Origin of the sequence: Flammeovirga sp. EKP202 (genome assembly GCF_014534745.1) — a bacterium.
Taxonomy (GTDB): domain Bacteria; phylum Bacteroidota; class Bacteroidia; order Cytophagales; family Flammeovirgaceae; genus Flammeovirga.
Map to the genome: position 1 here is coordinate 1 of NZ_JACVVP010000046.1, position 57,671 is coordinate 57,671.

Sequence of the window (57,671 nt, forward strand, 5' to 3'; positions counted from 1 at the left end):
TTAACTGTAATTGGGATCCGCTTTCGCTGATCTTATAATTACTTTTTCATTACATCAAAAGAACGTTTGAACCGAAGCTCAATGATCTGTTTTTCAGATTTTTATTCCGACAAACTCTTTTGTTTATCGCTACTTCTTTTCAGAAGCGAGTGCAAAGGTAAGAACTTTTCTTTTTAACTTCCAAATCTTTTTTCAAAAATTTTTGAAGTTTTTTTTGAGTCATTTTCTCAACTCTCAACACTCATTATTTATCACTTCAAAAGAGAAGTTTTTAAAGCCTTTCGTTAAAGGCGAGTGCAAAGGTAAAAAGAGTTTTTTAATCTGCAATGCTTATTTTGTTTTATTTAGAAACTTAATTTTCATTGCTTCATTTTACTCTGACACAAAGATTTGTATCATCAAAAAAGTCTTCTTTTACATCATGTTTTTGTTGGCTTTCCGTTCAAAAGCGAGTGCAAAGGTAAGAGCTTGTTTTGAAAATGCAAGGGCTATCCAATAAAAATATTTCAAAGAAAAGTAAATAAAAACACACCCTACTAATATATAGACTCTTAAAGTCATCTATTTAATGCGGGCAAATATACTTTTATATTACACCCTAGCCCTTTTTCTGAATTTAGCTCTATTTCACCACCCAATATTTCTACAGCTTCTTTGACAATGAAGAGTCCTAACCCTGTTCCTTCTTTATATTCAGATGCTCTATAAAACATATCGAAGACTTTTGATTGGTCACTTTGTGAAATTCCTTCTCCATTATCCTCAAATTGAATTTCAATACCATTCAAATGGTCTTTGATTACAATGTTTAAGAACTTATACCCTTTCTCAGCATCACTATACTTCACACTATTTGTAAAGAGGTTGGTTAGAATACTTCTTAAACGGATTCTATCTGAAACAAATCGTTTGCTCGTGGAGATATCTAAGTTGATCACAAAGTCACTACTTAAATGAAATTGATGACTATCTATGATCAACTTCAATTCTTCAAAAAGGTCAATTGATTTAGGTTCTAAGTTTTGTCTATTGTTTCGTAAAAATTCACCAAAGTCCTTAATCAAATCCAATACCCTATCCACATTTTTATTCATCATGGGAAGGTACACTCTCATTACTTCTTCTGGCTTTTCTTTATAAGCAAGGTTTAGTAATCCTTTTAAAGAGGTCACTGGTCCTTTCAAATCATGAGTAGTACTATATAAAAAGCGATCTAGTTCTTTATTGGTTTCCTTTAACTCTTTATTTTTTGCTATCAGTCCCTGCTCATATTCTTTTCTTTTAGTGATATCATGAGCATTAAATATTGTATATAGTTTGCCCTGGATTTTTGCAAGGTTTGCACTTAACTCTACATCCACATAAGAAGAATCTCTTTTTCTCATTTGCACCTCTATTTTTGAGGGATTGGAAACATCACCAATACGACAGTTGTTTCTATACTCCAATATCCTATTGTGATCTCTTTCATGAAAGAAGTCTAAAAATACCTTTCCCCTTAAATCAAAGTAATTACTAAACCCTAATAAGCGTTGCAGCCCTTTATTATAATTGACCACCCTGCCCGAAAATTCAGCAATGAAGCTATCTTTCGCTGCATTAATCATTGATTTAAGCCAGATCTTTTTACTCTTGCTTAATTCTTCTTTCCTTTTCCTTTCTGTAATATCCGTTACAGCTCCCACAAAACGCAAAAGACTTCCTGATTGATCGTAAATCGCTCTTCCTTGAATATTCAAGAATTCTAATTGTGTAACATTTAATAGTTGCCCACTACATTTTATATCAAGATCAATAGGTTTATGTAATATTGAAAGACGTTTAATTGCTTCCCTAAAAACTATACGGTAATGCTTATCAATATAATTGAGTTGTGTTTTAGTAGAAGGTATACCTTGTGATTTATCTAAATTCAAAAGAGTATATAGATGATCAGACCAATAATAACGCTCTTCTCGAGGTTCATATACCCAATTTCCCACATGTGTTACTCGTTGTATTTCATCAATGTAGGTTTCATTTCTTTCTAAGAGTCCTAATTGCTTCTTTTGCTGAGTAATGTCTTGAATTCCTCCATAAAGTCCGACTACCCTATTATGTCTTATAATTGGCCTACCTGTTAATCGCACCCACTGTTCTCCTCTATATTTTCCTCTGATTAATAACTCTAGGTCAAAATCTGATTGTGTCTTATAGGATTTTAGCAATTCTTTTTTCGCTTTCAGGTAAGATCTTTCATCACACATACTCAGCAAAGCTGTCGGATTTTTATAGATAAATTCTTGTGAAATGCCGATTACCTGAGCCACCTCCTCCGTCACATTCATTGTTTTAGAAAAACGATCATATACCCAACCACAAGCTTTGATCAATCGTTGCATCTCTTTTAACATCTGATTGTTTTGCTCTTTTTGAGTGACATTTTTAAGAGTAGTAAAAACAGCAAATCTTCTTTCTGATATCTTTACCTTTCTAGTCTGTACCTCAAAAAGTAAAGCTGTACCATATTTTGATCTTAAGTCAATGAAAAGCTTGTGAGGGGATTCTACCTCACTTGATGATAAAATAAGTTGAAATTCTTCCAGAAAATGAGCTCTTAAAGAAGGATGGATGAATTCTGTAAATTTTTCTCCAATAATTTCATGCTCCGAGTATTGTAATAAATCCCTTAGGTACTTGTTGATTTTTACAATTTTAAAATCAGTATCTATGATTGAATAGCCAATATTGCTCTGCTCCAACATAGAACTAAACATCTCTTCTACTGTAGAACGAGTAGTGATGTCTTTACTTCTTATCAGACAAGCTTCAACTTCTTGTCCTTGTAGATAAATAGGTTGGTAATGTGTCTTTAGAAAAACTTGTTCGCCGGAATGTAAATAATAAGATAACTCAGATTGAAATTCCTCTCCATTAAATGCTTTATGAACTCCAATTTTTAACCGTTCATACTTTTCTAAGAAATAATGCATTTTAGAGCCTATATCCTCTACCTTACCTAATAACCTTCTCCCTAAAGCTTTTGATGCATTATTGTAAAATAATACTTTAAAGTTTTTGTCAATAATGAAAATTGCATCATCTGAATGCTTCAATAAAAGATGATTGGTTAACTTTAAAAATGAAACATTGTGGTTTAAATCTTCTTCTTGTTGTTTAATGATAAAGGTTTTTTTATCATTGATGATTTCTATTTTCTGATAGGTGCCGTTTTCATAATATAACTTCTGCTCTAATGATGCACCATAGTTCAATTGTTCTAATTCTAGAAAAGTGCCTCTAAAAATACCATGCCACTCCCTTGGACAAAACTCAAAGAAATTAATTATCTCATCTCCTTCCGGATATTCAATACCTAAAATCATTTGGGCTTTGTGACTTTCTAAGAAAGAATAATTCTCTTTTTCAATTATAAAAAAAGGAATATTTTTGTCTTTCTCTATTAAATTAAGGAAAGTCTCTTTATACATAGCGTAATTTATATTAGTTACTCAAAGTAGAAGCTTTTTCTACGAGAAACGGTTAGTTATTTCCGACATTATTAATTTTATATACTAAAATAAAAAAAAACAAATGATCTCAAAAATTGTAACCGGTGTTTGGAACTGGGGAACACTTAGTTCGCAAGAAATTTTAAAGTTAATTGAAACAAGTATTGACAACGGTATAGATACCTTTGATCATGCTGATATATATGGAGGTTATACGATTGAAGAGCAGTTCGGTAAAGCACTTGCTTTAAAGCCTGACTTGCAACAGAAACTTAAGATCGTAACCAAGTGTGGTATAAAATTGATTACACCTAACAGACCACACCATCAAATTAAGTCTTATGACACAAGTGCTAGCCACATTATTCAATCTGCAGAAAACTCCCTTAAAGTATTAGGAGTTGAAGTGATTGATTATTTATTGATCCATAGACCTGATCCTTTATTAAATCCTGCTGAAGTCGCTGAAGCTTTTACTTCTTTACAAAAAGAGGGCAAAGTGAAAGCTTTTGGGGTAAGTAACTTTTTGCCTCATCAAGTAGATATGTTACAAAAGGAATTCCCTTTGAGCATTAATCAAATTGAAATCTCGCCACTTCAAACAAAGGCACTTTATGATGGGTCATTAGATAATTGCTTGAAAAATAATATTCAACCTATGGCATGGTCGCCTTTAGGAAATGGTAGAATATTTACAGAATCTTCACCTGAAATTCTACATCTGAAGAAAGTTGTACAGGAAGTTGGAGAGAAATACAACCTTGGTATCGACCAAACCATTTTTGCATGGCACCTTACACATCCGACTGCGATTGTTCCAGTTCTTGGTACAACAAAAGCCAGCCGTATTGTTGATGCTGCAAAAGCAATGAATGTAAAACTAGAGAGAGAAGATTGGTTTAGAATATTAGAAGCTGCTGAAGGTCATGAGGTAGCCTAGGTGAAATAAATAGTATGTCTGATAAAACTTCAAAAATTCAAGACCCTGGCGTTGGTGTTCAATATGAACATGAAACCAAGCGTATTATTAACCCTGATGGTAGTTTTAATGTAAAAAGAATCGGTACTGCCAACTTTGTACGCGATGCTTACCATTGGTTGATCACAATTAATTGGCTTCCTTTTATCACAGTGATTGGGAGTGTAATTGTGGCTACAAATGTGATCTATGCATTCTTATATATGGCTTGTGGAGTAGAACACATCACGGGTGTTTTCAAAACCAATAGTTTGTGGGATGAATTTGTACAAGCATTTTTCTTCAGTGTCCAAACTTTCACAACAGTGGGGTATGGAGCAATGTCTCCTCAAAGTCATGCTATTAGTTTAATTGCAAGTTTAGAAGCTTTTAACGGATTACTTTTATCTGCTTTTTCTACCGGTATTCTTTATGGTCGTTTTTCAAGGCCTATTTCTAAAATTGTCTTCTCAAAGAATGCATTATTGACCAAATTCAAGGATACTGACAAAGATTGTTTACAATTTAGAGTTACCAACAGTAGAGCAAATACTTTACTGAATCTTGAAGCCTCTGTTTATGTTTCCATTCAAAAGAAACAAACGGATACAAACGGTAATGAAATATTTAGAAGGCAGTTTTATGATATTTCCTTAGAAAGGTCAAACATTATGTTTATGCCTCTTTCATGGACAATTGTACATATGATTGATGAAAAAAGTCCTCTCTATAATTTAACATTGGATGATTTGATCCATCAAAATGGAGAAATCCTTATTGTATTAAAGGGCTTTGATGAAACTTTTGGGCAAGATACCTATACCTACCACTCTTATTTTGCGACAGATTTTGTAGAAGGTAGAAGGTTTGTTAGAAACTTTCATGTTGATGAATCGGGCGATATCATTCTTAGTGTAAAAGACATTCACTTAACGGATATACTTCCATCCAAAGAAGAGAAAAAATAACTTTAATAATTACGGCTATTACTTCATTTAAGTAATAGCCGTAATTATATTAGGACAATCCATCCTTTACTTTTTGTGCTTTACTATTCCCTATCAAATCCGCTAATTCCTCTACAGGAGCAGCTTTAATATTCGTAATTGTCTTATAATGCTTCAAAAGCTTCTGAATGGTATTAGGCCCTACTCCAGGTATATCTTCTAACTTTGAGTGAATACTTCCTTTACTTCTCAAATTTCTATGAAATGTAATACCAAAACGGTGTGCTTCATCTCTTAATCGCTGTACTAATTGAAGCGATCTTGATTTTTTACTTAAGTGTAATGGAATTGGGTCCTCTGGGAAAAATATCTCCTCAAGCTTCTTTGCAATACCGATGATTGGTAATTTTCCATAAAGTCCTAAGCTTTCTAAAGCAGAACATGCTGAACTCAGTTGACCTTTTCCTCCATCAATAATAACTAATTGTGGGAGTTTTTGCTTTTCTTCCAACAACCTTTTATAACGGCGATATACCGCTTCTTCCATTGATGCGAAATCATCTGGTCCCTCTACTGTTTTTACATGAAAGTGTCTGTAATCTTTTTTGGATGGTTTACCATCTTTGAAAACTACACAAGCAGAAACAGGGTTAGTACCTTGAATATTTGAGTTATCAAAACATTCAATATGCACAGGCACTTCTTTAAGTTGCAGTTCATTTTTCAACTGTAGTAATGTCTGATAATTACTTTTCTTATCGCTGATCTCTCCTCTTGAAGTTTCTCTTTCACGCTTAAAATACATTGCGTTTTTGAAAGACAATTGAATAAGTTTCTTTCCATCTCCAATTTTCGGAACTGAAAATTCCATTCGATCATCTTCCTCATCAAAAGAAGTGATTTCAATATTCGTATATATTTTCCGTGTTGAGGTTCTGTATCGCTCTCTAAATTCCATGATAGCGTGCAGCAGTAATTCCTCATCTTCCTCGTCCATTCTTTTTGTGATCTGATTAGACTCAGCATAGATGATCCCCCCATTCATGATTTTAATGAAATTGACGTAAGCAAATCGCTCATCAGAAATGATCGCATATACTTCTACTTCTTTTAAAGTAGGGGAAACTACAAGTGACTTCGATTGGTAATTTGTGATCAACTCTAGTTTTTGCTTCCAAGTATTTGCTTCTTCAAAAGCTAAAGCAGCTACCGCTTCTTCCATTTTCTGAGTAAAATACTCTCTGGCAACACTCAGGTTACCCTTCAAAATATTAAGAATCTGCTTAATATCTTCATTATAACTCTCCTCGGTTTGTTTTCCCTCACAAGGCCCTAGGCAATTGTTGATATGGTATTCTAAACAAACTGAGTATTTAGCTGCTGCTACATTTTCTTCCGAAAGGTTATAAGTACAGTTTCTTATTTTATAGAGTTGCTTGAAAAGATCCAGCAAAGCAGACATTGCTCTTCCGTTGGGGTAAGGTCCAAAATAACGATGCCTTTTATCTGATGTATTTCTTGTAGAGAAAACTCTCGGAAACCTTTCTTTTGTAACGCAGATATATGGATAGGTTTTATCATCTTTCAAAAGAATATTGTACTTGGGCTGATTCTTTTTGATAAGATTATTCTCTAATAATAATGCGTCATATTCAGAGTCTACTACTGTATATTCTATCCCTCTAATTTCAGAAACTAACCTTTTGGTTTTGCGATTCATACCGGCTTGTTTCAGAAAATAAGAAGAAACTCTGTTTTTCAGTTTTTTTGCTTTTCCTATGTAGATGATTTTCCCTTCCTCATTGAGGTACTTATAAACTCCTGGCTGAAGGGGAAGGTTCTTGACGACCTTCATCAACTCTTCTTTATAATCCATAATTTTTAAATATAATCATCTATTCCATAAAAAACGGGAATTTATTGATCAATTAAATGCACAACGGAGACGTAGTTTTAATCACCACGTCTCCGTCATTTTATGTTTAGTTCAGTTGTCATCATCACTGAACAACTGATTGTATTTTTCGTCGAATTCAGGTTACCTCCTAATCCATTAATTTATTCAACAGGTTAAAACGTGCTTCGACAATTTTATTTTTATCATAAGTACTCGGGTCTACCTCAAGAGGTTTTGCCAGTACAGAAGCCAATTTTAATTTCTGTCTTCTTGAAAGATTTTGAATGTCTTTTTTATAATAATAATCCGCAGCTTCACCAACACCGTAAATATTGTCACCCCACTCTGAATAATTGAGGTACAATTCCAATATTCTATTTTTATCTAATATCAATTCCATCTCAACAGCTGCCAAGGTTTCTAAGTAAGATCCAAGGTTATTTTGATGTGGAAATAAGAACATTGTTCTCGCCACTTTTTGAGAGATGGTAGCAGTGTTAGGAGAGGACTCCATTGAAAAGCCTTTATGTATTTTAAAAGAAGGGTCATCCAAACCTACTATTGCTGTTTGCAAATCTGTTGGAATGCTTTCTTTTGGTATAAACTTAGGAGTGATAATATTCGTGATATCAAAATGAGACCTCACACACATAAACATAGACATAGAGGGATTTGCCCACTTTACATAAAGTGAACCTAATGCTATATATGCAAAAAATGAAATGTGAGCGATAATCGTTAGAACGGCAAGTCGTTTTAAAAAGGGTACAAACATGCTAGTAAATCATTTAATAAATAGGCATTTTAATGTTATAGTGATACTACAATTTAAGATAACCTGAAAGTTTTGTGAAGTAGTTTGCTGTTGGATGACCAACATTTATAATAAAGTTCTAGCTTTTCTTTATTAAATAAAAGAAAATCATTCACTTTCTTCCTCTTTTCTGATTGGAGCTACAATAGAAACTCTCTGCCAGATGGCTACCAAATTACAACCTTCTTCATCTTCTTGAAGGAAGATAGAGAACTTCCTGAAAATTTTAAATGAATTCAATGAGGGTAACTTCACTCTAAAAACATCTTTAGATTGATCATATTTAAAAGTTCCCCATTGCCCTACTGCTTTGTTGACAATTAATGTCCACTCCGCTGTATCCGGAATAGCATATAAAGAATATGTCCCGGCCTCAAGCGGTTGCCCTGCCAATGTTACATCTTCGGTCACTGTGATTTCAGTAGCATCATCATCTCCAAAACGCCAAAGTTTTCTCCATGGGACTGATACTCCAAATTTGGTATCAAAATCTGATTTCATCTTTGGTCTGCCATACGTCACTTTTACATAAGTACCATCTTTCATGGTATAAGTAGCCAAACCTGTTTCACTCTTTCTTGGTTTATGTTCCAATTCTTGAGCAAATACGTTGATACTTAAAAGTGAAAACAGTAGTAATAATGTGTATATATTTTTGATCATCTCTTTGTAAAAATAAAAAGCGGACATTACCGCAATGATAATGTCCGCTCAAATATCGTAAAGAAATTTTAAAGTACGCCCTTTGTACTTGGAATTTCATTATTACCTTCTTCTACTTGAATGGCCATTCTTAGTGCTTTTGCAAAAGCTTTAAATGTACCTTCAATAATATGGTGATCATTATCTCCTGAAGTTTTGATGTTTAAATTACATCCTGAAGTATCTGAGAATGACTTAAAGAAGTGTGAAAACATTTCAACAGGGAAATCTCCAACTCTTTCTCTAGACAAAGGAGCATCACAAACAAACCATGGTCTACCTGAAAAATCTAATGCTACTTGTGCTAATACCTCATCCATTGGAGCAATAAAGAATCCATATCTTGCGATTCCTCTCTTATCACCTAATGCCTGCTTGAAAGCTTCTCCAATTGCTAAACCTGTATCTTCAATAGTATGGTGCTCATCAATATGTAAATCACCTTCTACTTTAACCGTCAAATCGACTTTACCGTGTCTTGCTACTTGATGCAACATGTGGTCAAAGAAACCAATTCCTGTTGATAACTCAGATTTACCTGTACCATCAAGGTTTACTTGGATCAGAATTTTTGTCTCATTTGTTATTCTCTCTACCTTGGCGGCTCTTCCACCTGCCTTATAGTTTTTCAAGAAACTATAAATTTCTTTCCAAGATTTTGTCGTTAAAACAGCATCTGACTTTTGTACATCACCGATTAAGATACCCTTAGCTCCTAAATTTGTCGCTAATTCAACATCTGTCAAACGATCTCCAATTACAAAAGAATTTGCCAAATCATACTCGCCGGACATGTATTTAGTCATCAGGCCTGTTCTTGGTTTTCTTGTAGGAGCCTTTTCATGCTCAAATGTTTTATCAATTAAGATATCATCAAACTCAATGCCTTCTCCTTTTAATGTTTCTAACATTTTATTTTGAGCAGGCCAGAAAGTGTCTTCAGGAAAGCTATCTGTTCCTAGTCCATCTTGATTGGTTACCATTACCAATTCATAATCCAATTCTTCTACAATGTTCTGCAATTGAGAGATTGCTTGAGGAACAAATGCTAGTTTTTCCAATGAATCTACCTGATAATCTACAGGAGGTTCAACAATAATTGTCCCATCACGGTCTATAAATAATGCTTTTTTCATCTTAAAGTTTGTTGTTCGTTAGAAAGTTATTGGATGGTACCGTTACGCCATTTTTTGACAGTATCAAACCACACACGTTTATAATCATAAGAACGCTTCAGAACATAATGCGTTCCAGTGAACTGATTAATATCTTCAATAAAGTCAAATTCTACTTGTCCATGATTTAAGTTACTATCATAAGACCATCGAATTCCACCATCTATATTAGAGATTTCATCTGGTGCTCCAAAAATAATAAAAACTATACCTCTATCTGTTTTCCAACCTTCTTTATATTCTGAAAACTGTGTATTTGCTTCTGAAACTCTTTCAAAATACAATTTGATCAGCCGCTTTGCATTATCAGGTGACCCTGCTACATTGATCCAAAAGTTTTCAAATGCCTCCCTTGGTCGCTTCCCTGTTTTGAAAGACATCATTTCATTTTGTGTAGAAATATAAACCATAGGAGGATAAATATTTCTCATTTTCCGGTATTTCGGAAAATCAGAAGGCATGGCTGTAAAACCTACTCCATCTCTACTTGTCGTATCTGTTTGAATAAAATACAGCCCCGTTGTTGCTATTTCTATCGGTTCATTTGCTTTTACCTCAAAAGTAGAATCAATAATCATTGGGTTACCTGTACTTGCATTTTCGACCATTGGTGGAGGTGCAGGCATAAAGTCTGTAGAAAAGTGATATACAAAATATCTTTGGGCATTGTCACCCTGAATAGTAAAATTTTCTCCTTCTCGAACATATTTTGCTGTACTTCCTAGATTGACAGTGAAATTAGAGACACTTTGAGCTTGTAGTATAAATGGGGTAATAATTCCAATGAATACTACTGCTATTATTTTAACAGTTTGTTTCATCAATTAAACTTATTAGATGTTCTATAGATCTCATTTTTAGGGATAGTAGAAGTTAATGCAAAAAAATGAAGTTTTCAATTCTACAGCACCCTTAATTGAAAAAAGAGAGTGTTGACCTCTGTAAGAGAGGATAGACATAAAAAATAAGGGTAGACATACTGGCCTACCCTCACTATTATATATTTGTTTTGAAGAGCTTAATCGCAATTGCTAATAAGATAATACCAAATACTTTCCTCAAAATATTTGCACCTCCTTGTCCTAGCTTCTTTTGAATCCACCCTGAACTTTTCAATACAATATATACAAATATCAAATTGATGAAAATCCCTAAAAGTATACTTAAAGTTGAATACTCGGATTTCAATGAGATAATTGTTGTCATTGTTCCTGCTCCTGCAATCAAAGGGAAAGCCAAAGGAACAATAGATCCTGTACCTCCTTCATCTGCTTCACTTCTAAAGAGCACAATCCCTAATATCATTTCAATTCCTAAAAGGAAAAGGATTATAGCACCTGCAATTGCAAAAGAACTTACATCAATCCCAAAAAGGCTTAGAATCTGTGTACCTACTATCAAGAACAACACCATGATAACTCCTGCTACAATGGTTGCTTTTCCTGATTCAATTTTCCCTTCTTTTTCCCTTAAATCGATAATGATCGGAATTGATCCCACAATATCAATTACAGAGAAAAGGATAAGTGATACAGACACTATTGCTTTGAAACTAACATCTAATTCCATACGTACTCAGACAAAATTTATTTAACCATTTATTATTTTTTGTGATCACTAATTTCAAAAATTGAATAGAACCACTTTTAGTGCATTTTGAATGCGATGTACTCTTTCAAAAATAATGAATAACTACCCTCTAATATCAAGATGGATGTAAATGATACTTTACCTTGATATTCTTATTATTTTTATCTGAGCACCTTGATTTATATCTAACTATTCGCCTTCCATGACGAAGCCTGCACTTTTCAAATCTTCCCAATAACTAGGGTACGATTTTGCGACTACACCTGGCTCTTCAATGTCTAATTCTCCAAGAATAGACAACGGGGCAAATGCCATTGCCATTCTATGATCATCATAAGTATCGATTGTTTGACCTTCAATCTTGATTCCTCCTTTAGGAACTCTGATTTCTTCATCACCGATTACTTCGATCTCCAAACCTAATTTTTTGATTTCGTTTTGAAGTGCAGCGATTCTATCAGTCTCTTTAATTCTTAAACTCTGAAGACCAATCATTCTTCCTTCCATCCCTAAGGCTGCGACTAAAGAAACGATCGTTTGTGCTAAATCAGGACAGTGTGTAAAATCATAGTAGAATTTATCTGCTAATGCTGTTTTAGTGAGGCGAACTCCATCTGCTTCAAAAGTACTCTTCACTCCTAGTTGTTCCATGATTTCCACAATGGCCTTATCACCTTGTAGAGAATCTTCTCTCAAGTTCATGATTTTCACTTCTGCTTCCTCAGAAAGAGCAACAATACTATACCAATAACTTGCTCCAGACCAATCTGATTCAATAGTATAAGCACCACTCTTATAGTTTTGAGGAACAACAGTAATTACATTATCTTCCCATTTATACTCCACTCCAAAACGCTCCATCAAGCTTAATGTCATCATGATGTAAGGTTTAGAGTTCACATCGCCTTCCAATACAATTTTTAACCCTTGAGGAAGTGAAGGAGCGACTAAAAGCAATGCAGAGATATATTGGCTACTAACATCACCTCTAATATTTACTGTATCTGTAGCTTGAGCAAAGCTCTTTATTTTATGTGGAGGATAACCTTCATTGTTCATATAATCAATGTTTCCACCAATAGAGCGTAATGCATCTACAAGAATTCCGATAGGTCTTTCCTGCATTCTTGGAGTACCCGTCATAATTGTCTGACGGTTATTTGCCGTAACATAAGCTGTCAAAAAACGCATTGTTGTACCTGCGTCCAATACATCCAAAGTTAGGTCATCGCTACCCAATAAACGCATCATTGTTTGCGTGTCCCTAGCCATAGAGATATTATCTAACTGAATATCCTCTTTTGCAGATGCTTGAATAATCAGCGCTCTGTTACTTTCACTTTTAGAAGATACCAAAGGCACATCTAAACTTACTTTTTTTGTAGGGTGATAAATTTTCATTTGTCTGTTAGTGATTTTGGTTCTCAAAAATTTCCATTTCAAAAAGTGTTGCAAGGTGATTTTTCAATACCTCTTCCACTTCTTTCATATTGACTGCATGACCTAACTCTTGCTCCATAGAAGTCACTGCTTTATCAGAAATACCACAAGGAACAATATTACCAAAGAATTTAAGGTCTGCATTAACATTAAGTGCAAAACCATGCATGGTCACCCATCTGCTTGTTTTCACACCCATCGCACATATTTTTCTTGGGTTTGGATCATTATCTTCACCAATCCAAACACCTGTTAAACCATCTATTCGCCCTGCTTTTATACCGAAATCTGCTAAAGTTAGAATAATAGCTTCTTCCAAAAAGCGAAGGTATTTATGTATATCCGTAAAGAAATTGTCCAGATCTAAAATAGGGTAACCTACGATCTGTCCCGGACCATGATAAGTAATATCTCCACCTCTATTAATCTTGAAAAATTCAACATGCTCCTTTTCCAATCCTTGTTGATCCAACAAAAGGTGCTCTTCTTTACCACTTTTACCTAAAGTGTAAACATGAGGGTGTTCCACAAACAATAAATAATTTTTTGTTTCAATTGGTGCTTCTCCTCTGTCTGTTCTCCTTCTATTTTCCAATTTTGTTTGAACAATAGCATCGAACAATTCTGTTTGGTAATCCCATGCCTTAGCATAAGGCATCTTACCGATATGTTGAAATTCAACTTTCTTATTCATGTTCCTCTCTTTTTCTTTTGCAATGCATCACATGAAGTCATTGAGTACAAAAACATTACTTCTGTTTCAACACTTTCTGCATTCTCACGAATATTTATGCGAATTTGCACAAAAAAAACCTCTCCTTTATAAAGAAGAGGTTCATATCTACTAAAAAGTATCTTTTTTTTCTAATTCGCAGACTTAATATAAGCTAAGAAGTCACCTTGGACACCCAAAGTGTTCGCTAATTTAAGCATAGCTGTAGCTTCCATCTCACTGATATACCCTTTTCTATTGTTGGCATCCCATGCAAGACGTATGTATTTTAATCTCGTTTCTGGAGGAAAATCCATCATTACATCAGAGAGATAATCTTTTGCTCTATCAAAAGCATTGACATAATCTTCTCCGATAAACTGCGTTGCCCATTCCAATTCTTCATGACCTTGAATGTTAGTGGCAGTCTCCTCCAAGATTGCTTGTTCATCCTCATCTAGTCCGTGATAATGAAATATCACCGATTTGATTAATAGATAAGCTTTTTTCTCTTCACTAGTCATTTTTTGTAATTGGAGGTTTTTGTCTAGACAAATATAACATTAATGTTAGTTCAAGCAAATAAACGTTAACGATTAAAATTAAAAAACTATTCAGAGCATGCTTTATGTAACATCCTTTAAAACAATACATTCAACATGCTCCAAACTATTTTCTAAACTAAAGATACAGTATTATGGACTTTAAAGTCAAAAACTACTTCACTTTTTCCATAAAATATTCCAAAGTACGCTTCAGACCTTCAGAACGATCTACTTTTGGCTCCCAATCTAGAATTTCTCTTGCTCTTGTAATATCTGGCTGACGTTGTTTTGGATCGTCTTTAGGAAGATCTTTATAAACAATCTTAGAACCTGAGTTCGTCAACTTCACAATCTCTTCTGCAAAATCCTTAATAGTGATTTCCTGAGGGTTACCAATATTTACTGGATCATGGTAATCAGACATTGTTAATCTGTAAATACCTTCTACTAAATCATCAACGTAGCAGAAAGATCTTGTTTGTGAACCGTCACCAAAAACTGTAATATCTTCACCTCTCAATGCCTGACTCATAAACGCTGGTAATGCTCTACCGTCATTCAGACGCATACGAGGACCATACGTATTGAAGATTCTTACCATACCAGTGTTCACACCATGGAACGTATGATATCCCATTGTAATTGCTTCCTGAAAACGCTTCGCTTCATCATAAACCCCTCTTGGTCCGATTGGGTTTACATTACCCCAATAATCTTCCTTCTGAGGGTGTACATTAGGATCACCATATACCTCAGATGTAGATGCGATCATAAAACGTGCTTTTTTCACTCTTGCCAAACCTAATAAGTTGTAAGGTGCTAATGAACCTACTTTTAGGGTTTGAATTGGCATTTCTAAGTAGTCAATTGGGCTTGCTGGAGAGGCAAAATGTAAGATGTAATCTAAATCACCAGATACGTGAACAAACTTTGTTACATCATGGTGGTAAAATTCGAAGTTTGGATTTCCGAAAAGGTGTGAAATATTGTCTTCACTACCCGTTAAGAAATTATCCATTCCTACAACTTTGAAACCATTTGCTAAAAATTTGTCACATAAGTGTGAGCCAAGGAAACCTGCGGCTCCCGTGATTAATACTCGTTTCATGATATATTAAATAAGTAAAATTTTGTCTTAAATGTAGCTGAGCACTAATAATCAGACTTTATAATTTCTTATTGAAATTCTTCTGATTTTGATTATAAATAATCTTCTATGTCTCCCAAACCTTGACGAACTACATCAAAATCTCCGCCAACTAAGTTGATTACTGTTGATAAATGAATGTTTCCATATCCTCCATCAATAACAGCATCCACTAAATGACCATATTCCTCATAAATAAGTTCCGGATCTGTAGGATATTCTTGTATATCATCATCCATTTTTAATGAAGTGGTGACAATAGGATTGCCTAATAGATTGACTAATTCTCTTGGAATATTATGATCTGGAACACGAATACCCACCTCTTTTTTCTTTGAGTCGACCAGTTTTGGTACTGAATTACTCGCTTGCATGATGAAGGTAAAAGGTCCAGGTAAAGCCTTTTTCAACACCCTAAAAGTAGGCGTTTCAATATGCTTTACATAGTTTGTAATATCTGAAAGGTCATAACAGATAAAAGAAAGATTCATTTTATTTGGTTTCAACCCCTTAAAACGGATTAGCTTTTTAAGTGCATTTTGATTCATAAGGTCACACCCTACACCGTAAACTGTATCCGTTGGATATATGATTAACCCTCCTTTTCTCAAAATATTTACTACTTGATTGAGCAACCTCTCTTGGGGATTATCTGCATTGATTCTAAAAAATTCTGCCATGGCTTTACTTTTAAAGGAGTGAAGATAATCTTTAAGTACCAAGACAAAAACTATTTCATACTATTAATTAGTATTTCTCGTGATAACGATGACTTAAAAACGATCAATAGTATAACTCTGTTTTATCAAACCGTCATTCATACGACCTAAAATGAAATTCTCACTTTTAATATTCAGGTTTTAATAGGCTTAAATTTCCGGCTTTGTACTTAGCTTTACTTAAATTACCTATATAATGCGGTAATCTCAACAAAAGTTTTCATTAATATTGAAGATCTAAATAAAAAAATTGAGAAGGTCATGGCTTATATCACTATTCCTGTAAAAACATGGTATTTACAGAAAGACAAACAGCAACAAACGTATTTAAAATTTTCGCTGAAAGGAAAAATTAAAGAATGGCACCCTATAAATAACACTGAATACCTTGATGTGTATAATGCTATTGGGAAAGACTGGGGCTGGACTGGAAGAGTTTTAATGGCTGAAAAAGAATTAAGCGACTGGTTAAACTCACTGGAGTCTAAATTCTATTTACTAGAAGTAGAAGGAAGAACAGCCGGTTTTATAGAGTTCGACTTTAAAGATGCAACAAGACCCGAAATTGTTTACTTCGGACTAATGCCAGATTATATTGGAAAACAATTGGGTTTGCCTTTCCTCACTCATGCCACTCATTATATCGAAAAGTTAGAGGAGGTGGAAAATGTGTGGTTGCATACTTGTGAATATGATCATCCCTCAGCAATTAAAGTCTATCAAAAAGCTGGGTTTGAAGTTTATAAAGAAGAAGTGGATGAAGAACCTTATGATGAGGATTTTTTGAAAGAGTTTAAAGAAAAGTACAAAAGCTAACAAATCATTTTCCCAAAGGACCTTCATATAGTTATGAATTGATCAACAGGTAATACTGGAGTAAAGTTCAATTGAACTATTGAAAGTAATTTAGCATCCAAACATTTTTTGTATGCAAACTTTATTAGCTATAGGTCTTTTCCAGACTGTATTGTCAATTTTTTTGATTTTTGATTTAGGGCGAATTAAGATCAATAGATCACCCATGATGCTAATGCTGATTTTTTTAGCATTTCATTTTACTATCAAAAGTTGTCTCCTCTTTATCGTCAAAGATGAATACATGTTCCAGTATTTTTCTACATGTTTCAACTTTGCTTATGGTCCTTTGGTCTTAGACTTTTTATATATCCAATATGGAAAGAAAAGACTTACTAAAATGCATTTCATTCCATTGTTTATAGGCTTTGCTGTCTACCTCTATGTTGGTGTGATGACATTGATCTATAAGGAAATAATATTTTTAGAGTACTATAAAAAGTATATTCCACTGTTGATGGTTCTTAGTACAGCTTGTTATTTTGGCTATATATTCGTTTGGTTAGTTACAAAGAGAAAGTTTCCTAATTCTTTTGCAAGATGGATTGCTCCAATATCAGGCCTCTTAATTACTATTTTCATAATTGCCCTTTTCGATATCATTCCTCAAGAGTATCTAAGAGCTAGTGTTTATATTTTATATATACTTATTGGCTTCCAATATTTAAGGTATGAACTAGAGGTAAAGGAAAAAGTAATGCAATGGAATAGTGAAAAAAATGCTCTTCTGCAACCTGACCTATTGATTGAACAGGAAGAACCGAAAGAAATCTCCACTATTTCTAAAAAATATGAACGCTCTAGTTTATCTGAAAAAAAATGTATGGAGAACGTTACGAAAGTAAAACGTTTAGTAGAAAAAGAAAGACTTTATTTAGATCAGGACTTCTCACTTTCTGACCTTGCCCAAAAAGCTGATATACCTAAACACCACCTCTCAGAATCATTGAACTTGCATCTACAGAAAAGTTTTTATCAGTTTATCAATGAATATAGAATTCAAGAAGCTATTCGACTTATAGAAGAAGACCCAAGTCGAAAATTATTGCACTTGGCTTTTGATTGTGGTTTCAATACTAAAGCTACTTTCAATACTTACTTTAAAAAGGTGACTGGAAATACTCCAAGTCATTTTAAAGCAGAAATAAGAGGAAGAGTGATCTAATTATTGAGTAAAAAGGTAAAAATAGATTGGGGTAATACATCCTTAATAATTTTGTAACACAACCTCAAAAATCACATTATCAATCAATTACATATTAACAACCAATTGACTTTTACGTTTTTCTTCAAGACAACTCTCCTTGTCGATTTTTTTTGAGTGAGTCTTCAATTTTGGGTATCACTTAACAAAACGAACAAATGAAATCTATTAAGATTGTTTATTTCATCTCACTTTTGACATCCTTATTTTGTGGAAGCTTTTCAGCTTTTGGGCAAGAAAAAGGAGCTGTATATGGTTCTATTGCTGATGCAACTGGACCTCTTCCTGGAGTTAGTATTAAAATACAAGGAACCAATATAGGAACCATAACTGATCAGGCAGGAGATTTCTACCTTTCTAATATCAATGAAGGAAATCACACCTTAGAATTCTCTTTTATTGGCTACACTAAAATCAGTAAAGATATCACAGTAGTCAATGGACAAAAGCTTGATTTGGGTGATGTTAGAATGGATGAAAATGCAACCGAACTTGAAAGTGTTATTATCACTAGTCAGTATCTACCTTCTCAAGTAAGAGCTTTAGGATTACAAAAAAAGAGCCTTGCGATTGGTAATGTACTTGCAGCAGATCAAGTGGGTAAGTTACCAGATAGAAATGCAGCTGAAGCGCTTCAAAGAGTACCAGGTGTTTCTATTACAAGATATAGAGGGGAAGGTCAGATGGCTATTGTACGTGGTACTCCTATGGAATGGAACTCTATGCTAATCAATGGCAGCAGACTTCCAGCCGGCTCTACGTACAGCGGAGGTTCACGATCAACAGGACTAGATGTTTTCCCTACAGAGTTAATTGAATATGCTACTGTAACAAAAGCATTGACTCCTGATATGGAAGGTGATGCTATTGGCGGCAGTATTAACCTTCAAACTAGAAAAGTAGCCAGTGATAATGGATTAAATATCAACTTAGGAGCTGGTTATAATGAGAAAGGAGAACAGCCCGGATATAATTTCGCAGGTATTTTTCAAAAACGATTCCTCGATGGAAAACTAGGAGTTATTGCTTCAGCATCTTCTTGGAGCAGAGGTGTTACTCAAGATAATCAAATCATCAACTATAACTATATGGTAGAAGAGGCTCCAACCTATTCTATCAACAATCTGGAATTAAGACAATATAGAGGACAACGTACTACTACAGGTGCTTACTTAGCAACTGATTATAAATTCAATGAAAGGCATCAAATTTACTTAAGCGGAACATTTAACCGCATGGGTGAAGATTACAAAACAAGACAGTATACCTTCCACTTTGATGATGACGCTGCTGAAATGCTAACGAGAAGAAACGCAGCGAACACAGATTTATTTGGAGGAGAACTTGAAGGTGATCATCAATTGGGTAAAGGCTGGAAACTTAATTGGAAGGGTTCTTATTATGAAACAGGCTCTCTTATGGGTACTCCACTTGATAATCAATATATGGATTATGGACTACCATTTACTTACTTCAGACAAAATGGTGTCACTTACGGAGGCAAGGCAAATGATGGTTATAAATACCTAGCCATGGATTCTCCAAATGGTATTGGTGATCACCCAGGAAACATTTTACCACACAATGAAGTGGGCTTAAATCCTGATTTGATGAACTTGAATATGATTATTCTTTATGGTATTGAGGGGAAAGAAGCAGATCAGACGTATCAGTTCAATTTAGAGAATCAGCTTCATGAAACTTTCAAGTTAAAGTTTGGAGGCAAGCACCGTAGAAAAGAACACACAATGGTTACTGGACAAGCACTTTATTTATCCATAGCTGGAATTGGTATTCCAGGTGCTCCAGTTTATCCTTTATCATCCTTCAATACAGAAACTCTTCCTCAACGTAACCAATTTTTGAGTGAAATGGGATCGCCTTACGGTAATAATTTATTACCACATATTACAATGAGCGACTTGGACAGAACTGCATCTTGGATTGATACCAAAGAAGCTCAAGGGGCATTTATGGACCTGACTAATACAGATAATCTTTTACTGGCCAATACAAATGCTAGAGAAAATGTAACTGCGGCCTATGCAATGGGAGAATGGCAATTAAGCAACCGTTTATTGTTTGTTGGTGGACTTCGTTATGAAAATACTTTTGTTCAAATGGACGGTTATGAAATGGATATTGATGGCAATTTGAAAGCTGTTTCTCCATCAAACACTTATCATTCTCTCCTTCCGATGGCACATTTAAAATACACTGCCAATGAACAAACCAACATACGTTTTGCTTATACCAGAACATTTGCCCGTCCTAATTTCTCTCAACTAAACCCTTCTACTTCTTCAAATATGGGAGCGAATGGTTTACCAACAGTAAGTGGTGGTAATATGAACTTAAAACCTACTTATGCTCATAACTTTGATTTGATGGGAGAATATTTCTTTAAAGATATAGGTATTTTCTCTGCAGGGGTATTCTTCAAACAACTCAATGATGTCATCTATACCAATGCTTCTCAAAAAATGGTGGATGGTACGCTAACTACTTTCTATCAACCTGAAAACTCTAATGGAGGTTGGTTGACTGGTTTAGAATTAGCCTTTTCAAAACGTCTTACTTTCTTGCCTGGTTTTATGTCCCGTTTTGGAGTTGATATGAATTATACATTCACGGCTTCTGAAGTTGAAATTCCATTATCTGAAGAAGAATTGGTTTATGAACCTCTTAAGAATCAGCCAAAACACATTTACAATGCTTCATTATTCTATGAACACAAAGGTTTGATGCTTCGTTTAGCGGCGAACTACAAAGGTGAATTTATATCTGAATATCGTTTAGAGGCTGGTCCTGATCATTATCAATGGTATGACAAAATGTTTATGCTTGATGCCTCTGGAAGTTATTCCATCAGTGATAGAATACAGGTGTATGTAGAAATGAACAACCTTACCAACTCACCGCTAAAATACTACCATGGTACTTCTGACCGACCTGAAGAAGTGGAATACTATGGCATCAGAGGTCAATTAGGACTTCGCTTCAACTTATAAAAACCATTTTATTAATCAATTCTCCCTACAATCATCTGGTAGGGAGAGTTATCTACAGTTTATCAATATGAAAAAAACAGCAATCACAGTGATGTCCTTGATCACAATGGCTTGTGGGAACTATACCCCAACTGAAGCACCTGAAAGAACTTTATATGAAGAAATATATGTCAGCAGACAAGATGATGGTGGCTATCACTTTACTAACAATGGCAATAAAGAATGGCTGGTATTTTTAGAAGAAAAGAATATTGGAAAACTAAATGATAGTCTTGAACTTACTTATGATAAAAATGAAAGAGCCGTATTTTTAGCTGTTTCTGGCAATGACAGTTTATGGGTTTCTGAGCGCAACTTATCCATTGAGGGGGTTCCAAATTTTAGAGATATAGGCGGTATTAAAACCAATGACAACAGACAAATCAAATGGGGTAGCATTTATAGAAGTGATGATTTTTCATCTACAGAAGAAAGTGGCTGGGAGAAACTTACAGCCATGAATGTGAAGCAAAAGATAGACTTCCGATCTCCTCAAGAGAAAAAAGACAACCCCGATATTTTTGAGGAAAGATTAAATGGCAAAGAATACAGTCTGATTATCGACCCAGGTAATATGGATGAGTTTAAAGATATTATTACTGATAAAAACACTACTCAGGAAGATATTGATAAACTGCTTCATGATATGAACCGCCTTTTTGTTCAACAATGGGCTTATAGATATAAAGAATATTTTCAATTACTGCTTGAAGCTGAAACTCCACTTGTATTTCATTGTACTGCTGGTAAAGACCGTACTGGCTTATGTTCAGCATTAACGTTATATGCTTTAGGTGTAAATATGGAAACCATCTATGATGAATATGAATTATCGAATCATTACCGTCATGGAAACAATGAAAAATTGGTAAAGAAAGTCGCATTTATGGGCATTCCTCCAGAAATCATGAGAAGAGCAATGGGCGTTGAAAGAAGTTGGTTAAAAGCCGGTTTTGACCAAATCGTTCAAGATTATGGTAGTGTTGACAAATACTTTGAAGTTGCGTTAGAATTATCTCAAAACGACATTTTAAAATTAAGAAACAAGTACCTTTATTAATCATTTTAGCTTCCCAATTCTCCCCTTATTATTCTTAATCATAGAATAGTAAGGGGCTTTTATTTTTAGAATTTTTCTAATGGAATTTCAACAACTTATGACTTCCCTTTTCTGTTTATCAATAAATCTATTTTTTTTCAACATATTCGTATTATAAAGCGGTAAGTGCACAAAATATTTACTGCATAACCAAGTGATAGACTATGAAAAAAATCTGTTTTGCGACAAACAATGTCAATAAATTAAAGGAAATACAACAGCAATTGGATGGACTTTACACTATTGTAAGTTTAAAAGAAATTGGTTGTGAGGAAGAGTTGCCAGAAACTCAAGAAACTTTAGAAGGAAATTCTTTACAAAAGGCACAATACGTTTGGAATAATTATGGTGTGAGCTGTTTTGCAGATGATACAGGCTTAGAAGTAACGGCACTTAACAATGAGCCAGGAGTTTATTCTGCAAGATACGCTGGTCCTCAACGTGATTCTGAAGATAATATGGATTTGGTATTGAAAAACCTTGAAGGAAAAAAGGATAGGTCCGCTAAATTCAGAACTGTTATTACGTTGCTTTGGGAAGGAAATGTAGAACAGGTAGAAGGAGAAGCGAAAGGTGATATTATTTCTGAAAGAACAGGTGATCAAGGTTTCGGGTATGATCCAATCTTCAGACCTGAAAATGAAACAAAAACATTTGCTCAGTTATCTTCTGCTGAAAAAAATAAAATTAGCCACAGAGGCAGAGCAGTTTCTAAATTAATTGAATTATTAAAAGATAAAGTTTAGATTTAGAATTGTTCGTACAAACTTTCACTACTTTTTTATTTTTATGAATAAACTAACATTACAATCTGAGAAAGAGTACAAAAACTTTGGTTTAGCTTTCGGACTAGGTTTTATTATTGTACAGATTTCCCCTCTTATTTATGGATTAATTAATGGAGGAAATGCAAGCACGTGGACTACAATTGGACTCATCGTCACAAGTCTTTTCAGCTCACCTGCCATCCTATTTTTAGGGATCGGACTATTAAAAGGATATAAAGAAAAAGCAATTTTCTGGGTAGGCATCATGGGGTTGTGGATGAATGTAATGCTCAACCTTTACATTCAACAAGGAGGAGAAGTGGTGTATTTAGAATCTATTTTACATACACTTTCTAGAAAATTAGTGGCTCTGATTATTTCATTATTAATCATTCGTCATTTCATCGCTACCAAAAACCTTTTACAGCTGTTTCTTGGTTTTGGTATATATGTCATAATGTCCACTGTTAGCTCATTTATACAATTCAGTGATAGCTTAGCTACTGACGAAATTGTGAGTCAAGCACTTTGGGGTGCTTTATTCTATGTCTTTGGATTAGCTTTTGGATATCTTTTATTTACTATTTTCTCTGGTAAAAATGATCATGAAGGTAATCAAGCTGAGGTCATTACACCAGGTTTCCAAAATGCTCAATTGATATTTTACTTTATGATTTTCTGCTTATACTTTGCAGATATTTGGATGGGACAATCCAATTTAAGAACCAATGTCAATGTCCTTTTCCAAGTACTTTTCGCATCGATAGGCATTATATATTTCACTAAAAATATTATTACAATTGGTATGGCCATGACACTCCTTTCTTTGATTGGAAGAATCATTGTATTCTCTAAAGATATGAGTGCGATCAATACATTAGGGGTGGCTATTACCTTATTGTTCTTAATATTATTTGAGATGTCAAGAAGACAGTTCAATGATGGAAAGAAAGGAAAGCGAAACAAGTAATTTCTTTTTCACCCTTTTCTATGAACAAAAAGAGCAATTGTAATTTCATATCACAATTGCTCTTTTTGTTCATAGAAAATATTAAGTGCATTAAAATCTAATCTTTTTCATATTTGATTTTAATTCCATGATACCTCTCTTCAGGCTCATAATCTTTTTGAAGTGGGTGACCAACCCAGTCATCTGGCGATAAAATTCTTCTTAAATCAGGATGATTCTCAAAACGAATACCTACTAAATCATAAGCTTCTCTTTCATGCCAGTCCGCTGCTCTCCAAACAGAAGTCACACTCGGTAAAGTAGGGTTTTCTCTGTCCAATATTACTTTTAATGTCAATTTATGACCGAAAGGGATGGAATAAAGATGATAAATCACTTCCATCGTTTTTTTTGTAGGGCCATTATCTACACCAGTTAAACAAGAAAGCGAATCAAAATAAGTTGTTTTATTCTCCTTCAAAAACTGACAAACTATTGCAATATTCTCTCCTTCCACTATGATTTCATCTTGTGGCTTAATAGGATTATAAGTCAATTTACAATCTGATAGATTTTCATTGATAAAAGCTAATATCTCTTCTGTTGTCATTTCTAAGCCGTTTTTTCTTTTAATAGATTTTCTACAGCAGTTGGAGCCATTAAAGTTTCTTTTTTGATTTCATCTCTTAACTTTAATATTCCACCAATCAACGCTTCTGGTCTTGGTGGGCATCCTGGTACATAAACATCCACTGGAATAATTCTATCTACACCCTTTACTACATTATAGCCATGTTCCCAATAAGGACCGCCACAATTTGAACAAGATCCCATTGAAATTACATACCTAGGTTCTGCCATTTGTTCATATAAACGACGAACTCTATCAGCCATTTTGAAAGTAACCGTTCCCGAAATAATCATACAATCCGACTGTCTTGGTGTTGCTCTTGGAAATACTCCAAAACGATCCAAATCATAATTGGAAGCAAACGTACTCATCATCTCAATGGCACAACATGCCAAACCAAAGCCTAAAGGCCAAAGTGATGACAAACGAGCCCAGTTAATGAGATCGTCTACTTTTGATATAACTATTTCTCCTTGACCGAAGTTCTGGTCCATTAGTCCTTTCATAGCGATATGTAATAAAGTTTAGTTTTTTAATGTTGCTAATAATTCGGCACCACCGTTTGCTAAAGTTTCCTTTGCAATTTGAGTTCCCGCCTCCTCTACTTTATCAGCATCTACAGTATAGGTGTATCGAATTTGAGGTTTACCTTCTGGTACTGCTAAACCTCCTGTAATGTTTATTTGTTTATCTTCTGTCCATGTCGCCAAACAAAAAGCAGGAATACTACAACCACCTTGTAATTCTTTCAAAAAGGCTCTTTCACCTCTTACACAACGTTCTGTATCTTCATCATTGATTGCATTTCTTACTGCTTCTTTAATCTCAGCATCAAGTGTTACCGCAGATTCGATCGCTACACACCCTTGTCCCGTTGCAGGAGTAAAAGTATCTAATGGCAATTCATGAACAATCATATCATCGTATTCCATTCTATGAACTCCAGCATAGGCCAACATCAATACATCACATAAACCATCTTTCATTTTCTGAATTCTTGTTTGTAAGTTTCCTCTAACGTCAACAATTTTTGCATTAGGGAATTGGCTCTTAAGCATTGCTACTCTTCGTACAGAAGAAGTACCTATCACAATAGCTGAAGATGAATTGATCTCCAATCCTTCTTTATGACTCACAAATACATCGTGGCATGCTTCTCTTTCCGTAAAGGCAATTAATTCAAAGTCATCGCCTAAAGAGGCCTGCATATCTTTTGCACTATGAACCGCAATATCAATCCCTCCATTTCTTAATTGTTCTTCTAATTCTTCAGTGAAAACACCTTTTGAACCAATTTTTGAAAGTGAACGGTCTAAAATTTTATCTCCTTTTGTTTCTATCAGTACAAGTTCAGCCTTATGATTATTTTTTTCTAAAAGCTCTTTTACATAATAAGCTTGCCATAAAGCGAGCTTACTTTTACGAGTACCGATTTTTATTATTCTCTCTGCCATAGTTGTATCTTTCTAATGTTGCGAAGATACACACTAAGAAATTCAAAATAAAGGTCTTATAATGGAATACAAAAAAAAGACATTCAATATGTATCGAATGTCTTTCCACAACTGGTTAATGTTACTGGTGTATCATGCCATATAATAGGTGACTAACCTATTATCTTTACCTATAACAATAATAATGTATAGAAAGTTTATTTAGAAACATTTTTAGAAATAAAAATGATTTTCTTGAAATTTTAATATGATATTTCCATAAATCTTCAATTAAGAGGCTGTTTTCCTTAACAAGATGTAAAATATGGATATTGTTCTTATTTGAATTCAAGATTAGTATATTTGCCAATGCAAATTAATGCGAAGACTATTATATGAAACTTAAACACTTTAATCTTTCCATTGGTACTCAAATTATGAAAGCCCTTGGCGAAGAATCAAGAATACGTATCATGCACCTCCTTTATGAAAATGAGGAAATGTGTATATCAGATATTGAATTAGTTTTAGATTATACCCAAACTAAAACCTCTAGGCATTTGATTTACATGAAAAATGCTGGATTACTCAATGTTAGAAAAGTAGATCAATGGTCTTTTTATTCGATCAAAGAGGAAATTTTGGGTATTGTAGAAACCATCTTTAATTACATGGAAAAAGATACTACATTAATTGAAGATCAAACTACTTACAATACTTTATTTAGTAATAGAGAACTCGCAATCAATAAGATTGAAAGAAGAAGAATGAGTCATTATCCAATTGGAGATTAATATACAATATGAGAAAATTAAGTATGGATGAGCTTAACAGAGTCAGTGCTGAAGAGTTCAAAAATCAGAAAAAAAATAATATTGCTGTTGTTCTTGATAATATCAGAAGCCTTAATAATGTAGGTTCTGCCTTTAGAACAGGTGATGCTTTTGCTATTGAAAAAGTGGTTTTATGTGGCATTACAGGCAAACCGCCACATCGTGACATTCATAAAACTGCGTTAGGAGCTCAAGACACGGTCACTTGGGAGCATTTTGACGATACAGTCCAAGCTATTAAAAGTTTAAAAAAAGAAGGGTATAAAATCATCGCGGTTGAACAAGTAGAAGGTTCTACCTCTCTTCAAGACTTTCAAACTACTCCAGATGAAAAAGTTGCTCTTATTTTCGGAAACGAGGTAATGGGAGTAAGTCAAGAAGCTATTGAAGCATCGGATATTGCATTGGAAATTCCTCAGTTTGGTACGAAGCACTCATTAAATGTTTCTGTTACCTTAGGGGTTGTATTGTGGCAAGTATTACAGCAGAAATTAAGCTAGTACCTGACCAATAGAATAAGCTATTTATTTTGCTCTCACTTTACAAATAACAAAGTAAACGCAAAATAAATAGCTTTTTATTTTTTTATTAGATTGAGATAACTAAATTGTACTTCGAAAAAGAACAAAACTAATTATTAATTTTAAAAGCTTGGTGTATAGTATAATAAATCAATTATTTAAACATTAAACTGACTTCTCAACTCAAGCTAAAACTCTTTTAATTATTTAAATTTCAATGAAAAAGCTAACTTATGCATTAACTTTAATGCTGGCAATTGCTATGTCTTGTACCTTGAACAAGCAACAAGAAGAAGCTATTCAACCAATTAACGAAAAAGAATCTTCTAATCTTAGAATTTCTGAGACCTATTGTAATATTCAACAGGGACTTGGTATCATCAAACAAGGATATCATACTAATTTTAGTATGGTTACTTCTGGTATTGGCGGTCCACTATCATATAGATGGACGGTTATAGGCGGTGTAATCACTGGCTCTACAACTGGAAGTTCAATTACTGTAAAAGTAAATTCTAAATCTACAAAATTGATTGTAAGATGTATTGTCGAGGGAGACGTTCCATGTGGAGATGAAAAAACATTTAATGTTGAATCTTCTGGCGGTAACGATGGAAATCCTTTCATCAATGTCAACTTAACAATCAATGAATTAATTTCTCCATGTTATCCAATGGGTCATCCATATGCGAGATATGAATACTCCGGTTCTGTACCATCTGGCACATCAGTATCTTGGTCAGTAAATACAGGTGTAATTATGTTAGCTTCTGGTGACCAATGTCATGTGAAACCAACTTCTGTAGGCGGTATGACTGTCAAGGTTACGTTAAGCAAAAATGGATATACAAAAACTTTCAGCAAAAATACATATACTCAAAGTTGCTCAGGAGGGGACCCTTTTCCTATAAAGTAAAAACTTCATAGTTCTTTTTCAAGATAAAAGGTTCGGTTTGAGTTGAGACAAACCGAACCTTTTTTATAAAGAAACCACTCCGGTTTAAAGAGTGGTTTTGCTAGTTATTAGATAAGACTAGATTATACATTACAAATCAAATACAATTCTAAATAATTGTAAATGCAATTTAATCATTTTTCTGTAACGAAAAAAAGGTATAGGGTAATATCATTTTACCTTATACCTTTTTATATTATTAGTAGGCACATCTATCAAAATGTGGATAGATACTTGGATCTACTAAATTACGGGTAGACACGTAGGTCTACCCCTACAAATTATTCCCACTCAATAGTTGCTGGTGGCTTAGAGCTGATATCATATACCACTCTGTTTACACCTTTTACTCTATTGATGATATTGTTACTGATTTCTGCTAAAAACTCATAAGGTAAGTGTACCCAGTCTGCAGTCATACCATCCAAAGATGATACTGCTCTAAGTGCTACTACTTTTTCATAAGTTCTTTCATCACCCATCACACCTACAGACTGTACAGGAAGAAGCATTGCACCTGCTTGCCAGACATCATCGTATAAGCCATGGTCTTTTAAACCTTGGATGAAGATATGATCTACCTCTTGAAGGATTTCTACCTTTTCAGCAGTAACGTCACCTAATATACGAATACCAAGACCTGGACCTGGGAAAGGATGACGGCCTAAGATTTCTTGAGGGATGTTTAATGCTTTACCTACCAAACGTACTTCATCTTTGAATAAAGTGTTTAATGGCTCCACTACTTTCAATTTCATGTAGTCAGGAAGTCCACCTACGTTGTGGTGAGATTTGATTGTTGCTGAAGGTCCTTTTACAGATACCGACTCAATTACGTCTGGGTAAATAGTACCTTGACCTAACCATTTTGCATTCTCTACTTTTTTAGATTCTTCTTCGAAAACGTCAACGAAAACTTTACCAATCGCTTTTCTCTTTGCTTCCGGATCTGTTTTTCCTTCTAATTCAGCATAGAATTTATCTTTAGAATTTACGCCTTTTACATTAAGACCTAAACCATGGTAAGATTTTAATACTGATTCGAATTCATTTTTACGAAGTAAACCGTTGTCAACAAAAATACAATATAAGTTTTCACCAATTGCTTTGTGAAGTAATACTGCAGCCACTGAAGAGTCAACACCTCCAGATAAACCAAGAATTACTCTATCATCACCTAACTGCTCTTTTAAAGACGCTACAGTAGCATCAACAAAAGACTCAGGTGTCCAGCTTTGGTCACAACCACAAACACCTACTACAAAGTCTTGTAACATGAATTTACCATCCTTTGAGTGTGTTACTTCTGGGTGGAATTGTAAACCAAATGTATCTTCTCCAATGATTCTGAAAGCAGCTACAGGGATACTGTTTGTGCTTGCAATTACTTTAAAAGTAGAAGGAAGGTTAAGAATTGTATCGCCGTGTGACATCCAAACTTGAGTGTCATTAGGAATACCTTTCATCATTGGGCTAGTGTGATCAATGAAGTCAAGGTTTGCACGACCGTACTCACGGTGCTCTGAACGTGCTACAGTTCCTCCATTTTGGTGAGCTAACATTTGAGCTCCGAAACATACACCTAATAAAGGCATTTTACCTCTAATGTCAGAAACATCAAAGTTAGGTGCATCATCTTCTAAAACTGAGTGTGGGCTACCCGAAAGGATGACACCTTTATACTCAGAGTGATCAATCTTTGGTTCGTGATTGTAAGGGAAAATCTCACAATAAACATTTAACTCTCTGATGCGTCTAGCAATCAATTGAGTATACTGAGAACCGAAGTCGTAAATTAGGATCTTGTCCATAATAAAGGTTGTATTCAGAGATTATTTTTTGATCGTGCAAAGATGCTGTTTTTTATTGAGAAAGTGACAAGTAGGTTAATTTTTTTTATTTTAATTAAGTGAAAAACAAAAGTCCAGCTTCAAATTAATAACTGATTATCCTTCACACCTCCCAAAAAAGAGCATTTCATTTATCCTCTAGTTTTTGAGCTAACTCTTTCTAAAACTCCCTCTTTACAATAAAAAAGGAGACCTTGGAATTAAAGATAATCTTTCCCCAAAGTCTCCTAAATATTTAAACTAACTATTAATTGTACTTAATAGAAATTTAGTCATTTTGTACAATCTCCTTGTTTTGATCAATTTCAGATTGAGGTATCTGAAGAAGCCAATCTTTATGACCTGCTGGTAAAGTCATCACATCAGCTAATGTTTCATTGTGACCACCCTCAGTTCTGTCAAGGGCTTCATTTTTACGTAATAAATCCGTCAATCTGTGACCTTCACCCCATAATTCTATTCTTCTTTGCATAGAAATTTCGTTTAATAACGCTTGTCCAGTCAATGAAGATACTGAAGTTGAAGGATCTCTTGTTACTACTAATTCTTGTAATAACATTGAAGCTTCTGAATTTTGACCTAACATTGCTTTCGCTTCTGCCTCAATTAACAACATTTCTTCAGCTCTCATCAATACATAATCGCTATCCCATGATCCTGGGTTTGTAGCTCTATATTTAAAGAACATGTAAGCAAACGTACTCAAAGAATAATTAGCATAAGCATTACCTTCTTCTAATTCTTCTGGAGATAAGATCAATCCTTTACGAACGTCTGTGTCTGCAAGGTGAGCATATAATTTTTTATTGATTAATTTTTGCTGCCCTAAAGTAGCATAATTAAAAAATGTATTATCAATATGTGAAAAATAAGATGCGTATCCAGTTGCTTGATCAGATTGAACAGACATACCCCATAACCAACCATTTCCTCGGCCAGATCTATCGAATCCATAAGTGACATCAGCAAATGACACTCCGTTTCTTGCGATAGCGGCATGTTCAGCTGCTTTAGTCCAATCGTTCATTACCAAATAAACTCTAGCTAAAAACCCGTTAATTACTTTTGAGTCAATTTCACTATTATTTGATTGGTTATATCCTGATAAGTACGAATTTGCCAATGTTAAATCCGCTAAGATTTGATCATACACCTCTTGAACAGTTGCTCTCCCTTTTGGAGCTGAGTCTCCACCAGATGGTTCAGTATAAATTACTACACCAGGTTTAGCTTCATTTCCTTTATAAGAAAACTGAAATAACTGTACTAATTTAAAGTATGCATGTGCTCTAATACCTAATGCTTGTCCTCTATAAACCAATAGATCTTCACTTGCATCTTCAGGAATCCCACTAATTATTTCATTTGCTGAATTAATCAATCCATAATAGTATCTCCAAACAAAACTTGGTCGACGATCTGAAGCAATTCTACTTTGAAGATTATAATCAGAATTAAACCAACCATATCCACTGTTAGCTGGAAACAGGTCTTCACCTCTTAAATCTGAGTACAAATGAACTGCAGTTTCACCAAACTTATCATGGTTATAGGCACCTGTTTCTGTTAATTTGGTATCATACATTTGTCTGTAAATACCGTTCATTGCAATCGAACCTCCTTCAGGGGAACTCAGAACTTGCTCTTTTGTAATCGAATCAGTAGGTTGAACTTCTAAAAACTGTTCAGAACAACCAACTGATACTACTGTTGCTAAAGCAACAACAGATTTTAATATCGTTTTTTTCATTTGAAAGTCTATCTTTTATATGCTTAAATCAATACCGAAAGAAATTGTTCTCACCGGAACATAACCATAGCTTGTATTACCATTTCTTGCAGGATTAATAAATAATCCTTGACGCTCATTAGTATACCAAATGTTATCAGCAGTGACATAAGCTCTCAATGAACCAATCTTTAATTTAGATGCTAAGTTGTTTGAAAGAGTATAACCTAAAGTCATATTTCTGATACCAAAGTAAGTAGCATCTGTTAAGAATCTTGATGACGGTCTGTTTAGGTCGTTATTATTATGTTCTAAACGAGGTACATCTGTGATATCACCCTCTTGTCTCCAAGCTCTTTCATAAGCATCTCTATGAAGTGCACTACCTGGATCAAAGTTCATTAATCTTGCATAAGTAGCATCATAGATTTTTCCTCCTTTTGAGAAGATCATCAACATTGAGAAATCAAAACCTTTATAATAAAGTGAGTTTGTTATCGATCCTTGGAAGTCAGGAATAGAAGATTCCATTCTTTTTCTTGAATCTTTTTGTGCATCGTTATAAACAGATGTTGTGAAACGCTCTCCTGTTGGGTTACCTTCATCATCTAATTCATTTTGCCAATATAACTCGTCACCAGTACTAGGATCAACACCTGCACTTTCAACTAAATAAAAATCAAAGATTGAAGCTCCTTCCTCGATGTATTTATTACCCATTACGAAAGGCTCAATACCATTCAAGTTCGTAATTTCGTTGTTAACTTTACTCCAGATGAATCCTACATTCCAGTTAAAGTCAGCTTTCTTAATCACATCTACATTTAATGAAACCTCAATACCTTTGTTTGTTAATTCACCAATGTTAGTAGTAATAAAGTCATAACCTAATGAACCATTCAACGGTTTATCCATGATTAAGTCATCAGACTTTTTGACATAGTATTCAACTGTACCGTTAACTCTATTTAATAAAGTAAAGTCAACTGCTATATTTGAATTAATGTTCTTCTCCCATTGTAAATTTCTATTACCTAAGGCTTCTAAGTTACCTCCAGAGATAGCACCGTTAGCTTGACCAGACAAACTATATACTGACTGCCAAGGGTAGTAATTTTGAGTATTATCAGATTTTAGAATACTTTCATTACCTAAAACACCATGAGATCCTCTTAACTTCAATTCGTTAAGCCATGAGATATTTTTCATGAAATCTTCTTGAGAAATTCTCCATGAAGCACCTAAAGAATAGAATGTACCCCATCTAGATTCAGGAGCAAAACGAGAAGTTCCATCTCTTCTTAATGAACCAGAGATAAAGTACTTTTGATCGTAATTATACTCCACTCTACCAAAATACGACTGAATTGAGTGATCTAAAACATACGAGTTTAAATCTTCAGTATTACTTGCAGCACCTAATTCTAATAAACCACTAACAGGGAAACCAGTTCTTGTACCTGTCATGTAATCATAACTATATTTATATGCCTCGTGTCCTAGAGTAACGTTAATACTATGATTATCAAATGCTTTTTGGTAATTCAATACTTGGTTGAAAGTGTAAGAAGTATTTATTGCAGTACTCTTTGTTGATCTACCTCCAGATGTCACAGCATCTCCATACTCACTATTTTGATTTTCTAAACTTGACGCTGCATAAATATCAGTTGAAATGTTAGTCGTAAACTTAAAGTCTTTCAAAAATGTAATTTGAGCAAAACCTCTTGCACCAACACTATGTCTGTTTGTCTGATTGTAATCTAGATTTGTTGTTGCCACAATGTTAGAGTTAGGACCATATGGTCTTACAGCTCCATTATATTCACCAGCACCAAAATCAAATACTTTTGCACCATCTTCATAAACAATATTTCCATTGTCATCTCTCAAATATACAGGGTAGATAGGACCAATCATTCTACTAGAGAAGAATGGGTTTGAAGTCGCTGTACCAGTTGCACCCATGAACTTTGATTCAGTATATCCATAGTTTAGGTTAGCACCTAATTTGAACCAAGAAGATACATCAGAATTAACTTTCAAACGAGTTGTAATCTTTTCAAAACCTGAATTATCAACAATACCTTCTTCATTTAAGTAACCTAATGAAATAAAGTAATCTGATTTTTCATTCGCTCCACTAATCGCTAAGTTGTACTCATCTCTAGCTCCATTACCAAATAACTCATCTTGAAAATCATCATTATAAATCAATTGAGCATTAGGATTAATTTTTCCATCAATACCAACAACTTGATCAGATGGTACATTATAAGCATTGTAACCTCCTAAGATACCATTTCCTCCTGCACCGTCTTGTAAAGTATAATCATAAATTAGATTTCTACTTGCAAAAGCTCTAGCATCTTCGTCTGATTCTCCATTTGAGATTCTTGAGTTTTTCAATCCCTCAAACATTGCCTCATAATATTCTGGAGCGTTCACTCTGTCATATTCTTTAAATGCTCTTTGAGAAACACCTTTTCTTACAGACAAATCTACTTTAGGCTTAGATGATTTACCATTCTTCGTAGTAATCATGATTACACCGTTAGTTGCTCTTGAACCATAGATTGCAGTACCAGAAGCATCTTTTAATACAGAGTAAGATGCAATATCTTTAGGGTTGATAGCATTTAAATTACCATCATAAGGAGCTCCATCAACAATAATCAACGGGTCATTAGAGTGATTTAATGATGAGAAACCTCTAATATTGATTGAAGGATTAGAACCTGGTTGACCTGACACACCAGTCATCTGTAAACCAGGAACAGAACCTTCTAGTGCTGCTAATGGTGTAGATGTTTGGATATTTTCAATTTGTTCAGAATCAACAGTAGTCGCAGATCCCGTAAATGAAGTTTTTTCAGTTGTACCATAACCGATTACTACAACTTCACTCAACTGTTCTACATCTTCTTGTAATGTGATTGAGATTGCTGATTGAGTTCCTACTTGAACTTCTTGAGTTTTATAACCTACTAGTTTAAATACTAAAGTTGGGTTACTTACTGTTGTGATCAAACGGTAAGCTCCGTCCATGCCAGTTACAGTACCTTGAGTAGTACCTTTCACAACAACAGCTACACCTGGTAAAGTCTCCCCTGCAGGATCTTTTATTACACCAGACACTGTTCTCTCCTGTGCTAAAGCAGCAAAAACTACTGACAGCATAAGAGACACTAATAATAGTGCTTTTTTCATAATAAATTAATTGAATTGGAACTTAAAAATCAGTCCTAGACCTGATTGAGAGTCAAAAAAATGGACTGTTTATTTTCTTTTTGAAATAATGGAAATTGATTTTTAAAATTTACGGTTTTATCAGTTGAACAAATAAAAAAGTAAGTTTGATCATAGTATAAAATTAGTTATTAAATAAATTGAAATTGGAATGTAGATTAATTTGAAAATTAGGACATTTCCTAATTACTATGTCGCTAAGGTATAACAATAACTTTTTATTTCTAAATATATGTTATAAAAATATTTATGTTTTTTAACAAAACAATCTAATAACTCAAATTTATTTATAAGAATATTACAACAAATACATCTTAAATTAACAACATAGATAAAAATTATACAATTTTAATAAATAGATTATTTTATTGTTATTTTTTTTCAAAACAAAAAGAGGTGATCTCAAAATGAGACCACCTCGTTCAATTTATAAGGAAGAATCCACTTCCAATTTCAATTATTTTCGAATTATTGATTTACCGGAGTAGGAGTAAATACATCTACTACTTCTGGAGTATTAGGGTTTGTATTAATTTCTACTTGAGGGTAAATAAATCTTAGAGGAATTTGAGTTCCACTTGTTGGAGTAACATTCACTCTTACATCTGTTTCCTTGAAGGTTCTTCTCAAATCTGTGAAACCGTCAATTAAACCTACACTAGCAATGTATTTTTCTGCTAAAATCTCGCGAATGTATGCTCTATCTTCAGCGATATTATCAGTGTTTAATATACCTCCATTTTGGAAATCTGCTGCATCATAAGCATCATACTGCATACCAACTAGCACTGCATTTGCATCATCTTCATCTACTTCTTCACCTGTTACTGAACTAGCAAAATATGATTGGTAAGCACTTGATAAGTAACCACCTGATGCCATAAATGCTCTGTATTCATTAATAGCTGCTAAACTTGCTGGCAAATCACCTGTTCTAGCCGCTGACTCTGCTTTTATAAGAAGAGTTAAGTAGTACGTAGCAATAGGGAATTCTCTTGAAGCTCCAAAGAAACCACTAGTGTTCAAATTACCACCACTATATAAATAATCTTTAATGTGCTTATAATTTGTCTTAGCATTGTTCTTGTCGTCGATAAAGCCTAATGCAAATGCATCTGATGCACTCATATAACCCGCTCTATGAACTCTTTGGAAAGCATAATAAGTATTTTGATCTACATCTCTTGAAGTTCCATGCTGTAGTGCAATCTCTTCGTCAACAGAAGTAATACCTTCTTCTGCGAAATCTAATGCATCTTGATAGTTTTTCTGAGATAAAGCAATTCTTGCTTTAATAGAATAGATACCTTTTACATTGAAATTCAATAACTCTTCACCAATAAAACCTTGATTTGAATTAAGGTCCTCAATAGCCTCTGAAAGCATTTCCTGTGTCATTGTATACACATCAGCTTGAGCATCATATTTAGGGGTTGGGATATTTTCAAAATCTCCAACTTCTGTTGCAGGAACATCACCCCATAAGTCTGCAGAAAGACTTAAACCTAAAGCAATGATCACTTTACAGTGACCAGCTAAGATTCTGTTACCTGATTCTTCAGCATCTGCTAATACTAATTTCGCATTTGTAATAGCACTAGTATACAAGTTACCCCAAGGACTATCAAAATCAGCAGCAGTAGCATTGTAAAGACCTAAACCAATATACTGACGATCAGAACCTGTAAAGTAACCTGACCACATACCTGCTAAACGAGCCATTTCTCCTTCATGTACAAACCCAAGGGCTAATTGTGAAGATGGCATTACCAACTCTGAAGGAGCTTCCAAAGGGTCGTTTGGACTTACCGACTCTCCTTCAACTAAAGACTGACAAGAGAAAGTTCCTACTAAACTTGCCGCTATTAGAATATTTTTAAATATATTTTTCATATTAAAATATGATTTTTTCTTCTTAATTTTTTTAATGATATGGTCTAGTGACCACTACATTTAATTACCAGTTAAATGCAGCACTGAATACAAATGATCTTGTGTTAGGGTTATTGAAGTAATCTAAACCACGACCATTAGATACACCTGTTAAGTTAGTTTCAGGGTCAATTCCTGAGTAATCTGTCCAAAGGAATAAGTTACGTCCTGTTACTGCTAAATCAATTGATGATACCTTGATAGCTTTTTTCAATGCTGGCATTCTTAATGAATAGCTAAGTGTTAACTCTCTTAAACGAGTCCAAGTTGCATCCTCAACAAATTGCTCTCCTACTGGTCCAAAACCACCACCTGTAGAGGTATACCACTCTTCTGTTAAAGCAACTGGTCCTGCTCCAAAGTCTCTTACTAAACCTCTGAATGTTTCTCCTGAAGCAATAGATCCACCTCCAAAAGTTTTCAACTCAGATGGAGCTACGCTTTCAACTGCTGTTCTTGAAGAACGACCAAAGTGATCCAATACTCCATTTGTACCATTCCAGATATCGCCACCTTGTGAGTGCTCAAATAATGCATATAGTCTGAAACCTTTGTATGCTACAGTAAGGCCTAAACCACCTCTCCACTCTGGGTTAGGGTCACCAATGATACCTTCTTCTAATCCTTGTTGAGGGAAACCATTGTCGTCTAAGTCATAAGAACCATCTTCGTTTCTTGCAAACTTACCACCCCAAAGAACACCTAGAGGTTGTCCTTCAACTGCTCTTGACGAAGTACCTGTAAAACCATTTAATAGGATTGATTTTGTACCTTTCAAGTCTGTTACTTGGTTTCTGATTCTAGTCCAGTTTACATCTAATGCTACTCTCCAGTCTGCATTTCTGATGATGTCATAACCTAAATCAATCTCTAAACCTTTGTTTTCAATAGTAGCAGCATTACCATATTGCCCAGTGTAACCCGCTGCTGGAGAAAGTTCAGTTGCGAAAAGAACATCTTTCGTTTCGTTTTGGAAATACGTAACACCTAAACGACCTTTATCAGCTAAGAATCTTAAATCTGTACCAACTTCCCATTCTGTTTTAATCTCAGGCTTCAATGAAGTGCTACCACCTTCGTCATCTCTTACGTATCCTCCACCGTAACCAGACATGTTTACAATAGGTCCCCATGATTCATTAAACACAGCAGATTCATAGTAAGTTCTAGATCTGTAAGGTGATGGCTGAACACCCACTTGGCCAATTGATGCTCTTAATTTTGCGAATGATAAAGCACCTGAAGCATCATTAACTAACTGATAAGCCACATCTGCAGAAGGATAGTAATATACTGAATTTGCATCAGCACCATAAGTCGAAGCAGCTTCACCTCTTAATGTACCATTTACAAATAACTTATCTTTGTAAGCAAAGTTAGCAGTACCATACATTGCCGCAATCTTAATAGTACGGTAGAAGTTGAAAGGCGTCTTATTTTCAGCAGTTGCATTATCAAAGTTTGGAGGAGCAGTAGGAATAATAAATGAATTCATTTCTGCTTCACGTCTTTGATAATCTCTTTGGTTATAGTTGAAACCTACAATACCAGTAAACATGATATCTTCAGTTAATTTTCTTTGAACTCTTGCAATTAAGTCAGTATTAAACTGCATCTCAGAGATATTATCCTCATAGTAGTATCCACTTAAGTAATTTGCAGAATTAGGAGGGAAATATGTAGATCTTTGATCACTGTAATAATCAATACCAGTTCTCCAAGTAATGTCGATCCAAGTTGCTGGTAATAATTGTGCTTCAACTGTACCAATAAAACGGTCTACTTGTGAAGGGTTCTTTTGATTATTTGTAGTCCAGTTAGGGTTGTTGTAAATTGGATCAAAACCATAGTTACTACCAGCCCATAATAACGGTCCGTATGGAGCTCTATATGCTCTATGAACATTTGAAATTGGAACTGCATTTGGATCGTAACCGTTATTTGTTACTTGACCAGGGTTATAATTGTAAATTGTTCCTTCATAAGCACTGTTATCAAAATCTGCTGGAGTTCTTAATAAACCTAACATTAAACCTGCTAAGTTTGATCCTTTTTGAACTCTTTCCGAAGCCGTTCTTGTATATGATAATGTATTTGTTAATTTAAATTTCTCGCCAAATCTCTTCATTGAGTTCAATCTAGCTGTAGTTCTGTCATAAGATGAATTTTTGATTACACCATTTTGACGCATATCTGATACTGAGAACATATAGCTACTATTTCTATCTCCACCAGAAATTGACAAGCTATTTTCCCAGTAAGAACCTGTTCCAAAAACTTGATCCCAGTTTGCATCATCATAAGTCGCTAATGAATTATTTTTATTGATAGGATAAATAGTTTGACCATCGTTAGATACAAAGTATACTTGATCTGTAATTAATTCATTTGCCTCACCTGATCTATCAGCAATTTTATCACCCCATGATCCTGCCGATGAAGCTGAGTTAGCGTAGGTTACACCAACACCACCTGATCCTTGACCATAAATTTGTTGTGTATCATGTCTTTTGTTGATTTGGTCAATTGAATAAGATGTTCTGTATTGAACATTTACTTTTTTACCTGAGTTAGATCCTTTTTTCGTTGTAATAACGATTACACCGTTCGCTGCTCTTGAACCCCATAAAGCTGCTGCAGAAGCACCTTTAAGAATTTGCATTGTTTCAATGTCGTTAGGGTTAATATCATTCATACGTGATTGCTGAGATACACCGTCTACACCATCACCTACACTTGAGTTGTTAATTGGCATACCATCCACTACTACAAGTGGCTGTAAGTTACCTGATATAGTAGATTGTCCACGAATCTGGATGTATGAACCGGCACCAGGATCACCAGAAGATCTAACGATATTCACACCAGAAGCTTTACCTGCCATACTGTTAATCAAGCTTGACTCTCCTGATTCAACTAAACTCTCAGCAGCAATTTTTGATGGTGCTGATCCAAGTTGATCTCTGTTTTCTTCAAAACCTAATGCAGAAACAACAACTTCGTCTAATTGCTTCAAATCTTCTTGCATTGAAATTGAAATCTCTGATTCAGTACCTACAGCTTGTTCAACTTCTTCAAAGCCTACTAGTTTGAATACTAAGACTGCATTAGCACCTGAAACTGCTAATCTATACTGACCTTGAACATTAGAAACAGTACCTGTAGATGTACCTTTAAGAATTACAGCAACCCCAGGAAGAGGTTCACCGTTAGCGTCATTGATAACGCCCGATACAGTTCTCTCTTGAGCAAGCGTAGCAAAAGCCATACTCATTAAGAGAGAAAGAAGCATAATTGCTTTTTTCATAGTTAAAATAAATTGAATTGGAACTTAAAGTTTAAATATGGTCAGGTTTAGTCCAAAAACCCTCCCTAAAAAATTCTGCTGTTAATTATAATTGGTAGCAAAAAATATATCTTTTTTTTGTATTAAAATTTAATCCTTATAAAATAAATCGGTAGCAATATTTTGATTGCATCATATCATAGTTACACCTCAAATGTAATAGAAAGATTTTTAATTTGTAAATATTCACTATTAAAATTTTAACTTTTATTTTCATTTAATCGAAAACAAGTTCTACCTCTTCTTAGTTACATGCAATTAAGACATGACAAATCAACACATTAACTAAAAATAAATCAATTACATATTTTTTTTGTTAACGTTAAAATATTAACAGTGTGAAATGAAAAAGTTTAGATAAATCTATTGACTATGTAGTGCTCTGCATAATATTTCATATACAAAATAAGCCCAATGGAAAACAATTCCATTGGGCTTATTCTTTTATTTAGACCTAAATTATAGTTCCAACCTTTTAGGTTGTGCTCTATGTTTTAGACATAAGCTTAACGCGAACCACCGGCCCACCATACTTTCTCTGTAAATACAAATTGACCGTCTCCTTGTGCCTCACTTACGTTTGGATTATTACTAACATCACCAACACCATAAGTATAGCGTAATGGGAACATTCCAGGAGCTGGGTGCTGTAAATTAATGTATGATGTTTCACCCATTGCTTCAAGACGTCTCATGTCGTTATAAGCCTCTAAAGATTCAGCTTGATAGAATGCTAAATATTTCTCTTTCATGATACGGTCGATATCGAAATTAGAAATAGATGTAATATAGTCTTCTACATCATCTGTTTTTGAAGCTTTAAATGCTGCTCTGATAGCATCTTTAGCCGCTTCTTCACCACTTCCTGCAGCCATTCTTTCTTTAGCTTCAGCCTCTAAGAATTTCACTTCATGATAACTTAACATGTATGAAGGCTGAGTTGCATCAAGGAAATAAGATGACACTCCGTATTTATTATAAGCTGGAGTTGCATCAGTCATTCCATTAGGTGCAAAATATAATTTACCATATTCAGGACTTGAACTAGGAACGTATACATTTGGAATAAAGAATTGAGCAATTCTAGGATCATTATCATCCATATTATCTCTTAAACTTTGAGATGCACCATAATATGCTCTTACGTTTAAGAATAAAAAGTTAGGATTATGTGATGTTGACCCATTGTATTCAAACCTAGCCTCTTCATTAGCACTTGTGAATGATAATGCTACCTCATCTAATACATCTTGATATGAATGCTCTGAAGGATTAATAAATGACAACCTCATATGAGCTCTAGCCTTTAACCCGTGAGCTAACTTGATCCATGCATCAATAGATGCTTCTGGATTAGCTCTAGAATTTAAACGGTCATATAATACATCTTGTGAACCAGGAGCTGAAGCTTGACCTTCAAATGTATTATCCTTGTTAAGATTAACAATTGCTTCATCTAAGATATTGAAGATATCATCATAGATTTGAGCTTGCTTATCTAACTTTGGAGTCATATAATTCTTGTAATCAGATGCTTCTGTAAATGGCACATCTCCACATACATCTGTCAATACAGAAATATAGTATGCTCTCATTACTAAAGCTCTACCTAACATATGGTAGTTACCTGCTTCTCTTCCTCCTTCAGAACAGTGCTCAATAATATCAGCAATATCTCTCAAGCCTGTGTAAGCATGTACCCATGCATTGTTATAAGTAGATGTTTGAGTGATTTGTCCTACTCTTGTCTCTGCATTATAGAATTGACCATCAATACCTACTTGATGCTCTACGTATAATGCTGCGTACATACCAAAGTCACCACTAGATACAGAAGACGCTGCTCTACTAATTACATCTGTCAATACAAAAGAAGTTGGTACCTCAGTTGGATTGTTGGGGTTCTTATTGATCTCATCCATAATCTTGTCACTACAAGATGTCATAGATGAGAAAGCCAATGAACCTACTGCTATATATTTTAAATACTTTTTGATCATGTTAATAAAATTAGAAAGTTAAATCTACACCGAAACCGAAACTAGATGTGTTAGGCATTGAGAATCTTTCAAATGCACCACCCATGTTGTTGTTACCTTGAGAAGATTCAGGGTCAAAGTTTGGTAATTCAGTCCACAATAAGATATTTCTAGCAAATGCTGATAAGCGAACATCTGTAGTACCTTTGATTAATTTCTTAGGGAATCTATATCCTAAAGAAAGTTCTCTTAATTTTAAGAAAGAGTTATTGTAAATCGCAGCTTCATCGATATTACCTTCTGCTCCATAATATCTATCAAAGTAAGCGTTTGGATCATCTACACCACCTCTTTGAATATCATTTGGAGTACCATCTTCCTTAAAGCCAGGCATAACAAATGGTGTTTCTCTATCTTCCGTTTCTGCACTTACACCGTAAAGGTTTAACAAGTTGTTTGTACCATGATACATTTGGCCACCATTTTTCCAATCAAATACTGCTGCTAAATTCCAGTTTTTATAACGTAAATTCGTATTGAAACCTAAGATAAAGTCAGGTGTGATATCACCAATGATACCATCAGGTCCTTGCATTGGCATACCATACTGAGAGTTCTTGTTACCATTAATAAATTCTCTTTCATCAACAAGAATTCTACCTTGGTCATCTCTAGCATAAGTAGAACCGAAGATTACTGGGTATGCATAACCAATACCTGCTCTAACTTGAGGAGTTACGAAACCACCTAAGAAAATAGACTCTACACCTGGTGCTAACTCATCAACAACAGAAGTAACCTTAGAGAAGTTCACCATTACATCCCAAGTAAAATCCTTTGTTTGAACTGGTACTAATGTTAATGTTAATTCGTGTGCATCTGTATGTAATTTACCACCGTTAGTAAGTAAACTATTGTAACCTGTAGATGCTGCCAATGGAACTGGGAAGATCTGATCTGTTACATTTTGACGTGAATATGTATAGCTTAAGCTAATACGGTCATTGAAGAACCCTACATCTGCACCAAGCTCATATGACACTGTATTTTGAGGCTTCAAGTTTTCATCATAAATTCTTGAGTTTCTAGTATAAGCATTTACTCCACCCATTGGATAATTGATTGGGTAAGTTCCTGACCACCAACCTCCAGAATACGTAGGCTTTGAATAGAAATCTTCGTAGTAATCTCCTGCTTGACCTACTTGTGCAAATGAACCTCTTAACTTCAACAATGATAAGTGATCAGATGATTTAAGGAAATCCATTTCGCTTAACACCCAGCTAAGAGATACTGATGGGTAGAAGAAAGATCTTGCACCTGAAGGCATTGTTGATACATAATCATTACGACCTGTAACAGTAGCAAAAAGGTAATCGTCATACGATAATGAAGCACTACCAAAAAAACCAACAGTTCTTGTATTTCTTTGATTCTCATTTGCAGTTTGAACAATTGAGTTGTCAATATGCTTCCATCCACCAAAGTTAAAACCTACACCAACTTGGTCATATGTTTTTCTTCTTGTGTCGTTGATCTCATTACCTAAAATTGCCGAGAATTTCACTTTATCAGAAATATCCCATGAGTAATTTACTGTTAATAATGAGTTGATCGTATTATTTGTAATACCATAGTTATTAATTCTACCAGCATCATTTTTACTACCTAGTTCAAAAACATCTTGATAATGCGTAGTATAAGAATCAACACCTAATTGGTATTTTACTCTAACATTCATATTATCTCTTAAACTCTCTTCATACTGTAGGTAAGTATTACCGTAGAAACGTTGTGTCTTCTCATTAAACACGTTATTTTCCATTGCCCAATATGGGTTATCGAAAGTTAAACTTCTATAGTAAATCTGAGAATAAGGATCAGAAGGTAAGCTAGATGGAATACCTTTCAAGTCATAAGAAGTTGGAGCTGCATATACACCTGCTAAAGCGGCATCGTTACCTGCTGATAATTTATCAATTTCACTTTGTACAAAGTTTGCTGAAACACCAGTACTAAAGTTATCATTGATTGTACCATCAAATCTACCTTTAACATTCCAACGATCCATACCTGTAGAAGGTGCAATACCTTGCTGAGTAGTGTTTGATAAACCAATGCTATAGTTAGCAGATTCAGTAGCTTGACTGATATTTGCACTAGTATTTACTGTATGACCTGTTTGGAAATAATCACCAAAGTTATCATAAGCTTGAGGTGTAACCCATGGATCTAAACCTGCTTGTGCTCTTTGAGGTACATAGTATTTACCTGGGTGACCTTGGTGGTTACCTCCATAACCTGTTCCGTTTGGACCAGTAGGCTTATCAGGGTTATTATTAATATCATTTGGTAAGTCTGAAATCTTTGGACCCCATCCTAACGAAGTACCTGGATCAAATGCTCCTCCTGCACCTTGAGCGTATGTATTTTGGTACTGAGGCTTTCTTGATACTGTTTCAAAACTTGTGAAGTTTGAAACTTTAACAACTGGCTTTCCTTTATTTCCTTTACCACTTTTTGTAGTAATAATGATTACACCATTTGATGCTCTAATACCATATAAGGCTGCCGCTGCTTGACCTTTCAAGATGTTGATTGACTCTATATCATTAGGGTCAATATCCACTGCTCTGTTTGCAATGTCTGCACCTGTAACTGAATTACCAGTCGAGAAATCAGGGTTAGATGAAATTGGCATACCATCAATTACATATAATGGAGCGTTATTTCCTGTAAATGATCTAGCACCACGAATGTTAATTTGAGCTGACGCACCTGGAGCACCTGATGAAGGTTTGATATCAACACCTGTAACTTTACCTTGTAATGCACCTGCTAAACCAGGATTACCTGTTTGCTGTAAAGTTTCTGTTTGTACTTCTTGGAAAGCATAACCTAAAGATTTTTTGTCAGATTCTTGGCCTAAAGCAGTTACAACTACCTCGTCCAATTGCTCAGCATCTTGCTCTAGCGCAATGTCAACAACTGATTGTTGTCCAACTGCTACTTCTTGAGTAGAATAACCTACAAAACTAAAAACTAAAGTCGCATCGTCTCCAATGGTGATGTGGTACTTACCATCTAGGTCTGTGATAGTACCTTTAGTTGTGCCTTTTAATAATACTGTAACACCCGGAAGTGGTTCACCTCCTTCAGTAACCACACCTGAAACGGTACGGTCCTGTGCAAAAGTACTTACAATTGTCATCAACGTAAGTACTATCAATGATAGAAGTCGTTTGTTCATAAATAAATTAATAAAATTAAGCTTAAGGTTAGTAGTATCCGTTTTAAACAGATTAATAATTGAAATGGAAGTCTAAAAAACGTTTAATACTAAGTTTTGATTGATTTTTAAATACCTCTTTGGTCTAGTCTTAAAAAAGGGTAATATTTAAAAATTTAACCTTTGTTTGTATTGCAATATCTAATTTTTAACTCTTCTGTTTTTAATATTTTCAGTTAATGCTTTCAAATATTAAATTAATTGATATTTAAAAATCTGAAATTCAATTAATTAAAAATTAACAAAATCACCTATAACGTATTATTTATACAATTTCATAACATTGATTAATAGATACTATTTTATAGCATAATAACACTGTTTATTCTATGTTATATTTAGCAATTCACGTAATAGAAATATTTTATCCTGTACAAATGTTATTTCACTACTTTTTTAATCTGAAATACCATTTTATGATTTACTTGTCATACATTAAACTATAAGCCTCTTCTATTGTCTAAATATTAGAGGAGGGATGAAATAGGAAATGACAAAAAAATAAGCCCAACAGAAAACATCTGTTAGACTTATTTTTATTGTTTTTGTTCTACTGTTTGAGATTAGCGACTACCACCAGCCCACCATACATTTTCTGAATAAACGTATTGACCATCACCTAGGGCATCTCTTACATTTTGATTATTATTTACATCATCAGCACCGTAAGTCATTCTTAAAGGAAATTTTGCTGGCTGAGGATTTAAGAAAGTAACATACGCCGGAACAGTACCTCCATTCATTGCTTTCAATCTTCTGTAATCATTATAGGCTTCTAATGATTCTGAGATATACTGAGAAATGTACTTCTCTTTCATCACATAATCGATATCAAACGTTTTATTCCCCTCAATATATGTGATGTAAGTATCAATATCTGCTTGAGCAATACTTGCTGACGCTAATGCCGCTCTTACTGCTGCAACAGTAGCTGTTTGAATTTCAGCAGCACTTCCATTATTTCTAGCGGTTGCTTCTGCAATCAAGAACAGCAACTCATGATAACTCATAATAAAAGTATTTTCTGTTCTATTATTAAAATAACTTGATATGCCATATACGCCTTGTATTTGATCAATATCGCCATTTGGAGCGAACTCAAGTCTTTCATCTGCGGGGTCATTTTTCGGATAAGGAATAAAGTAATTGGCAATTCTAGGGTCATTATCATCCATATTATTACGCATACTTTGACTAGATCCATAATAATCCCTTTGAGTATACATTAGATAATAAGGGTTATAAGATGTTGAACCATTATAGGTAGACTTTGCTTCTTCGTCTGCAGATGTGAAAGATTTGGCAGCATGAGCAAGGACATCAGCATAATTTGGTGTTTTATGAGATAAACGCATCGTAAATCGTGCTTTTAATCCCCAAGCTAGTTTTACCCAAGCCTGTCTCCATGAAACTTGATCATTTCCATTTGATGAGGTTGGTCTAAGGCTACCATAAATCATATCATGAACTCCTATTGCATCATAATTACCATCATTGTCCTTCTCAAGATTAGCAATACCTTCATCCAATAATGAAAAGATATCCGTATAAATTGCTTCTTGCTTGTCTAATTCTGGTCTTAGGAAATTAACAGGATCGAGAGCTTGTGACCAAGGTATATCACCACACATATCTGTCACAACAGATAGGTTGTAAGCCATTAAAATCTGAGCTACACCTAGTGTATGATTATTTCCTACCTCTACACCTCCTTCTGAACATTTAGTAATTACATCTTTTAAGTTTCTCATGGCCTGATAAGACCCCACCCAAGCGGAGTTGTAAGTTGTAGCTTGAGTTAGAGATGCATCCAATCTAATTTCTGCTTGATGGAACTGATTAAAAACACCTACTTGATGCTCGATAAAAAGAGAAGCATAAAAAGCATAATCACCATTGGCTACTCTCACTAGAGAAGCGTTCATTGCATCAGTTATTACAAACTGCGAAGGCGTATCGAGAGGGTTATTGGGATTTCTATTTATTTCATCCAACACATCTTCTGAACAAGATGCCAAGGAGATCATTACTCCAATCAGGAGCAATTTTATATATTTAAATTTTTCCATTTTTCTTGTTAAGATTTTAGATTAGAAAGTGATATCAACACCGAAACCAAAACTGTTTGTATTTGGCATAGAGAATCTTTCAAAAGATCCACCCATATTGTTATTACCTTGAGATGATTCAGGGTCAAAGTTTGGTAATTCCGTCCATAGTAAAATATTTCTAGCAAATACAGACAAACCAATACTAGTTGTACCTTTGATGATTTTATTAGGGAATTTATAACCTAACGAAAGCTCTCTTAGTTTCACGAAAGAGTTGTCATAGATATAAGCCTCATCAATATTACCTTCAACATTATCCCATCTTCTTTGGTAAGCACCTGTATCAGACTCACCACCTCTTTGAATGTCATTTGGTGAACCATCTGCTTTTTCACCTGGATATACAAATGGATTCGTTCTATCAGCAGTAACTTCACTTACACCGTAAAGATTGATCAGACCGTTTGAACCAGAATACATTTGACCTCCTTGTTTCCATTCAAAAGTGGCACCCAAAGACCATGTTTTGTAATTCAAGTTGGTACCAAAACCAAGAATAAAGTCTGGAGTTACATCACCGATAATTTTTGCAGGTCCAGCCATTGGTAAACCATAATCAGCAGAATTTGGATCTTCATTGACTAAGATTCCTCCGTTTGGCCCTCTTTGGAAACTACTACCATAAATTACAGGGAAAGCGTACCCTGCCGCTGCTCTTACTTGTGGTGTAGTGAAACCACCTAAGAAGATACTTTCTACACCGTCGGCTAACTCGTCTACCTTACTGATGATTCTTGAATAATTGACATTCACCGACCAAGTCCAATCTTGCGTTTGTACAGGGATTACATTTAAAGTAACCTCATGTGCGTTGGTTGTAATTTTACCACCATTGGTCTCTAACTCTTCAAAACCAGTAGAAGCTGTAAGAGGCACCGCAAAAATCTGATCGGTTACATTTTGTCTCGAATAAGTATATGAAAGAGTAATTCTATCATTAAAGAAACCTAAGTCAGCACCCAACTCATAAGAGGCTGTATTTTGTGGTTTCAGATTTGGGTCAAATAATTTAGCATTCTGAGTATAAGAGTTTACGTTGGCTCCATTGATCGCTAAAGGATAACTGATAGGGAATGGACCTGAACCAAACCATCCACCACCATAGGTTGGCAAAGCATAAAAGTTTTCAAAATACTCGCCTGCTTGTCCTACTTGTGCCCATGATGCTCTCAGTTTTAATAATGATACTTTATCAGCACTATCCATAAAGTCCATTTCACTTAATACCAAACTACCCGATATAGAAGGATAGAAGAAGTTTCTGTTGTTTCTAGGCATTGTAGAAACATAATCTGTACGTCCTGTAGCTGTCAGATAAAGTAGACTCTTGTAAGAGTAAGAAACACTTGCAAAGAAACCTACTGTACGTGTTCTTCTTTGTTCTTCTTGTGCAGTGATCACTTTAGTGTTTTCAATATGTCTCCATCCTCCGAAGTTGAACTGCTGACCATCTTGAGTATACGTTTTCTTTCTTGTATCATTGACTTCATTACCAATAATGGCCGTCAAGTTATTGTCTGTATTGATTTTCCAATTCAAATTCACTGTTGTCAATGAATTCAAAATGTTGTTGGTAACACCTCTATTGGTAATTTTACCTTCAGCACCTCTATGACCATATTCAAATATATCTTGGAAGTGCGTAGTATAGGTATCCACACCCAATTGGTATTTTACTCTGATATCTAAATCTTCTGTAATATCAGTTTCATACTGTACGTAAGCATTACCAAAGAAACGGTCCGTTCTATCATTAAACACATTGTTATTAGCAGCCCAATAGGGGTTATCAAATGTCTGAGAACGGTAATAAATTTGTTGATAAGGATTGTCAGGGTTTGCAAATGGAATACCTTTCAAATCATAAGAAGTTGGTGCTGCATAAACACCTGCAAGTGCCGCATCGTTACCTGCTGATAATTTATCAATATCTGTATTCACATAATTGGCCGAAACCCCTACTGAGAAGTAGTTGTTGACTGTTGCATCAAACTTACCTTTTGCATTCCATCTGTTCATACCTGTAGATGGTGCTACACCGTTTTGAGTTGTATTACCCAAACCAATACTGTAGTTCGCATTTTCTGTAGACTGGCTTACGCTAATTGACGTATTTACTGTAGAACCAGTTCGGAAATAATCTCCAAAATTATCATACGTATTAGGCTCTACCCAAGGATCCAAACCAGCAGCTTCTCTTTGTGCTACAAAATATTTCCCTGGCTGCCCTTGATTGTTACCTCCTACATTTGGATCATCAGGTAATTCAGACATTGGAATACCCCAAGCTTGCGAACTATTCGAAACGTAGTTTCCACCAGTACCTTGTGAGTAAGCTGTTTGGTATTCGGGTTTACGAGAAACGGTCTCCCAGCTGGTAAAATTGTTTATTCTCACTACCGGCTTACCCATTTTATTGCCCTTACCACTTTTGGTTTTGATGATAATTACACCATTCGATGCTCTAATACCATAAAGTGCCGCTGCTGCTTGTCCTTTCAAAATATTGATACTCTCAATATCGTTAGGATCAATATCAACAGCTCTATTTGAGATATCACTACCTGTTACGGAACTACCTGTACTGAAATCGGGGTTTGAACTAATAGGCATACCATCAATTACATATAGAGGTGCGTTATTACCTGTAAAAGATCTTGCACCCCTAATGTTGATTTGAGTTGAAGCTCCAGGCATACCTGAAGAGGGTTTAATATCTACACCTGAGATTTTACCTTGCATTGATCCAGCTAATCCAGGGTTACCTGTTCTTTGCAGATCTTCTGTTGCAACTTCCTGTACAGCATAACCAAGTGATTTTTTATCTTGTGTTTGCCCCATTGCAGTGACTACAACTTCATCTAATTCTTCGGCATCTACTTCCAGAGGCACATCAATTACTGATTGAGTACCAACTGCTATTTCTTGTGAAGAGTAGCCTATGAAACTAAAGATTAAGACATCGTCATTACCAACGTCAAGGGTGAATTTTCCATCAAGGTTAGTGATTGTACCTTTCGAGGTTCCTTTTACCACTACTGTTACACCTGGTAAAGGTTCTCCTCCGTCAGAAACAGTACCCGTCACGGTACGCTCTTGACCGTATGCTCCTACAAAACTAATTGTAATCGCTACTAAGAGTAAAAGTATTTTTTTCATAAAAATTTAGAAGAAATAATTGAGCTTTGAGTGGAGTAAAATGAAATAGCATTTAACTAATTAACTTGAACAAATGAAAACGGGGTATTTTAGGTTATTATTTTAATCCAAGGTAATGCATCATTCTGCGGCATCACCACGATTAAGAGATAGATATCTAACGCGAATAGGATTGAAAAGAAAAGATTTAACCCCAATCATACTTGTCTTTCTACTTCAAGATTGAGAGGAAAGTACCACGACAAGCTATTGAACGGATAATTTCAGCCTACTTCAGAAACAGGAGCGAATGATTGTTGATATATTCTGAGTGCATTTTCATATTTAATTTAAATACTCGATCAGATTTGTCTTAGTATCTAAACATAAGCTTCAATAAGAACTCCACTTCGTTCATTTTTGGATTTTTGTTTACTTCATATGACCTGTAACTCATGAATTAAGAGGAGTCAAAGAAGAAGTAGAAAAACTGTTGCTTCAAGGCAGTGTATCATTTAATGTTAGACTTAATATATTGGTCAAAAATGACGTTCATCTTCGACTTACATAAATTTAATCAATTCATTAACAGCTAAATAAACATTAACATCAATACTTATTGAAATACAATACTACATTGATTTAATACAAGTTATTTATTCTCATAACAATGAATACTTACATAAGAATGTTAATTTTATTGATTTTTAAGCCGTAAAAAAACCTTACTTATAACATTAAACAATCGCTTTTCTTCGTCGGCCGAGTGGGACCAATTATACATGATGTAGCCCAGAACTATTGGTTTTAATTTAGAAATAAACATGATAATGAGATTAGATAAAACTTCATGCTATAGGCACTGATTGTTGTTAAAGTATTTGGGTTTCAATTTTTAGCATCAGTGCCTATAATTTTAGTAAAATTAGCATAAGTACGATTTCGTTATAAACGATAATAACATTAAGCACTGTAAATGTCTAACAATCACAAAAAAAAGAGGTAGTAATCTTAATGTTATCACCTCTTTTATTAGAATAGTATAAAATGTCTCAGAAGAAAAGTTTAAACTAATACTGTTTCAATTTCTTCATTTTTAAAGTCAAAATTCAAGTTTTCATCCAATGATTTCACTTTTGTACTATTCAAAACTAAAGCTACACTTTCTCCCAATAATAATTTAAGTACAAAAACAGGAACGTTTGGTAATATTAAAGGACGATGGTAAAACTTGGCTACTCTTTTTGTCATTTCCTTATTGGTCAGAGGGGTTGAAGTAACCGCATTGTAAGTTCCTTTCATTTGATCGTTTTCAATTGAAAAAATAATTAAACGTACAATGTCTTCCAGACTAATCCATGACATCCATTGATCACCACTTCCTAAAGCTGCTCCAACTCCCATTTTAATAGGTTGAATTATCTTTGAAAGTGCACCTCCTTGATTTGATAAAACAACTCCTAACCTTAATTTCACTAATCTGCTTACAGATAAAATATCCATTGCCTCTTCCCACTGTCTTACGACATCAGCTAAAAAATCTGTTCCCGCACTTGCCCCTTCATCTACTAACTCATCAGCTCTATCTCCATAATAACCAATAGCAGAAGCACATATTACCGTTTTGGGAGGGTGCTCTAAAGCGTTAATTGTTTCCATTAATAATGTAGTGGCTACTACCCTACTGTTTAAGATTTCCTCTTTTGCTTTAGGTGTCCACCTTCCCTCTCCTACATTTTTACCTGCTAAATGAACCACTACATCTACCCCTTCAAATGCTTTTTTATCTATAATTTTTTTAGTTAAATCCCATTTGTAACGAGGAATAGATTTCGATAAATCTTCTTTTCGAGAGAGCCAACTTACTTTGTGCCCACCTCTAATTAATTTTTTAGAGAGTTCCTTACCTACAAGTCCTGAACCTCCTGTTATAAGTATTTTCATGAATAGTTATTTTAATATTAATATAACCAATTAAATAATGATCTTGTTTTGCTTTGTTTTCAATACTGATTAAGTTAGTAGTTCAATATAACACAACCTCCAATTCAATTAAATATAACTTCAATATGATTAAACTCAACACAATAGGTGTTGTCCTATTCTTGATCTATTCTTGTTTCAATACTTACGCACAAGAAACATTTACGATCAATGGTGTACGTGACGACAGAAGTAATTATTATGCTATTACTAATGCTACTGTTCACATCTCTCCTTCCGAAAAATTAGAAAATGCTACTTTGGTCATCAAAGAAGGCAAAATTATCAGTGTCAACAAAAGTACTTCTGTACCCAAAGGGGCCGCTGAGATTAATGCTGAAGGAAAACATATCTATGCTTCTTTTATTGACGCGAACTCGCACTACGGAATGCCGGGTGTAAAAAAAGGAAGTTTTTGGTCGTGGAGCAAACCTGAAAATATAGGTCCTCAAAACCCTAAAGCATACAATGCTAATGATGCCATTAGAGCGAATAATAATGCTGCTGAGTTATTTAAAAGTGACTCAAAACAAGCTGAAGCAATGCGAAAAATTGGCTTCGGAAGTGCTTTAACTTACTTACCTGATGGTGTAGCGAGAGGTACTTCTGCTTTAGTGACATTTGGTAAAGGAAGAGCAAATACAATTATTCTTGAAAACCAAGTGGGTGCTCATTATGCCTTTGACAAGGGATCTTCTGCTCAAATGTATCCTGTATCTACAATGGGCTATGTGGCATTACTTCGACAAACCTATTATGATGCACAATGGTATGCTGAAGGCGGGAAAGAGAAGTTTACAGACTTAACGTTAGAAGCATTTAATGCTACGCAGTCTTACCCTCAATTTTTTGATACCAAAGATATTTTTGACTTAGAAAGAGCAGCCAAAGTAGCAAAAGAATTCAACAAGCGTTATATCTATGTTGGTAACGGTGATGAGTACCAAGACTTGGTCACTTTAAAACAATTTCAACCCTCTCTCATTGTACCTATCAGTTATCCTCAAGCACTTAATGTTACAGACCCTATCGACGCAATGAATGCTCCTTTCTCAGAAATGAAACACTGGGAATTGGCTCCGTCTAACTTAGCAATGTTAGAAAAAGAAGGATTCTCATTTGCCATTACTGCGTCAAAACTTCCTTCAAAATCCGTATTTTTAAAGAATCTACGCTTAGCTGTAGAAAGAGGTCTTTCAGAAGAAAAAGCACTAGAAGCATTGACTGTAACTCCTGCGTTCTACATGAATGCTTCTTCTCGGTTAGGTACATTAGAACCAGGTAAAATTGCCAACTTTATTATCACTTCAGATAATATTTTTTCTAAGGATGGAAAGGTTTTAGAAAATTGGGTTAGAGGCCATCAGTACATTATTGAAAAATGGTCTAATGATGACTTACTTGGCAATTATGCTTTGAAAGTCAATAATGATACCTTCACGCTCAAAACTTCTGGAGAAAATCCTTCTTCCCCGAAATGGGAGGTTTCTGTCAATGATTCCACAAAACTGGAATCCAAAGCCACATTCCATCAAGGGATGATTACACTTTCATTTGCGAGTGACACCACTAAAAATGCTCGAACAATTCGTCTTTCGGGATGGAAAGATAAGAATGGTAATTTTAGTGGAGAAGGAAAAGATACCAAAGGTGAATGGATAAGTTGGACTGCCGTAAAAGCAGTAACGACAAACGATAAAGTCGAAACTACAAAGAAAGAAAAAGCTGAAAGTGCCAATGAATTAGGTGAGGTAATCTACCCTTTTAGTGCTTACGGTAGTACAAGAATTGCTCAACAAGAAGACATTTTAATTACAAATACTACCGTTTGGACGAACGAAAACGATGGTATATTAGAAAATACGGATGTCTTGATTAAAGAAGGAAAGATCATCAAAATTGGTCAAGGTTTAAAAGCCAATAAAAAGACTAGAGTAATAGATGGAAAAGGCAAACACCTTACTGCTGGAATTATTGACGAGCACTCACATATTGCATTATTTAGTGTTAATGACGTTGCAGTCATGTCATCAATGGTGAGAATGGAAGATGTTGTGAATCCAAATGATGTTGATATTTACCGTCAATTAGCCGGTGGCGTTACTTCTGCTCAGTTATTACATGGTTCTGCCAATCCAATTGGTGGTCAATCAGCTATCATCAAGATGAAGTGGGGACATACTAACCCAGAGGAATTGCTATTCCCCAATGCAAAACCATTTATCAAATTCGCTTTAGGTGAAAATGTGAAACGTTCTAGCTGGCCAATGTCTCATCGTTTTCCACAAACAAGAATGGGAGTTGAAGCCGTTTATAACGATGGTTTTGCTAGAGCTAAAGCCTATGACAAAGCTCAGAAGGAATACGCAGGTCAAGGACCTAAACCAAGAAAAGATCTTCAGTTAGAAGCATTAGCTCAAATCTTAAATGATGAACGCTTTATCTCATGTCACTCCTATGTTCAGTCAGAAATCAACATGTTGATGAAAGTAGCAGAGAGTTTTGACTTCAGAGTAAATACCTTCACTCATATTTTAGAAGGGTATAAAGTGGCTGACAAAATGAAAAAACACGGAGCTGGAGCCTCTACTTTCTCTGATTGGTGGGCTTATAAGTTTGAAGTGTATGAAGCTATTCCTCAAAACGCTGCATTAATGGCTGACCAAGGTGTTACTGTTGCCATTAATTCTGATGATTCAGAAATGGGGCGAAGACTAAATCAAGAAGCAGCCAAGAGTGTAAAATACGCTAATATGTCAGAGGAAGAAGCTCTAAAAATGGTAACGCTGAACCCTGCCAAATTACTTCGAATTGATGATCAGGTCGGGTCTATTAAAGTTGGAAAGTCTGCTGATGTAGTACTTTGGACAGATCACCCGCTTTCTATCTATGCAAAGCCTGATTATACTATGGTTGATGGTACGGTTTATTTCTCTTTAGAAAAAGATGAGCAACTGAGAAAAGAAATGACAGTTGAACGTGCACGTTTAGTTACTAAAATGCAAGAAGCCATTAAAAATGGTGCAAAGGCAAAAGATGTTGCTCCAAAAATAAATCACCATATGCATTGTGATCACCTGCATTTAGATTAGAAATAGACGCTATGGTCTATCATTTTCGACGTTCCATATTAACGTCACTAATCTTTGAGTCAAAAAGTCATTTAACATGAAAAAAACATATTATATATTCTCTGTCATTTGCGGTTTATTATTAACTATTACTGCATCTGCACAGGTCCCATCTCCTGCCAAAGCCCAAAACAAAGGAATTATTCTAAAAGGGGGCGAAATTCATGATGGAAATGGAAACGTTTTTCCAAATGCTACCATTGCATTTAATGAAGGAAAAATCACATTCATTGGTAACAACTTCTCTGATGACAGCTATGAAGTAATTGATATTTCAGGACAAAAGGTATACCCTGGTTTTGTATTACCTACCTCAGAATTGGGCTTGGTTGAAATTGAAGCAGTAAGTGCTTCCAACGACAATTATGAAACAGGGAAAATTAACCCCGAAGTACGTTCTGTCATTGCATTCAATACCGACTCCCATGTCATTCCAACCGTAAGAAGTAATGGGGTCTTAGTGGAGCAAGTAATGCCCAAAGGTGGTATTTTCTCTGGTCGATCTTCCATTGTTCAATTAGATGCTTGGAACTGGGAAGATGCTCTCATTAAAGAAAATGATGGTCAGCATCTACACTGGCCTAGCAAATACTACAGTCACTCATGGACAAGTCCTGAAAAAGGATTAATTATATCGAAAAGTTATCATCAGCAAGTGGCTTTGATTGAGAAAACTTTAATGGATGCGGAAGCATATAGTCAAGGCAAACCTACTGCCGTTCCTGATTTTCCATTGGAAGCAATGAGAGGGCTTTTCTCAGGTGAAGAACAATTATTCATCCATGTAGATGAAGCTAAAAGTATTGTAGAAGCTATACAGTTAGTTCAGAAGTACAATATCAAAAAAGTAGTCATTGTAGGAGGTGCCGACGCTTGGCTTGTAACAGATTTCTTAAAATCGAACAACATTTCTATCCTGATGACTGACGTACATCGCTTACCAGTCCGTGAACAAGATGATGTTGATTTACCCTACAAAAGAGCAAAAATGCTACAAGATGCGGGCTTGACTATAGGACTTACACATTCTAGTCCATCCAATTCCAGAAACTTACCTTTCTACGCAGGAACTGTAGTCGCTTATGGTGTAGACAAGGAAGATGCATTGAAAATGATTACTTCCAACACTGCCCAAATTCTTGGTATTGATGATCAATACGGAAGCCTTCAAGTAGGTAAATCGGCCACTCTTATTGTCAGTCAAGGTGATGTATTGGACATGAGAACAAGTAAAATCATCCATGCATTTATCGATGGAAGACAACTTGACTTAAACAACAAACACAGTATGTTGTATAAGAAGTTTAAAGAAAAATATGATGAATAACATTGGTTTATTCTGTTATTCATGAGCACACATTAGTGATTGAATATAAAGGCACCATCATCAATGCTTGAAAAGGTATTTTTGATGGTGTTTCTCTAAAAAACACATACCGTTGCCGATTATATCATAGATATTCCTATGAAATTTATTATCATGTGAGATAGAATACTATA

The 57,671-nt window shown here is 34.8% G+C and carries 39 protein-coding genes (1 of these 39 running past the window's edge); 13 read left to right on the top strand and 26 right to left on the bottom strand.

Annotated features, from left to right (window positions below; all coding sequences use genetic code 11):
• Positions 1 to 557: 557 nt before the first annotated feature.
• Complete coding sequence (locus IC221_RS22180; protein ID WP_188171053.1) at positions 558 to 3,470, bottom strand: PAS domain S-box protein; 2,913 nt, start codon at positions 3,468 to 3,470, stop codon at positions 558 to 560.
• Between the two features lie 103 nt (positions 3,471 to 3,573).
• Here IC221_RS22180 and IC221_RS22185 point away from each other — a divergent pair, with 103 nt between their 5' ends.
• Positions 3,574 to 4,431 carry an aldo/keto reductase family oxidoreductase gene (locus IC221_RS22185; RefSeq protein ID WP_188171054.1) on the top strand — a complete coding sequence of 286 codons (858 nt, stop codon included), beginning with the start codon at positions 3,574 to 3,576 and terminating at the stop codon, positions 4,429 to 4,431.
• Positions 4,432 to 4,445: 14 nt separating this feature from the next.
• Positions 4,446 to 5,417, top strand: coding sequence for an ion channel (locus IC221_RS22190; protein WP_188171055.1), 972 nt, complete (start codon positions 4,446 to 4,448; stop codon positions 5,415 to 5,417).
• 49 nt (positions 5,418 to 5,466) lie between these two features.
• Here the strand turns inward: IC221_RS22190 and uvrC are convergent, their stop codons facing one another.
• The 11 genes from uvrC to IC221_RS22245 all read right to left on the bottom strand — a co-directional run bounded on the left by uvrC (position 5,467) and on the right by IC221_RS22245 (position 16,098).
• Positions 5,467 to 7,272 (bottom strand): excinuclease ABC subunit UvrC, encoded by a 1,806-nt coding sequence (gene uvrC / locus IC221_RS22195; RefSeq protein WP_188171056.1) that lies wholly within the window; start codon positions 7,270 to 7,272, stop codon positions 5,467 to 5,469.
• A gap of 169 nt (positions 7,273 to 7,441) precedes the next feature.
• Positions 7,442 to 8,068, bottom strand: a complete 627-nt coding sequence (locus tag IC221_RS22200) for a transglycosylase domain-containing protein (protein ID WP_052444706.1) — start codon at positions 8,066 to 8,068, stop codon at positions 7,442 to 7,444.
• 147 nt (positions 8,069 to 8,215) lie between these two features.
• Positions 8,216 to 8,770 carry a DUF2911 domain-containing protein gene (locus IC221_RS22205; RefSeq protein WP_172665947.1) on the bottom strand — a complete coding sequence of 185 codons (555 nt, stop codon included), beginning with the start codon at positions 8,768 to 8,770 and terminating at the stop codon, positions 8,216 to 8,218.
• Positions 8,771 to 8,838: 68 nt separating this feature from the next.
• On the bottom strand, positions 8,839 to 9,945 hold the full coding sequence (gene hisB / locus IC221_RS22210; RefSeq protein ID WP_188171057.1) for a bifunctional histidinol-phosphatase/imidazoleglycerol-phosphate dehydratase HisB: 1,107 nt from the start codon (positions 9,943 to 9,945) through the stop codon (positions 8,839 to 8,841).
• Between the two features lie 26 nt (positions 9,946 to 9,971).
• Positions 9,972 to 10,805 carry a GWxTD domain-containing protein gene (locus tag IC221_RS22215; RefSeq protein WP_188171058.1) on the bottom strand — a complete coding sequence of 278 codons (834 nt, stop codon included), beginning with the start codon at positions 10,803 to 10,805 and terminating at the stop codon, positions 9,972 to 9,974.
• Between the two features lie 175 nt (positions 10,806 to 10,980).
• Positions 10,981 to 11,553: a MarC family protein gene (locus IC221_RS22220; RefSeq protein WP_044211455.1), complete on the bottom strand. Its 573-nt coding sequence runs from the start codon at positions 11,551 to 11,553 to the stop codon at positions 10,981 to 10,983.
• A gap of 210 nt (positions 11,554 to 11,763) precedes the next feature.
• A complete protein-coding gene (locus tag IC221_RS22225) occupies positions 11,764 to 12,975 on the bottom strand; it encodes a 3-phosphoshikimate 1-carboxyvinyltransferase (protein WP_188171059.1) in 1,212 nt (403 codons plus the stop codon).
• 7 nt (positions 12,976 to 12,982) lie between these two features.
• Positions 12,983 to 13,708 carry a lipoyl(octanoyl) transferase LipB gene (gene lipB, locus IC221_RS22230; RefSeq protein ID WP_188171060.1) on the bottom strand — a complete coding sequence of 242 codons (726 nt, stop codon included), beginning with the start codon at positions 13,706 to 13,708 and terminating at the stop codon, positions 12,983 to 12,985.
• A 170-nt stretch (positions 13,709 to 13,878) separates the two neighbouring features.
• Positions 13,879 to 14,250, bottom strand: a complete 372-nt coding sequence (locus IC221_RS22235) for a hypothetical protein (protein WP_044211452.1) — start codon at positions 14,248 to 14,250, stop codon at positions 13,879 to 13,881.
• Positions 14,251 to 14,443: 193 nt separating this feature from the next.
• Entirely contained in the window at positions 14,444 to 15,379 is a 936-nt protein-coding gene (locus IC221_RS22240; protein WP_044211451.1) for a UDP-glucuronic acid decarboxylase family protein, read from the bottom strand.
• 92 nt (positions 15,380 to 15,471) lie between these two features.
• Positions 15,472 to 16,098, bottom strand: coding sequence for an L-threonylcarbamoyladenylate synthase (locus tag IC221_RS22245; protein WP_188171061.1), 627 nt, complete (start codon positions 16,096 to 16,098; stop codon positions 15,472 to 15,474).
• 300 nt (positions 16,099 to 16,398) lie between these two features.
• Between IC221_RS22245 and IC221_RS22250 the strand changes: the two genes are divergently transcribed.
• From IC221_RS22250 to IC221_RS22275, 6 genes are all read left to right on the top strand, one after another.
• Positions 16,399 to 16,953 carry a GNAT family N-acetyltransferase gene (locus IC221_RS22250; RefSeq protein ID WP_188171062.1) on the top strand — a complete coding sequence of 185 codons (555 nt, stop codon included), beginning with the start codon at positions 16,399 to 16,401 and terminating at the stop codon, positions 16,951 to 16,953.
• Positions 16,954 to 17,065: 112 nt separating this feature from the next.
• Positions 17,066 to 18,157 carry a helix-turn-helix domain-containing protein gene (locus tag IC221_RS22255; protein ID WP_188171063.1) on the top strand — a complete coding sequence of 364 codons (1,092 nt, stop codon included), beginning with the start codon at positions 17,066 to 17,068 and terminating at the stop codon, positions 18,155 to 18,157.
• Positions 18,158 to 18,354: 197 nt separating this feature from the next.
• Positions 18,355 to 21,207, top strand: a complete 2,853-nt coding sequence (locus tag IC221_RS22260) for a TonB-dependent receptor (RefSeq protein WP_188171064.1) — start codon at positions 18,355 to 18,357, stop codon at positions 21,205 to 21,207.
• Positions 21,208 to 21,274: 67 nt separating this feature from the next.
• Positions 21,275 to 22,306 (top strand): tyrosine-protein phosphatase, encoded by a 1,032-nt coding sequence (locus IC221_RS22265; protein ID WP_188171065.1) that lies wholly within the window; start codon positions 21,275 to 21,277, stop codon positions 22,304 to 22,306.
• 203 nt (positions 22,307 to 22,509) lie between these two features.
• Complete coding sequence (gene rdgB, locus IC221_RS22270) at positions 22,510 to 23,091, top strand: RdgB/HAM1 family non-canonical purine NTP pyrophosphatase (protein WP_188171066.1); 582 nt, start codon at positions 22,510 to 22,512, stop codon at positions 23,089 to 23,091.
• Positions 23,092 to 23,134: 43 nt separating this feature from the next.
• Positions 23,135 to 24,082, top strand: coding sequence for a hypothetical protein (locus tag IC221_RS22275; RefSeq protein ID WP_188171067.1), 948 nt, complete (start codon positions 23,135 to 23,137; stop codon positions 24,080 to 24,082).
• Between the two features lie 97 nt (positions 24,083 to 24,179).
• Here IC221_RS22275 and IC221_RS22280 read toward each other — a convergent pair whose 3' ends face one another.
• Genes IC221_RS22280 through hemC form a run of 3 tightly spaced genes read right to left on the bottom strand, consistent with a single transcriptional unit; the run spans position 24,180 to position 26,146 of the window.
• A complete protein-coding gene (locus tag IC221_RS22280; RefSeq protein ID WP_188171068.1) occupies positions 24,180 to 24,671 on the bottom strand; it encodes an NADH-quinone oxidoreductase subunit C in 492 nt (163 codons plus the stop codon).
• Positions 24,672 to 24,673: 2 nt separating this feature from the next.
• Positions 24,674 to 25,198: an NADH-quinone oxidoreductase subunit NuoB gene (gene nuoB, locus IC221_RS22285; protein WP_044211443.1), complete on the bottom strand. Its 525-nt coding sequence runs from the start codon at positions 25,196 to 25,198 to the stop codon at positions 24,674 to 24,676.
• Positions 25,199 to 25,216: 18 nt separating this feature from the next.
• Entirely contained in the window at positions 25,217 to 26,146 is a 930-nt protein-coding gene (gene hemC, locus IC221_RS22290) for a hydroxymethylbilane synthase (protein ID WP_188171069.1), read from the bottom strand.
• A gap of 374 nt (positions 26,147 to 26,520) precedes the next feature.
• Here hemC and IC221_RS22295 point away from each other — a divergent pair, with 374 nt between their 5' ends.
• The 3 genes from IC221_RS22295 to IC221_RS22305 all read left to right on the top strand — a co-directional run bounded on the left by IC221_RS22295 (position 26,521) and on the right by IC221_RS22305 (position 28,395).
• Positions 26,521 to 26,919, top strand: a complete 399-nt coding sequence (locus tag IC221_RS22295) for a metalloregulator ArsR/SmtB family transcription factor (RefSeq protein WP_188171070.1) — start codon at positions 26,521 to 26,523, stop codon at positions 26,917 to 26,919.
• A gap of 8 nt (positions 26,920 to 26,927) precedes the next feature.
• Positions 26,928 to 27,458, top strand: a complete 531-nt coding sequence (locus IC221_RS22300) for an RNA methyltransferase (protein ID WP_188171071.1) — start codon at positions 26,928 to 26,930, stop codon at positions 27,456 to 27,458.
• A 238-nt stretch (positions 27,459 to 27,696) separates the two neighbouring features.
• Positions 27,697 to 28,395, top strand: coding sequence for a hypothetical protein (locus IC221_RS22305; RefSeq protein ID WP_188171072.1), 699 nt, complete (start codon positions 27,697 to 27,699; stop codon positions 28,393 to 28,395).
• A gap of 320 nt (positions 28,396 to 28,715) precedes the next feature.
• Here IC221_RS22305 and guaA read toward each other — a convergent pair whose 3' ends face one another.
• From guaA to IC221_RS22355, 10 genes are all read right to left on the bottom strand, one after another.
• Positions 28,716 to 30,248: a glutamine-hydrolyzing GMP synthase gene (guaA, locus tag IC221_RS22310; protein WP_188171090.1), complete on the bottom strand. Its 1,533-nt coding sequence runs from the start codon at positions 30,246 to 30,248 to the stop codon at positions 28,716 to 28,718.
• 304 nt (positions 30,249 to 30,552) lie between these two features.
• Positions 30,553 to 32,034: a RagB/SusD family nutrient uptake outer membrane protein gene (locus tag IC221_RS22315; protein WP_188171073.1), complete on the bottom strand. Its 1,482-nt coding sequence runs from the start codon at positions 32,032 to 32,034 to the stop codon at positions 30,553 to 30,555.
• A gap of 15 nt (positions 32,035 to 32,049) precedes the next feature.
• Positions 32,050 to 35,223: a TonB-dependent receptor gene (locus IC221_RS22320; RefSeq protein WP_188171074.1), complete on the bottom strand. Its 3,174-nt coding sequence runs from the start codon at positions 35,221 to 35,223 to the stop codon at positions 32,050 to 32,052.
• A 507-nt stretch (positions 35,224 to 35,730) separates the two neighbouring features.
• The gene (locus tag IC221_RS22325) at positions 35,731 to 37,155 is read right to left on the bottom strand and encodes a SusD/RagB family nutrient-binding outer membrane lipoprotein (RefSeq protein ID WP_188171075.1); all 1,425 of its coding nucleotides are present in this window, start codon (positions 37,153 to 37,155) and stop codon (positions 35,731 to 35,733) included.
• 64 nt (positions 37,156 to 37,219) lie between these two features.
• Positions 37,220 to 40,501, bottom strand: coding sequence for a SusC/RagA family TonB-linked outer membrane protein (locus IC221_RS22330; protein WP_188171076.1), 3,282 nt, complete (start codon positions 40,499 to 40,501; stop codon positions 37,220 to 37,222).
• Between the two features lie 545 nt (positions 40,502 to 41,046).
• A complete protein-coding gene (locus IC221_RS22335) occupies positions 41,047 to 42,540 on the bottom strand; it encodes a SusD/RagB family nutrient-binding outer membrane lipoprotein (protein ID WP_188171077.1) in 1,494 nt (497 codons plus the stop codon).
• Between the two features lie 10 nt (positions 42,541 to 42,550).
• Positions 42,551 to 45,769: a SusC/RagA family TonB-linked outer membrane protein gene (locus tag IC221_RS22340; RefSeq protein WP_188171078.1), complete on the bottom strand. Its 3,219-nt coding sequence runs from the start codon at positions 45,767 to 45,769 to the stop codon at positions 42,551 to 42,553.
• Positions 45,770 to 46,371: 602 nt separating this feature from the next.
• A complete protein-coding gene (locus IC221_RS22345) occupies positions 46,372 to 47,877 on the bottom strand; it encodes a SusD/RagB family nutrient-binding outer membrane lipoprotein (protein WP_188171079.1) in 1,506 nt (501 codons plus the stop codon).
• A 21-nt stretch (positions 47,878 to 47,898) separates the two neighbouring features.
• Positions 47,899 to 51,078 (bottom strand): SusC/RagA family TonB-linked outer membrane protein, encoded by a 3,180-nt coding sequence (locus tag IC221_RS22350; RefSeq protein ID WP_188171080.1) that lies wholly within the window; start codon positions 51,076 to 51,078, stop codon positions 47,899 to 47,901.
• Between the two features lie 1,044 nt (positions 51,079 to 52,122).
• Positions 52,123 to 53,001, bottom strand: a complete 879-nt coding sequence (locus IC221_RS22355; RefSeq protein ID WP_188171081.1) for a TIGR01777 family oxidoreductase — start codon at positions 52,999 to 53,001, stop codon at positions 52,123 to 52,125.
• Positions 53,002 to 53,126: 125 nt separating this feature from the next.
• On the opposite strand from IC221_RS22355, the gene IC221_RS22360 reads away from it, so the two are divergent.
• Together IC221_RS22360 and IC221_RS22365 are read left to right on the top strand one after the other, a co-directional pair.
• On the top strand, positions 53,127 to 56,132 hold the full coding sequence (locus IC221_RS22360) for an amidohydrolase family protein (RefSeq protein ID WP_188171082.1): 3,006 nt from the start codon (positions 53,127 to 53,129) through the stop codon (positions 56,130 to 56,132).
• 76 nt (positions 56,133 to 56,208) lie between these two features.
• Positions 56,209 to 57,498 (top strand): amidohydrolase family protein, encoded by a 1,290-nt coding sequence (locus IC221_RS22365; RefSeq protein WP_188171083.1) that lies wholly within the window; start codon positions 56,209 to 56,211, stop codon positions 57,496 to 57,498.
• A gap of 119 nt (positions 57,499 to 57,617) precedes the next feature.
• Here the strand turns inward: IC221_RS22365 and IC221_RS22370 are convergent, their stop codons facing one another.
• Positions 57,618 to 57,671, bottom strand: the 3' portion of a protein-coding gene (locus IC221_RS22370) for a hypothetical protein (protein WP_188171084.1). The gene runs 591 nt beyond the window's last position; the window shows 54 of its 645 coding nt (coding positions 592-645); its start codon lies beyond the right edge, outside the window; the stop codon is at positions 57,618 to 57,620.

Excerpts from the sequence above, each read along its gene's own strand:
- IC221_RS22180 (WP_188171053.1), bottom strand. The coding sequence starts at position 3,470 with ATGTATAAAGAGACTTTCCTTAATTTAATAGAGAAAGACAAAAATATT.
- IC221_RS22185 (WP_188171054.1), top strand. The coding sequence starts at position 3,574 with ATGATCTCAAAAATTGTAACCGGTGTTTGGAACTGGGGAACACTTAGT.
- IC221_RS22190 (WP_188171055.1), top strand. The coding sequence starts at position 4,446 with ATGTCTGATAAAACTTCAAAAATTCAAGACCCTGGCGTTGGTGTTCAA.
- uvrC (WP_188171056.1), bottom strand. The coding sequence starts at position 7,272 with ATGGATTATAAAGAAGAGTTGATGAAGGTCGTCAAGAACCTTCCCCTT.
- IC221_RS22200 (WP_052444706.1), bottom strand. The coding sequence starts at position 8,068 with ATGTTTGTACCCTTTTTAAAACGACTTGCCGTTCTAACGATTATCGCT.
- IC221_RS22205 (WP_172665947.1), bottom strand. The coding sequence starts at position 8,770 with ATGATCAAAAATATATACACATTATTACTACTGTTTTCACTTTTAAGT.
- hisB (WP_188171057.1), bottom strand. The coding sequence starts at position 9,945 with ATGAAAAAAGCATTATTTATAGACCGTGATGGGACAATTATTGTTGAA.
- IC221_RS22215 (WP_188171058.1), bottom strand. The coding sequence starts at position 10,805 with ATGAAACAAACTGTTAAAATAATAGCAGTAGTATTCATTGGAATTATT.
- IC221_RS22220 (WP_044211455.1), bottom strand. The coding sequence starts at position 11,553 with ATGGAATTAGATGTTAGTTTCAAAGCAATAGTGTCTGTATCACTTATC.
- IC221_RS22225 (WP_188171059.1), bottom strand. The coding sequence starts at position 12,975 with ATGAAAATTTATCACCCTACAAAAAAAGTAAGTTTAGATGTGCCTTTG.
- lipB (WP_188171060.1), bottom strand. The coding sequence starts at position 13,708 with ATGAATAAGAAAGTTGAATTTCAACATATCGGTAAGATGCCTTATGCT.
- IC221_RS22235 (WP_044211452.1), bottom strand. The coding sequence starts at position 14,250 with ATGACTAGTGAAGAGAAAAAAGCTTATCTATTAATCAAATCGGTGATA.
- IC221_RS22240 (WP_044211451.1), bottom strand. The coding sequence starts at position 15,379 with ATGAAACGAGTATTAATCACGGGAGCCGCAGGTTTCCTTGGCTCACAC.
- IC221_RS22245 (WP_188171061.1), bottom strand. The coding sequence starts at position 16,098 with ATGGCAGAATTTTTTAGAATCAATGCAGATAATCCCCAAGAGAGGTTG.
- IC221_RS22250 (WP_188171062.1), top strand. The coding sequence starts at position 16,399 with ATGGCTTATATCACTATTCCTGTAAAAACATGGTATTTACAGAAAGAC.
- IC221_RS22255 (WP_188171063.1), top strand. The coding sequence starts at position 17,066 with ATGCAAACTTTATTAGCTATAGGTCTTTTCCAGACTGTATTGTCAATT.
- IC221_RS22260 (WP_188171064.1), top strand. The coding sequence starts at position 18,355 with ATGAAATCTATTAAGATTGTTTATTTCATCTCACTTTTGACATCCTTA.
- IC221_RS22265 (WP_188171065.1), top strand. The coding sequence starts at position 21,275 with ATGAAAAAAACAGCAATCACAGTGATGTCCTTGATCACAATGGCTTGT.
- rdgB (WP_188171066.1), top strand. The coding sequence starts at position 22,510 with ATGAAAAAAATCTGTTTTGCGACAAACAATGTCAATAAATTAAAGGAA.
- IC221_RS22275 (WP_188171067.1), top strand. The coding sequence starts at position 23,135 with ATGAATAAACTAACATTACAATCTGAGAAAGAGTACAAAAACTTTGGT.
- IC221_RS22280 (WP_188171068.1), bottom strand. The coding sequence starts at position 24,671 with ATGACAACAGAAGAGATATTAGCTTTTATCAATGAAAATCTATCAGAT.
- nuoB (WP_044211443.1), bottom strand. The coding sequence starts at position 25,198 with ATGAAAGGACTAATGGACCAGAACTTCGGTCAAGGAGAAATAGTTATA.
- hemC (WP_188171069.1), bottom strand. The coding sequence starts at position 26,146 with ATGGCAGAGAGAATAATAAAAATCGGTACTCGTAAAAGTAAGCTCGCT.
- IC221_RS22295 (WP_188171070.1), top strand. The coding sequence starts at position 26,521 with ATGAAACTTAAACACTTTAATCTTTCCATTGGTACTCAAATTATGAAA.
- IC221_RS22300 (WP_188171071.1), top strand. The coding sequence starts at position 26,928 with ATGAGAAAATTAAGTATGGATGAGCTTAACAGAGTCAGTGCTGAAGAG.
- IC221_RS22305 (WP_188171072.1), top strand. The coding sequence starts at position 27,697 with ATGAAAAAGCTAACTTATGCATTAACTTTAATGCTGGCAATTGCTATG.
- IC221_RS22315 (WP_188171073.1), bottom strand. The coding sequence starts at position 32,034 with ATGAAAAAAACGATATTAAAATCTGTTGTTGCTTTAGCAACAGTAGTA.
- IC221_RS22320 (WP_188171074.1), bottom strand. The coding sequence starts at position 35,223 with ATGAAAAAAGCACTATTATTAGTGTCTCTTATGCTGTCAGTAGTTTTT.
- IC221_RS22325 (WP_188171075.1), bottom strand. The coding sequence starts at position 37,155 with ATGAAAAATATATTTAAAAATATTCTAATAGCGGCAAGTTTAGTAGGA.
- IC221_RS22330 (WP_188171076.1), bottom strand. The coding sequence starts at position 40,501 with ATGAAAAAAGCAATTATGCTTCTTTCTCTCTTAATGAGTATGGCTTTT.
- IC221_RS22335 (WP_188171077.1), bottom strand. The coding sequence starts at position 42,540 with ATGATCAAAAAGTATTTAAAATATATAGCAGTAGGTTCATTGGCTTTC.
- IC221_RS22340 (WP_188171078.1), bottom strand. The coding sequence starts at position 45,769 with ATGAACAAACGACTTCTATCATTGATAGTACTTACGTTGATGACAATT.
- IC221_RS22345 (WP_188171079.1), bottom strand. The coding sequence starts at position 47,877 with ATGGAAAAATTTAAATATATAAAATTGCTCCTGATTGGAGTAATGATC.
- IC221_RS22350 (WP_188171080.1), bottom strand. The coding sequence starts at position 51,078 with ATGAAAAAAATACTTTTACTCTTAGTAGCGATTACAATTAGTTTTGTA.
- IC221_RS22355 (WP_188171081.1), bottom strand. The coding sequence starts at position 53,001 with ATGAAAATACTTATAACAGGAGGTTCAGGACTTGTAGGTAAGGAACTC.
- IC221_RS22360 (WP_188171082.1), top strand. The coding sequence starts at position 53,127 with ATGATTAAACTCAACACAATAGGTGTTGTCCTATTCTTGATCTATTCT.
- IC221_RS22365 (WP_188171083.1), top strand. The coding sequence starts at position 56,209 with ATGAAAAAAACATATTATATATTCTCTGTCATTTGCGGTTTATTATTA.